This is a genomic window from Psychromonas sp. Urea-02u-13, assembly GCF_002835995.1.
Classification (GTDB): Bacteria; Pseudomonadota; Gammaproteobacteria; order Enterobacterales; family Psychromonadaceae; genus Psychromonas.
This window is the reverse complement of the sequence record NZ_PJBZ01000040.1, coordinates 1-57,671: the sequence shown is the minus strand read 5'-3', so window position 1 is coordinate 57,671 and position 57,671 is coordinate 1. Positions and strand designations below refer to the sequence as shown.

Here is a 57,671-nt window from a genome sequence, read left to right as displayed (position 1 = left end):
GACTTTAACCTTGCAAAAGCCCTATCATCTGTCCTTCCAGCTGTATCTTTCTTTCTATTTAAACTCACCAAATTAAATGTAGCCAGCGCTAATGTTTTTACTTCTTCAGGTAGATCATCTTTCACAGAAATACCAGACTCATTATATTCAAATAAAAATGAAGTATTATGTTCGTCAGGAAATACATAACCATCTCGGTCGTCATTATTATCTGACTTTATGATATTACAACTTTTACAAGCGAGTAAGAAATTACTCCAACTATTAATTAAAACTTCATTGCTCGATTTTGGTTGTACATGTTCAATATCAGATTGGTTGCAAATATTCATTTCACAATAAGAACAAAAATGGCCGATGGAATTCTTTAAGTCATCTTTAGCTTGTCCGTATTGAGTGTAAACTTTATTTTCCCCATCAGAACCTTGAGGAACAGGCCCTCTTTTTATAGGCCTCACAGCTTGCTTTCCGTTATTAAGCGTTTCCTTTCTAAAAAAGCCACATATGCCATGTTATCTTCATAAAGAGCAGAAATTTCATCCAATCTATTCTTTATTTCAAGTATTTGATCTTCCGTTACATTGGACTTTTCTAATTCATCAAGCTTATCAAAATACTCATTTGCGCAGGTAAGCATAGCTTTTTTCTTATTGCTCATTTGAGGTATTTCTATTTGCTGAACCTCTTCCGCAATATCATCAATACTTTTCATAAATGGATCAATAACTTCTCCACCATCTAAATTAAGAACTTCATCAGTTTTTAGAGATTGAATAATAAATGGCGAATGAGTCGTTACAATAAATTGAATTTTGGGAAACGTTCGTTTTAAATCCTCAATAATTGTTTTTTGCCATTTTGGATGCAAATGCATGTCTAGCTCATCAATCAGAACTACACCACTTGTACTTAAAACAGCCATATCAGCAAGGTGAGGATTTAATTTTATAGCTCTGTAAGCGATATCAGCAGTAAGTCGAACAACATTTTTGTATCCGCTACTTAAAGTCTTATATGCAACCCAATCTCCCGACTCAACTTGACACAACATATCATCAGCTTCCCAACTGAATACTACATTTTTCCACTCTGGAATCATATTTTTAATAGCTGAAATAAAAGCATTATAGAGAGTTTTGTCTTTATTGAATTTCAGAGCACTATCTTCAAATGTTTTAAACCAAGATAAAAACTTTTGTTCAAATGATCTTGGATCTAGAGCACTATAATATCCATCAAGCCTAGAGCTTTTTTTAGCGTATGCGCTTTTTTGAAATTGCTCAGATAATCTTTCAGTTCCATAGTATGCAATCAATGGGAGGTTAACCTCCTCACCATTTCGAACTCTTTCAGTTAGATCTTTAGCTTTATTAATTAAGTCTCTAGCTTCTTTTTGGCTTGTTACACCGCTACGAACTTTGTTAGTACTTCTTTTCCATTGATAATTTATATTATCTAAAGAATGCTCTACACCGATGCAAAATGGTAATTGAACTTCAACGCTTTCAGGTGAAGCAATAACCCTTCTTTTTTCTGAATTGCTCAAAGGGCGAGATTTCACTCCATCAACTCCCAAAAAGAAAGTTCCCAATATAAAGGATAATGCATCTAAAACAGTTGACTTTCCTGTTCCATTATCACCTATAAGGACTGTTACTTTAGGGTTAAATAAAAACAATTCATCTTCAAATCTCTTAAAGTTTTTAATGCTGATATTCGTTATTTTCATTTTGAGCCCGTAATTATAAATTTATTAAATATTTTTCATATATCATAAGTCTGTATGATAACAAGAAACATTAAGTGCGACTAATTTCATTCACGCTCATCTTAATTTTCAGAAGGTATACCTATATCCCAAAACATTAAAGTTACTACGCGTAACCCTATGTAGAGTGTATTCCAAACGCTTAGATATGTGTTCAAAAGATAGAATGTTAAATGTATATGGCCTTGCTATACAATAGAATAAACTCTAGGATTCACCATAAATGAGATACAATTCCAATTCAATTTTCAAATAAATTATTACTAATGAAATACCGATTATTAGCAAAGCTTTTTCATAGCTCAGAACTTAAAAAACTTGCCTCTGGTAACTTAGATACGATTCATGAAACTATCGAACACTTTGAAGAGCTATCATCAAGTCAATGTGTAGCTGACTTTTATGAGCTAGCGTATTCTTTGCTAGTAAGATATTACAGAAATGAATATGTGGTAAAAAATGAAATTGCCAACAAGGTCCTTTTAGGGCGCCTATCAATGAACACTACATCAATGCTTAGTGAGCTTAGAACAGGCTCTAATATCGCAGATTGCCTACTCATAAACGGTAGCTCGACCTGTTACGAAATTAAAACAGAATTTGATTCATTATCTAGACTAAATAGCCAATTAAACTCATACAAGCAAGCATACGATAAAACTTACATAGTGGCGCACAGTACTCACCTAAAAAAAATAGACCAAGTTCATAAAGCATCTCCATCATTCGGGATTATTGAACTAACTAAGAGGAATCAATTAAAGAAAATTGAAGAAGCGCCTCAATGCGATGAATTCAACTTTGAAATCACGTTCGAAACTTTACGCAAGCCAGAGTATTTATTTATTGCAAAGAACCTGTTAGGTGAAATCCCGAATATGCCAAATACAAGCATTCAAGATTACTGCAAACAAGCTTACTTTTCACTTTCACCAGATGTAGCCAATAAAACTTTCAAAAAAACACTTAGAAAATTCAGGGCTAATGATCACAATTTTATAAATAAACTACCTAAGTCATTAAAGAACATCGGTATTAGCTACCAACTCAATAGAAATGAAAAAAACAATATTTTATCATCACTGACTAATGACATTCAGTCACACTCAGGAGAAAGAAATGTACTTTCCATTTTTACGAGGCAAACGCCATGAATTATCTGCACTTCGTAAGTTAGCTATAAAGGTAAACTCAAATAAAATTAAACCTATAATTGAGCCAGTTAAAGCTAACACCAGTGCTCTGTACCTTACAATCAAAGAGTTAAATAACAATCAAATCACACCATTAATAATAGTTAACCCACTCATAGGTGAAAAAGAAAACAGTAATAGTATTGATTTTTTTAATGAACTCTCAAATGAGAATTTTTCATTTATCCCTTGCGTTGCTTACAGTCATCAAAACTCCACAGCGGCCAACCAGCTTGCCACTTACTTTATGAATAACAATCAAGCCTTTAGTACTTATTTTAAAGACCAACCTAGTACCTTAATGCCTAATATAACTTTAAAATCAGCAGTTAACATAGTCCGTATAACCCCAAATACACCTAGTAACTTTTTCGTTAATTTACCAAGGCAAGTTAGACTCAATGATTCTTTTGAGTCACAAAGCCGAAATGCAGACTACCCTACTGGTCAATATCATTTTTCGGATACTATTAATACACACATACAGCAACCAAATACAATTGGTTTTGGTGATTATCAAATGGTTGGTGAACCATACTCAGAAAAAGGAGGCCCAGCTAGAGCTGTAGCCATCCATATTACATTTATCGATTCACCCAGTAATTCCATCACAATTAAGCACTGTGTATCTACTAGCAATAGTGGAACCACAACTTATACAGCACAAAAATTCCTAGAGGCATTAGATCAACTCATATTATTTGCTAATCAAAACCCACAGCTAGATCAATCTACTACAGGGTTCCAAGAGTTTGTTGACCTTCACGCTCGTAGGCACTTCCCAAATTTGGGGCCAGTGAAAGAAAATTCGATGATGCATCATATTGAAACAATCACTAATTACTTATAATGATTTAAGCGAGCCTCAACCTTTAATGCTAGAGGCTCGTTGTAGATAAGAAAAAAGGTAGGACACCCGAACCTTTTCGGCTAAGCCTTAGTCGTTTAAATAGCCCGCTTCCACTCTGAACCACTAAGAGGTAATGGATATTTCCACAACGTTACGAGATGAACTTTATTGTCCGCCTTGTGTTTGCTGTCAATTTGGATTATCCCGACTGAGTACGGGTATAGGGAATCAATGTGGCTGCAAAGATTCCGTTTACGTTTTTCTTAGGTGAGTAACAACTTTAGCAAAAGAAATCATGGAAGATTTCATTAGCCTTTGCATGCACAGGGATGTGCATTCAAAGGCGGTGCGTTAAGAAGTTGTTGGTTACCTAAGTATCAAAACGTTTCGGAACGGCACTTTTTGGTTACTTTTTCTTGCTGTTGAGAAGCATGATTCTCTAGAACTGCGAAACTACGTTTTGGTTTCTAATCATCGACCCGCCGAGAGGCGAAACCTCTGCCAATTAAGCTTGACGAATAATCATTGAAGCAAAGATGGGATATCCCGTTTTGTTCTTATTTCAGAAACTTATTTTTGATTAATACCATCGAATCAAGAAAGGTATGTCCTCTTTTACTCTTGTCTAATCATCGACTCGCCAAGAGGTGAAACCTCTGACAATTAATCTTGACGAACAACCATTGAAGCAAAGATGGGATGTCCAGTTTTTCTGATGACAATTAAAGGTTAAATATTAAAGACAGGCCCCTCCATCCTATAAAAAGCTATTTGACAAAAAATGCAAGACTACCCCCGATATTGTGAGTATTATGTTCCTTTAATATTTTAATTTAAGACAACATAAAGAATGGGTTATCTGACTTTTTCACTCAAAAAACCATATAAGTTATATCACGCTTTCAATATTTATTTCGTTACTACTCTTGTGTTAAATGTTTATATAATAACTATTCAATTTGGAGTAAATGTAAAATGCCAATCTCGCTTAATTACGTAACAATTCATAAATTAAATAAAGATAAAAATGAGGATATTCAAGAATCTACTATCCGGGAAGAATTGTTTCCTACTGATGACTTATCTGTAATAAAGCTAATTACAAATGTTAGTAAATTATACGGTCAAAAAAACAATAGTGCTCAATATGGCGTTTTTGTTGAGGGAGAAGGTAGAGGTGATTTTCCAGATAACTTTATCGAATATTACGAAAGTAATAACATTGATGATGATGACTTCCATGCTTTATCAGTAGGTGCAATGACTTCTCTTTTTACAAGCGCATCTAGTGTTAATTTTGCAACCGGCGGATATATTATATTTGCAGACTATGAGTCAGAAAGTGGTACTCGTTTTTTACTTATTGCAATGATTAAGCAGAAAGATGGCGTTAGTATTAGTGGAGATCTAAATATTGAACAATTACAATACATAGACGACAGTAAGCTATATCAAGCAGCACGCATTAATTTTTCAAAATACCTAGAGTATATAAATATACCTGAAGTTGAAGTTCCAGATTTAAACTACCTAAGTTTTATCAGTCCTAAAGGGTCTAATGCAGGATATTTTATAAAAGCAATTGGCTGTAAATCAGGTTCTCCATCAGCAGCAGCAACGACTAAAATAGTTAGTGAAACAGCAAGGTTTTTTAGTGAACATGATGAGCTTAGTCCATTCAAAAAAGAGATAAAGCGTGACATAGTTCAATACTTACATGAAGTCGCTGATTCAGAAGTACATCGAACAGCCAAGCTATCTGAAATTGAACCCTTGGCCAGACAATATATACCAGCAGATAATGTTGAGCAAGCAGACCAAATTATTGAAAATTTACACACTAGGTTAAACAGTGATGAAGTAGGGATCCCTTCTGAGTTTAATGTCAGTAAAACTGCGTTGGGTAAACTAACTCATATTTCCCATAAAGGAGATGATTTCAGCATTAACTTTAAGAAAAATAATTTAGGAACAGGCACTGGTAATCGCTTCAGGTTCCACAACGATACGCTTATAATTAAAGACCTACCCCAAGAGCTAAAAGATCAAATTTTAGCTCAAATTAATGATATAGAGAACTAACATTGCCTTTATCTGATGTTGTAGACATATATAGAAAATCCGGTAAACCGCCTTTTTTAAAAGAAGGTTTTACGGCTATTCTTCCTGCATCAGAAGATATAATCACATTAATAAAAAAAATAGTTCAGGCTAACGACAATTACCAAATTGATGAAGTACTTATTGATGGTAATGAGATTGAAGTTGAAAACTTAACGGTGTCAGAATCACAGTTAGCTGTTGTATTTGACCTTGGTAGCGAGATTCGTCACTTCCAAAATATAGAACAACTTATATCAGAATCCTCAGATATCAAAAAAGGTGAATTACCTGTTGAATTTTATCTTTTTGACGAAGATATTTATTACCAAAAGGGCAATGATGTTCATGGGGACTTATTAAAGCTTAAGCAACTCTGCGTCTTAATATCAAGCCTACTCAAGCTAGCACATTACCATAATGTAAAAGACTTAACTGAAGAACATCATCTCATCTTTTTAAGTGCAGAAAAGACTGACTCCCCACTGGTTATAGCAATGATTCCTTCAGCTGATTTATTGATGGGTAAGCTGAGTAAGGTTTCTATTCTAGATGATCTAATCGCAGATGAAGCTTCAACAATTGATACCCATCATTCAGCTAAAATCACTATTTTTTCTACAACCCTGAAAGAATTTTTACCACTATCACATAACCCTAAAGATGCATTTTACTATTTAGTATTGAATTGGGATGATTTTGCAGATCTATATTTAAACAACCTAAAAACTTATTCAAGTGGATTTGCCTTTCATAAAGCTAAAAAAGAAGTAGCCGAAGCAGAAATAACTTTTTCAGAACAACTCGCAAATATCATGAGTGATATTACAGGAAAGATACTCTCTATACCTGTTTCCTTGGCTGCAATTATTGCGATGGCTCCAGCCTCCAATTCAGTATTAATAGATTGTTTGATACTATTTGGGTTAATTATTTCCTCAGTATTTATTGTCGGCTCAATACAAAATCAACAGAATCGATTCAGCATAGTTAAGCAATCACAATATATAGTTTTTGAAGCAATCCAAGGTACGGCATTAAATTTTCCCGAAGCGTTAGAAAAACGTATCAAGGATATGAAAGATACGACAAACCGTAATATATATATAACACAAAGCTGGTTACAATTATTTAGAATAATTGCATGGTTTCCGTGCCTATTAGGCGCTGTATTTCTATGTTGGAAATATGATATTTCTAAAGAAACAATTGAATATATTATTATAGTATCCCTTGTAACTATTTGTATTCTCCGAGCGTTGCAAAAGCTTCATCATCACCTACAAAAAACCTGATTTAAAAAGCCAATCGGGATATCCAAAAAAGAAAAAAGATGGGACACCCAACCTTTTTAACTAGCACTTCGCCACTAAAATGGTTTTGATGGTTATAGCTTTTGTTCTTAATTCCAAGCTCTTTTTCAAAAACTGAAATTAAAAGCGTCTGTCATTACACAATGCACACTTCAATACTCCCGTTGTATTCCCTTTGGTTTAAAGTTTGTTTTAGCAAGGCCTGACAGGAGGTCAGGGGTAAGTGCGCTTCAGAACATGGATGTTCTGTAAGCACTGGTGCGGTTAAAACAATCTTGAAATCAAATGAAGGGAATAATCGGGCGAGCTCTTTTCTGCTCGCCAGAAAAGAGTAACTCGCCTCTGGCGAAACGACGGTAATGTAAGATCAAACCTTGCCAGAATAAGCGTCAGCGTTACAGAATTCAATGCGTAAATGAAATCAAGTCTTGTCGTTTTGATGGTTGTATTCTTTATTTTTAATTCTAATAAGGGAGTAATAAGGGAGGACACCCACATCTTGATATAAACAAAATCAGTAAGTTAAAATTATGATCGGGGAACCCGAAAGTTTTTAGTCAATAGATATAGAAGTAGAAATAACCAAACACCAGAAATGAAAAAACCGCTATCTCATTGCTGAGATAGCGGTTCTTCAAATGGTTGTAGTCAGCCGATAAGCCGGGTTCTGTCGTGAACCGTCATTCGTCTAGGCCAGCAATCGCTCACTGGCTCAAGCAACCTACCCGCTTCCAGCATGGGTCATGCCTCAGGAAGCCTATTTGGTTTTGCTTCGGGTGGAGTTTACCTTGCACTAATGATTACCCATTAGCCGGTGCGCTCTTACCGCACCCTTTCACCCTTACCGACTAATAACAAGTTATTAGAAGGCGGTCTCCTCTCTGCTGCACTTGTCGTTAGCTCGCGCTACCCAGGCGTTACCTGGCACCCTACCCTATGAAGCCCGGACTTTCCTCCCCCTCTATTACAAACAACAAAAGCCGTAAGTAATAAAAGCGGCGACGATTTAGCCGACTACGGGGCGGATTATATAGGAGTCGTTTTAAGGAATAAAGTTATAAGTTCTCTAATCCCCATTTATATAGGTCATTTTTCTTCTGATCGTGTATTTGTGCCGTTAGAGCTGCTGCTTTTTTGAGCGGAAGCTGTTCTTTTAACAATTTCAGGGTATTTAATGCTACTTGAGGAATTGCATCAGTATCAATAACCGCACCTGCTACCATTAATACAAATTCACCACGACAATGGTTCGTATCTTCTTTTAACCACGCGAGCATCTCAATGGCAGGTAATGCGTAAAAAGACTCGAAGGTTTTTGTTAGCTCACGTGCAATCACTAATTTTCGGTCTTCGCCTAATACATTAACCACTTGTTGCACCGTATCGATGATGCGACGTGGTGATTCGTAAAACACCATAGTGCGCGTTTCTTCAATCAATGCGGTTAGTTTGTCTTGTTTGCCTTTTTCTTTCGCTGGTAAAAAACCTTCAAATGAGAATCTATCGGTTGGTAAACCAGCAGCACTTAATGCAGCGATCGTTGCACAGGCGCCAGGAATAGGCACAATTTCGACACCATTTTCACGACACTCATTCACTAAATGATAACCGGGATCACTAATCAAGGGTGTACCTGCATCTGAAATTAAGGCAACAGATTGACCGGCCTTTATTTTTTCAATTAACACTTTTCCACGTTCACGTTCGTTATGATCGTGTAGTGGGAACATTGGTTTTTTGATTTGATGATGGCTAAGTAATTTTCCACTATGGCGTGTATCTTCTGCCGCAATAAGGTCGACTTGTTGAAGCGTTTCAATCGCACGGTAAGTAATGTCACTCATATTGCCAATAGGCGTGGCAACGATATACAGTTTTGCAGGGAGAGTTGATGGCGATTCGCTATGTTGAGACATTTTATTAGCCTATTAAAGAATGAATAAGATTGTTTAACGCAAGCCACAATATTACACTACATAGTTATTGATACCTATACAGAAATTTTGCTGCATATAAAGGACTCTACTTTGAACGTTTTACTAAAAAAACGCATAAGCCGCTATTTAACCGTGATTGCAACGGTAGCTGTTATGACGGCTTGTACCACCACGGCAACGGCACCTGAAGATGTTCCGCCAGCTCTTTTTAGTGAGTTAGAGGCTGACTCTGCGTTTTATCTTAATAAAGATGAACAATTAGGCAGTGATACAAATTTAGCGTGGCAATTTCTTGCGATACAAGCATTGATCAAAGAAAGACAATTTGTCATGGCAGATGCGGTGATTGATTCTTTGCAAGCGAAAGTCTTAACGCCTGAACAATCGGCAACATTAGGGTTATTAATCGCAGACAAGTTTTATGCGCAGAATAAATTACCTGAAACACAAACGTCATTAACTCGTCTTGATGCGCAAGTGTTGAGTTCCACCGATTTAGTACATTATTTAAAACTACAAGTGGCGTTACACATTCGTAATGAGCTACCACTTGAAGCTTCTGAAAGCTTGTTGTTATTAGCACCACGTTTAAACGTTGATGCTGATAAGCAAACGTATAATGATCTGTTATTAGCGCAGTTAACACTTTTACCTGCACAAACACTAAACAGCTTTAAAGTAGCAGAAAAGATCCCTGCACCTGAGCCTGCACAAAACGTTTCAGAAGCAGAAACGATCAGCGCTGATGTGCCCATTATTGTGGTCGAAAATAAATTACTGATCGACCCTGATTTTAAAGCGGGATGGTATGCACTAGCGAGTCTTTATCAAAGTAACCGATTACGCCCGAACCGTCTGACTCGCAGCTTAGATGAATGGAAAGTCGCTCACCCCGAGCATGCTGCTTTAGCGTTTATGCCACTGGTATTAACCGACATTGAAGCTTTTAGTCCTTATCAACCGGATAACATTGCGGTGTTATTACCGCTTTCAGGACGTTTTGAGAAACCAGGTAAAGCGATTCAACTTGGGTTGTTAAATGCTTATTACCACCAGCAAAAATCATTAAGCGATGAAGACAAAAAGATGCCTAAACTGCACTTTTTTGACACTCAAAAAACCAGTGCAGAACAGTTAGCCTTGCAATTAGAAGCGGCTAATATCGACTTTGTTATTGGCCCGCTGATGAAAAAAGAAATTGACGCGCTTTTACCTCTGCTTAAAAATACGCCAGTGTTAGCGTTAAATCGTTTTGCTGAAAAAATGAAAACCGCTAAAAGCGCATCAACAGCATCGGATGCAAGTGACGAAGAGAAACCAGCAGAAACAACCCCTGTTTCATGGCATTACGCATTTCCATTGTCTCCTGAAGATGAGGCCAAACAAGCGGCAATGATGATTAATGCTGATCAACATAAAAACCCGCTTATTATTGTGCCAAATTCTAATTACGGAAAACGTGTAGCCAAGGTATTCAGAGACCAATGGGCGGCATTAACACCGACAAGTGACGTGCAAGTAGAAGCACATTATTTCGAGTCAAAAGCAAAACTAGGTCGATTTATTGACGATGTTTTACAAACCAATAAAAGTAAACGTCGTATTAACCAGATGAAAGCAATTACGCGACTCTCACTAGAAACTGAAGTACGTAGTCGCCGTGATATTGATGCTATTTATATCGTCAGTAAACGTGATGAACTTATTCTGTTAAAACCTTTTATCGATGTTTCTGTTAGTCCTTTTGCACAAAAAATACCGCTTTACGCCAGTTCACGCAGTCATACTTTTGACCGTAACAACATGCAAAATAAAGAGCTTTCAAACTTAGTGTTTTCTGATAATCCTTTTTTATTAGACCAACAAAGTGCGCTCAGTAAAGAAGTACAACAAGCTTGGAAAAGACAGTCTTTTTCTACCTTACGCATGTTTGCTTTAGGGTTTGATAGCTACCAACTTATTGAGCAATTAATTTACTTACAAAGCAGTGAAGATGCTGTTTATAAAGGATTAGTCGGCAATCTTACTTTAGATGCTGGCAATAATATTGACGCGACACTAAGCTGGGCAAAATACCAAGATGGAGCGCTTTTTGAAATTGCCTCGCCTATTACAGCCGAGTAATTCAACGGGTGTAATAGCTGAGAAAAAAGCATTAGCTTACTTACGTAAGCAAGGTTTAACACTGCTTCATCAAAACTATTATTGTCGTTTTGGTGAAGTTGATTTAATCATGTTAGATGAAGATACCTTGGTTTTTATTGAGGTACGCTATCGCAAGAACGGTGATTTCGGTGGTGCATTAGCTTCTATCAATCAAACCAAACAACGAAAAATAATCAAAACGGCCAGCCATTATTTGACACAGTTAACTTCTGAGCCCTATTGCCGTTTTGATGCTATCGCTTTAAACGACTCTGACAACACACCCCTCTGGGTAAAAGACGCGTTTCAAGCATAAAGAGAAGACAAGCAAATGATAAATGAAAAAATACACGCTCACTTTGCAGAGAGCATTCAAACCAAAATAGTGGCCGCAGAGGCATTACCTGAGTCTATCGAAAAAGCTGCATTGGCTTTAACGGCAACACTGGTACGTGGCAACAAGATATTAGTGTGTGGCAATGGTGGCGCAGCTGCCCTTGCACAGATTTTTTCTTCTCACTTACTCAATAAATATGAAACGGATCGCCCTTCGCTTCCTGCCATCGCAATTACCGCCGATTCTGCGTTAGTTTCTGCCATTGCAACTGATAGTCATTTTGACCAGATATACGCAAAGCAAATCTCTGCGATTGCACAAGAAGGCGATATTTTACTGGTTATTAGTCACGGCGGTAATAGCCGTAATATGATAAAAGCGGTAGAAACAGCGCTTAGTAAATCGATTCAAATCATTGCGCTGAATGGTGTTGATGGTGGTGAATTAGCGGGTTTGTTAGGTTCAGATGACATTGAAATTCGTGCGCCTAGTGATAAGGGATCACGTATTGAAGAGATACATCTTTTGGTGATCAATTGTTTAAGTGATCTTATTGATCAACAACTTTTCCCTCAACATTAAGTTATCAATATGAAAATAAAATTTACGCTTATTCCTATGTTGCTAACCTTTTTGCTACTGCAAGGCTGTGCGGGCGGCTTGATTGTTGTCGCAGGTACTGCGGTTGCAGTGACCAGTGATGAGCGCTCAATTTCAACGCAAATAGATGATGATAATTTAGCCTTAGCGGCACTCGATAAAATTACCGAACTCGATTTAAACCATCGTGATATACGTATTAGTTTAATTACCAACAATGGTTATTTACTCGCTATCGGGCAAGTAAATAATGAAGTGCAAAAAAACATGATCGGTAATCAACTTAGTACGCTAAAAAATGTAAAGCAGGTTTATAACCAGCTACGTGTGAGCAAACCGATTGGTTTTGTACAGCAGAGCCAAGACAGTTGGATCACCACCAAAGCAAAAAGCCAATTAACGGCACATGATGAGATTAATTCTTTCCAAATAAAAGTAGTGACGGAAGATGCTGAATTGTTTTTGATTGGTAGGGTTGATAAAGAGACTGCAGATAACGCGACGAATGTTAGCCGTAAAATATCAGGTGTTAAACGTGTAAACCGAGTTTTCCAAATTATCCCAGAGAAATAATCTATTCTATAAAACAAACTAAGGTGTCATTTTATTAAAAATAACACCTTAGTCTTGTGTTCAATTCGTTTTAATCAATATCTAAATATTTATGCACCTGCACCGATAAACGCCAATTACGCTCAATACAGGTTTGCATACACAGCGCCGTTGCTTTGGCTTTTTGTGAAATAGGCTGCAAACAGATGGTCTTGTCTTTAAGCGATTTTAGAGGCTGTAAAAGCGCATCTAACTGCTCGATGTCTTTCTCTGTACCTACCGGATGTTTTATTTCATTAGCACGCTCAAGTGCCGATAACAGCACCTCTTTCTTAGCACGCATATTCACTTTAGGTGAAACCGTTACCCAACTGTAAGCATCAACTAAAACAGGGTATGTCCCGCTAGTTTCAATTTGAGCATGAAAACCAAATTCATGTAATAAATGCGTTAATTCGCGTAAATCGAACATGCACGGTTCACCGCCGGTGATAACCACCAATTTTGCCGTATAACCTAAGCGCTTAATTTCATCGATAATGCCCTGTGCACTTACACTCGACCAACAATCTGACTCATTACTACGATCGGTTAAGAGGTTAAGTGATGTTTCTTTAGCGGGATCAATTTCCCACGTATGCTTGGTATCACACCAGGCACATCCAACATCACACCCTTGTAAGCGGACAAAAATAGCGGGAACGCCAGTATAAAACCCTTCGCCTTGAATGGTCTGAAATAGCTCATTTACTTTGTAATTTTTCTGCATTAGCGGTTATACTCAACGGTTGATATGGGTCACAAAATGACTGACCTGATTTATAATGAAATAAAGTGGGAAATACAAGCAAAATGCAAAAAAAAGTCGTTGTTATATACTCGGGTGGAATGGACTCTTATACGGTTTTACATAAAGCCATTGAAGAGGGTTTAACCCCTTATGCTTTAACATTTGATTATGGACAGCGTCATATCAAAGAGATTGATGTGGCACGTTCAGTCTGCTCAGAATTAGATATTAACCACAAAGTGATTGATATCTCAGCTATTAATCAGCTTATTGGTGGCTCTTCTCTGACCGATGATTCAATTGATGTTGCAATTGGCCACTATCAAAATGAAAATATGAAAAGTACGGTTGTGCCCAATCGTAATATGATTTTACTTTCATTAGCGATAGGTTATGCCGTTTCAATTGGTGCAGAGCAAGTTTATTACGGTGCTCACTCAGGCGATCATGAAATCTACCCAGACTGTCGCCCTATTTTTGTAGAGAAAATGAATGAAGTAGCCGCCGTTGCCAATTATGAATCTACTGAGATTTATTCGCCTTATTTAACCAGTAATAAGATTGGTATATTAAAAGATGGCATACGTATGGGTCTTGATTACGGTAAAACGTGGACTTGTTATAACGGCCGTGAAAAAGCCTGTGGTTTATGCGGTAGCTGTGTTGAACGTCTTGAAGCATTTGAGAAAAATGGTCTTACTGACCCAGTTGAATACGAAGATCTAAACGCCTAAGTTTATAATCTTGTATCAATAAAAAAGGTAAAGTGAACATTCACTTTACCTTTTTTAGTTTTAGCACCTTCTAGTCTTTCAACTTTCCAGTCTTATTCGCTCATTACCATGGTTTTTGCATAGGTAAAGTCAATCGCATCACCTGACTTACTTAGCTCTACGGTTACACTACCACCGTCTTGTAACTGACCAAACAAGATCTCATTCGCTAATGGTTTTTTCAATTTATCTTGAATTAATCTTGCCATTGGTCTTGCGCCCATTGCTTTATCGTAGCCATGTTCAGCTAGCCACTTACGTGCGCTTTCACTCACTTCAAGGGAGATCTGTTTTTTATCTAATTGCGCTTGTAGTTGAACAATAAATTTATCAACCACTTGATAAATGACTTCAAGGCTAAGATGCTCAAACCAGATAACATTATCTAGACGATTTCTAAACTCTGGTGAAAACAGTTTATTAATCTCATCCATTACTTTAAGTGAATCTTCTTGGTCTTTAAAACCGATACTGCTTCTTGTTGTTTCACGTACACCGGCATTGGTTGTCATCACTAAGACGATATTTCTAAAGTCAGCTTTACGACCATTATTATCCGTTAGTGTGCCGTGATCCATTACCTGTAGCAGAATGTTATAAATATCACTGTGTGCTTTTTCAATCTCATCTAAGAGTAATACCGCATAAGGATGTTTGATAACCGCATCAGTCAACAACCCTGCTTGCTCATGACCAACGTAACCCGGAGGCGCGCCCAGTAAACGTGAAACCGTATGTTTCTCCATATACTCTGACATATCAAAACGTAATAACTCAACGCCCATCGCTTTCGCAAGTTGTTGTGTTACTTCTGTTTTACCCACACCCGTTGGTCCCGCAAATAAGAATGAACCAATCGGTTTAAACTCTTCAGATAAACCAGAACGATTTAAGTGAATGGCGTCGGTTAATTGATCTATCGCTTCATTTTGACCAAATACAGTCATTTTCAAACGTTCAGGTAACTTAGCAAGTTGATCTTTGTCTGAACTGCTCACTGAGTTTTTAGGGATACGTGCAATTTTAGCAATGATGTTTTCTATCTCTAAAACACCAATTGTTTTTTTACGCTTACTTGGCGGTAATAAACGCATTTGCGATCCCGCTTCATCAATAACATCAATCGCTTTATCGGGTAAATGTCTGTCATTAATGTATTTAGCGCTTAACTCAGCTGCCGCCATCAATGCTTTATTGGTATAACGAATATCGTGATGTGCTTCATAACGAGAGCGAAGCCCCAGTAAAATTTGCCCTGTTTCTTTAATCGATGGCTCAAGTACATCTATTTTTTGGAAACGACGTGCAAGTGCGTGTTCTTTTTCAAAAACCTGTCCAAACTCTTTATAAGTTGTAGATCCCATGCAACGTAACTTACCACCACTCAACAAAGGTTTTAATAGGTTAGCCGCATCTAGCTGGCCACCAGTTGCTGCACCCGCGCCAATAATGGTGTGTATTTCATCAATAAATAAAATGGCGTTATCTTGCTCTTCAAGCTGCGTTAATACTGTTTTGAAACGTTGCTCAAATTCACCACGATATTTTGTTCCCGCAAGTAATGCGCCCATGTCTAACGAGTAGATAATATTGTCATTAATAACATCAGGTACGTCACCGTTTACAATACGGTATGCTAGCCCTTCAGCAATGGCTGTTTTACCCACACCCGCTTCACCAACCAGTAACGGGTTGTTTTTACGACGACGACACAATATTTGTACGCAACGCTCAACTTCTTTATCACGGCCAATTAGTGGGTCTATTTCACCCGCTTCTACACGCTCATTGAGGTTAATGGTAAATTGCATCTCTTCTTTTGCTTCCGCAGGTTGCTCTATTTGTTCTTGTTCATGATAAATAGCCGGTGCCGTATCTGCCGATTTACTGATGCCATGCGAGATATAATTAACCACATCTAAACGAGATAGATTCGCTTTTTTCAGTAGGTATACCGCTTGTGATTCTTGCTCGCTAAACATGGCAACTAACACACTACCCGCAGAAACTTCTGTACTACCAGATGATTGCACATGGAAAATAGCACGTTGTAAAACACGCTCAAAGGCAATCGTTGGCTGAATTTCTATCTCTTGGGTATGGACTTCAGGTACGGCAGGGGTATTTTCTAAATAGGTTAATATTTCAATGTGCAGAGAGACCATGTCAACCGAGCAAGCGGTTAACAATGTTTTTATTTCTCCATTTTCAAGCAACGCAAGTAACAAATGCTCAACGGTCATGAATTCATGCGATTTTTCAAACGCAAAACGGAAGGCTAAATCTAAACTATTTTCTAAGGCTTTATCTAACATAGAGACCCCTTAATGGGTTGATTACAATTTACGACTCTTTTTCCATTGAGCAACGTAATGGGTGCTCATTTTGTTTTGCGTAATTTAATACTTGCATCACTTTTGTTTCAGCAATTTCAGCACTAAATGTGCCACAGATTCCAACCTCTTTATAATGAACGTTTAGCATCACTTCGGTGGCGTTTTCGCTATCTAAACGGAAAAAACGTTGTAATACATCAATCACAAAATCCATCGGCGTATAATCATCGTTATGTAATAACACGTTATACATCGATGGCGGCATTAATTTTGTTTCTAACCGCTCAATGGTCGCCGATTCATTACCTGTTTGCGGGGGATTTTTATCACTCATCTTTCAGTTTAGTCTTATTATTAAAGTTATGGGAATTATATACCCATGCTACTTCAAGGTGCAAAGTCAGCAAGGAAAATTGTGCCGAGATACTAGGCATAAAATTGAAGCCTAGTCATTCTAAGTCGAAATTTTATAACGACGTAGATTGGTATAAGTTTCTTTGCCCTACGGAGCGCAATCTCACTTGTTATTCAACCATGGCAGTTCGCGTTACAACAATCAAAAAGTGAATAAAAATCACCTCTCGTTATCGAGCTTGTGCCTGACAAAGCATATTGAGGTAACATGGGTATATACCGCATGCTTTTTTTGGCACTCAATAGAATACTAAAGAAAAGGAAAAACAGGGGTAGATTGGAATAGAGTAAAGATAACTAAAGCAATGTGCAAACATCAGGCTTAAATAAACATTAAGCCTGTGAAGTTATTAACTTATTTACGTTGTAATTTAGCTTTAAGCCTTTCTTGAACCGCTTCAACTAATCTGTCTGGCTGAAACTTTGAAAGCAACGCATTACAACCTACTTTTTCAACCATTGCTTGATTGAAGCTACCACTTAGCGAGGTATTTAAGACGATATATAATTCTGACATGTCGGGATTAGCACGCACTTCAGAGGTTAACTTATAACCATCCATAATAGGCATTTCAGCATCGGTGATAAGCATTAAGATTTCATCTTCAATACGCTTACCCTCGGCAGCCCATGATTTTAAAATCTCTAGCGCTTGCAAACCATTTTCAGCAGGGATAATTTCAATACCAAGCTGTGACAATGTTGACTCAACCTGTTTACGCGCAGTAGATGAATCATCGGCATGTAATATTTTAACACCAACAAGTTCATCAACAATCTCGTTATCTAATACGCCCTCAGAAATAGACACATCGTATTCAATGATTTCCGCGAGCACTTTTTCTACATCAATAATTTCAACGATTTCTTCTCGGTCACCTTTTTGCAATTTTGTAATTGCCGTTAGGTAATGATCTCGCCCAACACTGCTCGGCGGATGCATTATTTCCTTCCAGGTCATATTAACAATACGTTCAACTTTGCCGACTAAAAAACCTTGTATGGTTCGGTTATATTCAGTAATGATTAAATTACATTCTTCATCCACGTCAATAGGTCTGAAACCTACCGCTTCACGTAAATTAATAACTGGAATTGACTGCCCACGAATATTGGCCACACCAGAAATTTTAGGGTGTGCGTTTGGCAAACGATTAAGAGGAGGCAGCTTAACGACCTCTTTTACTTTAAATACATTTATTGCAAATAGTTGACGACCTTGCAAGTGAAACAATAAGAGTTCTAATCTATTTTCACCTACTAAATTAGTACGTTGGTCAACACTATTAAGAAGACTTGTCATCGATATTTCCTACTTTAAAATTTAGATAAAAGAGCTCAACATTTCTATCAACACCACTTTATTCTTCGAGAGTACATTTAAGACGATTTGTAATATTTATTGCCATCAAGCTCGGTGAGCTTCTTTTGCTATTTGCTAAAAGCACATAATCTTTGCAATTAGATTAGATATTAGTTCTCTTAGCCATAAATGCGAGCGATGCGGCATCAATGGTGCGCTATATCTTTATTTTTATGTGCTTTGTTGCTGGTTTAGCACTACAGAGAAGAATTTGGTTTCCCTGTAAGTCCGCTGAAACATCATGTTCATAAATAATCTGCCCGGCAACAAGTTCAACAGTGCAAGCGCCACAATGCCCACTACGGCAACTGCTCATAGGAGATATGCCCGCACTTTCTGCAAAATCTAATAAATTTCCATCCGTCTCGGACCACTGCAGTGTTTTATTTGATTCACTAAATTCAACGGTTGCTTGTTTTACTACTTTTAATTTTGAGGCTGAAAAAAACATACTGATTAGACTCCTTGTCACTATACCGAAAGAGGACCATTTAGTATTAATATTAGTACAAAGCTAAAAATATTCGGTGCCAGCGTGTTAAAAGCCAGCTTATGCCTATTCTTAATAGTGATATTTAATGGGGATAGGTATGAAAACACTGAAAATTCTCTGCTGGATCGCAGACTTCTGATGGAAGAGCTATTAGAAACACTTTATGCGGGTATCGCTAACACGCGTAATTGGGCACTCTTTTGTGAAAAACTAAGCCAACTATTTAACGCTAACTCCGCCACGCTCATTTCTATAAACCAACCTTTTAACCAATGCAAATATGCAGCGTCTTACGGTATTTCTAAAACGACACTTGATCAACTTGCTATTTTTCTTCCCAATAATGATCCACGTATCAATATTGCCAGAGAGCAACCAGACCGAGGGCACATTTTTGATAGCGGCAGCATGCTTTATAGTAACCCCAATAACCTCTTTTCATCTTCACTTATCTATTTAGATATTCTTCGACACAATAACATTGAGCACCATTTAGTGCTGTCTCTCAATATTGATGAAAATGAAGATGTTTTTATTCTCTTAACCAGAAAAAAAGAACAATCAGTATTTACACTCAATGATATAACAAAGTTAGAATTACTATTAATAGATATTAAACGTGCTATTAAAATTCAAAAAAACAATGAAACGAACGAAACCTATATACGTGCAGGCCTTAATAGCTTAAAACTTCAACCGATAGGCTCTATTATTGCTAACGCTAACAGCCAAGTTTTCCACTATAATGATTACGCGAAAGCAATTCTTGAAGAAAAAGATGGCCTGTTTTTGCTTAATAACACCCTATACCAAGGCAACCTTAAAATATCATCTCTACTTTCAAGTAAAATAGATCTTAGCTTAGATGCCGACCCCGAGAATTTAATCAGTATTAATCGTAAAAATTCCACTCATGCCTATCAATTAATGGTGAAACCTTTTCAGGTTCGCCACACGCCCTTTCAAGGAAAAGATAACGCAACCAATATGGTGCACATCTTTATTCTTGATCCCGATAAAGAGCCTAATATTACCATCACACTGCTGCAAAACATCTTTGGTCTTACCGTAGCAGAGGCTAAGTTAGCCTCGACGCTCACCAGACACTGCAACTTAAAAAACACGCAAAATGAATTAAATATCAGTGCCAATACTGCCCGCACTCACCTTAAACACATCTTCCAAAAAATGAATGTTTCTAGCCAAGTTGAACTGGTTAAATTAATCACCACCAGCTACCTCTGGTCTTCAGAAAAATAACGTCCCTCACCCATATGGGTGATAAAAGAAAAACTAAATTCACCTAGTTGGGGGATTTTAAGTTTGAGGGGGGCTTCTATAGTTAATGAAATATTTCATGCAGTAATTCATTCATAAAAATGCTTACAGGCCCGCTACCGTTCAAAAGTCAGGAGAGCAACATGAAGAAAAATATGAAAATAGGATTATTCCTCATCTCATTGTTATTTTCTCTTACGGCACAAGCCGTTATTCTTACTTTTGATGATGCAACAACAGCTCCGCTCAATCCTTATGGGAGCAATGGTTTTACACTACAAAGCTATAGGCTTGTTAGTACAGCTGGGCCAGCAACCAATTCGTTCACAGCAAACGTCAATAGAAAAAACTTTCCAGGACAGTTCAACTACGGTGAAAATTACCTTACAAGCAATACAGGCGATCCAGCTGCTCATTTAACCCACGGTGCAGGTAGTGCATTTGATATACATAGCATTGACTTGGGAAGTGGAGTCAATACTGAATACGTTAATATTACTTTAACTGCATTAGATGAAAATGGCTTGACTCTTCATACACAAACTTTTTTAAACCAAAATGTACTTACCGCACACATTTTGCCTGGGTTTGTTGGTATTTCTAAGTTAGTCATTAGTGCATCGAATCGCTTTAGTATTGATAATATTTCAGTAATTGAATCAGTCCCAGTTACTAATGAAACGATCATTAATGAAATTATCAGTGACCCAGAATCTGCTGATAATATGTGGGCTTACTCGGAGTTTACAGGTAGTAACATCAACTCATCATTTTCTCCGACGTTAATAGAGTTTGATGGTGTTGAAACACTCGGTTATGTCGAAAAATTAGTCAACGATAGAGGCACAAGCGCTTTTCAATCACAAAGTGCTAAACAACATACTCGCCATCGATTTTCAACCTACATCATGTCCTCTATTACACAATCAATTGAAGTCGTTTTTAATGGAGACGATGGTCATAGTTTATATGTGGATGGCACGTTATTAAATGGCACTGCGCAGGGCGGCTTTGGTATTGGTGTTGTCGAAGAGTTATTGCTGGTTGCTAATGAGCCTGTTCGCCTTGATCTCTTGTTAGCGAATTCTGGTGGCGGTTGGTATGTCGAGGTAGGGGTAAGCCAGACTGTTTTATCCGACCATGTAGGAAATGAGTTTATTTACCCGCTTTCAAATTTTTCTGAGCACAACTTAACTATAAATGCTGACGGTATAACCCCAGTCACAGTGAGTTATCTTTTTGAGACGGTTTATGACTCACAAACCGAGGATGACTGCGTCATATATAACAATACTACAAATTATTTTGATAACAAAGAATTGGCATTTAGCACTCGCTGTACTCAGCAAACAAATGAAGCAAGCAATTATGTTTATAGCATAAAGCATACTGTTCAAGACGCAATCGTAGAATTAGCCTCAGCAACTCAAACTCGAAACTTAGCCACCGGTTTAACGAATTACACAGGGACGTTAATTACTAATAACTTCTTTCAAAATGAGCATCTAATGCCATCGCAATATATTTACAAATTTACCGAAACACCTCCACAAGCGATATTTCAAGGTAGCAGTCGTGCCACAGATGCTGACGGTTATATAATATCAGATAGTGGCATCTTAAAAGCAACAACGGGTAACCTAACCTACTTAGTTCGTAATTCAGATTTTCGCGCTCAGTACCCTCGATTTAATGCTCAATACCTGGATAGCGATCAAGATCAACTTGTTTTTCACGCACAACTTATGTATTACAGGAGTTATTGCTGGTACTACTGCTCTTCTTATTCTGGTTATACATTATCCACATTAATGGTGAATGACAATGGCATAAATCAAGAGGTTTTACGTTACGGTTATAGGTATAGCCGTTCAAATTCTTGGCCTTACTGGAGTAGTTATAGCAAAGCAAACGGAGCTGACTTTTACCGAATATACGATGCGGTTGTATTAAAAAATGATATCTACTTTATTGGTGTTAAAGACTATCAACATCCATTAACACCTAAGCTATACCGTTATAGCAATGGCAGTTACGTGGAGGTTCTTGCTATTGATGAAAAACTACCACAGCAAGCAAATACCGAAAGAGTGACTTATATTAAATTAGGAGATGTGTCCGAAGATCAAATATCAGTGACAGTCTATTTCAATGTAACAACACCAAAAATATATTCATTTGATGGGCAATCATTTACCTATCAACGCGTCGCGCCTATTTCCTTTGTTAATGAAAACGACCAACTTGTTAATACCTATACATCCGAATTTGAAGGTAAACAGTTTGCCTTTCCTTACCGTTTGGACGTGAATAGTAGCTACTTAATAAGTAACATAAGAGGCGGTGACGACGTTATTCCCGTTGAGAACAAAGATCAGACAGCCACGAGCTGGTATATCTACAATATAGATATTGGCAACAGTGCGATTGCCTATTACAAATACTCATATTCAACTTCAATGAGTAATACTAGTATCGATATACTACAACTAGATAGTGATTCCGACGGCTTTGCCGATGTGAATGATAACTGCCCTACTACAAATAACCCAGACCAATTAGATAGTGATAATAATACCCAAGGCGACCTCTGCCAAGACAGTGATTCTGATGGTATTTTGGACTTAAATCTATACACAGGAGAGTTTGATAACTGTCCATTAGTGGTTAACTTTAATCAGCTTGACCAAGATGCCGATGATGTTGGTGATAATTGTGATAACTGCTTAATGAGTAATAACCCTAGTCAATTTGATTTAGATAATGATGGTATTGGTGATAGTTGTGACCCAGACATTGATAACGATTTAGTGCTCAATGATGTTGATAACTGCCCTGATACGAGCAATTCAGATCAAGCTAATTTTGATAATGACCTTAATGGTGATGCCTGTGATTTAGATACCGATAATGATGGCATTGTTAATGCGATTGATGGCTCATTTGATGGCCTAGACTTTACCGACAGTAGCTTTGATAGCACCAATAAAAGTTTTACCGATAAACATCTTGGCGGTAGCAGTTTTGGTAACGTAACAGCTGGGAATTTAGTTTTTCTTATCGAGGACTTACCAGGAAGTGAGGGCTTTAAAGTAACAGGACTAGAGGGGCTCAATAATGCAAAAATATCATTCACTATCTGTGACTGGAAAGTAAACGACGGTGGTAAGTTAAGTCTATCATTAGGCTCAGAAGCGACCATCACCTGTGGTTCCGTACATCTTGGAAGTCAAGGCACGCCTATTGAGCTATTTATTAACGATAATGCAATCGTTTTTGTCGCTCCACAATCTGCAGTGGTTGCAGAAGAGTTAGAAGATGGAACATTTAGCCTAGAAGTAGACGCTAATAATCAGGAAGAGGTAGTTGCAATATTTGGAGATACTTTCGTTACCTTGCCAGCCAATGCAATCATTGAGGTAACAGAGCAAGCAGAACCAGGCAACTTTAGCATCAACAATACCGGTGAAGAGCCTATCATTGCATTTATTGGAGGGCAGGAACTTACTTATCAACCAGGTGAATCAGGCATTAGTATTATTATTGATATAAAACCAGATGATACGATTAATGCAATTAACTTAGGCTCAAAGGGTAACATTCCAGTCGCGATTCTAAGTACAGCTAGCTTTGATGCACGTACTATTGACCCTTTAACGGTTAACTTATCGGGTGCTGGTGTTAAATTAAAAGGAAAAGCAGAAAAACCGATGGCAAGCTTTAAAGATGTGAATGGTGATGGCCTAATAGACCTATTAACACACGTTGATACGACTGCGCTTGAGATTCCAGAAGGGGAAGCATCTGCAATATTAAATGCACAAACATATAGTGGGGAAGCCGTTAGAGGTAGCGATATCATCACTATAGTAAAATATTAATATCCGATACTTATTTCTCTTCTTAGGATGCTAAGAAGGGAAATAAACTTGGTGTAGCACTATTCAAACCTGTGTACTATTTGATTACTACTACCCCGCCATTTTAAATTTTTATCGGCTAAATCCTGTTCAAACTTACCATCAATAAACACATCAACAAGACCGATAATCGCTTGCTGTTGTGCACTAAGCTCAGCTAACTGATAACCACTCCAAAGCCAGATATCTTTATTGAGACACTCCGCTTTAACACGCTTGACCAGCTTTAATACTTCACCGACATTAGCAGGATGTAGAGGATCACCACCCGAGAGCGTTAACCCCTGTTTTTTTATGCGTGTATCGTTAAGATCTTTAATGATTTGATCGGCGAGTTGCTCAGTAAATAGATTCCCAGCATCAAGCGACAAAGTCGACTGGTTATAACACCCGCGGCAGTTATGAATACAACCCGATACAAACAAAACACAACGTGTCCCTTCACCATTTAATACATCAATGGGGTAATATTTACTGTAATTCATGCTTACCTCTTTATTAAGTATTCAAGTTATAAGCTGGCTTTGCATAGCTATAAAAATGGTTCAATGCGTATACATCAAGTTTCCATTACATTTTTCTGCTAAAAAGCATTACTTTAGTAAAAGAAATCATGGATGATTTCTTTAGTAGTTGCATGCACAGGGATGTGCATTCAACTACGGTGCGTTAAAAAGTAATACTTTCTAGCAGATTAAAAAATGTTTGGAACGGCACTTTTTGGTTACTTTTTCTTGCTGTTGAGAAAAAGTGACTCGCCCACAAGGCGAAACAACAACCGCAAAGTAACGCTGAACATAATTAAACCTTTGCCTATTTCCAGAAGGCGAATCACATGCCTTATAAATATAATAAGCTAACTCAAAGATGCTTAACGCGACGTTTCACTTCTTCTTGTTTGCCTTCATTAAACGGTCTGGAATCGGGACTGCCTAAATAACCACAAACACGACGAGTGACAGCGACTTTTTCAGCGTCTGAATTCCCGCAACTTGGGCAAACAAAACCTTTACTGGTGCAGTCAAATTCACCGTGAAAACCACATTCATAACATTCATCGATGGGTGTGTTAGTGCCGTAATAAGGCACGCGTGAATAACTGTAATCCCAAACATCTTCTAATGCTTTGAGGTTATGTTGCATATTCGGGTATTCGCCGTAACAGATAAAACCACCACTGGCGATCTCTGGATACGGCATCTCAAAATCTAACTTGTCGTAAGGGTTAACCTGTTTTTCAACGTCTAAATGAAAGCTATTAGTGTAATAACCTTTATCGGTAACACCTTCTAATACACCAAATTGTTTCGCGTCTAAACGGCAAAAACGATCACATAGATTCTCAGAAGGGGTTGAATAAAGGCTAAACGCGTAGCCTGTTTCTTCAGTCCAAGACTCTGTCGCTGTTTTCATGTAACGGATCATTTCGATGGCTTTTTGTTGCTTCGTTTTATCATCAAAAAGATGACCATCAATACCATATAATGCGTTTATCGCTTCATGTAAACCGATGTAACCTAATGAAATAGAAGCTCGACCATTTTTGAAAATATCCGCAACACAATCATCGGCTTTAAGACGTACACCACAGGCCCCTTCCATATACAAAATAGGGGCAACGCTTGCTTTAACATCAGACAAGCGTTCAATACGTGTATCTAATGCTTTTCTCGCTAAGCTTAATCGCGACGTTAATATCTCATAGAAGCGCTTTTCATCACCCTCCGCTTCAAGTGAAATACGTGGCAAGTTAAGGCTAACTACGCCGATGTTATTACGTCCATCATGAATTAATTCGCCATTCTCTTCATAAGTACCTAAAAAGCTACGACAACCCATTGGTGTTTTGAATGAGCCTGTTATCTCGACTACTTTTTCAAAATTAAGAATATCTGGATACATGCGTTTAGACGCACACTCTAAAGCGAGCTGTTTAATATCGTAATTTTGATCTTGCGCTTTATGATTAACGCCATCTTTAATCGCAAATACCAATTTAGGGAAAATAGCGGTTTTACGGTTTTTACCTAAACCAGCTAAACGAATTTTGAAAATGGATTGCTGAATGAGTCGCGCTTCCCATGATGTTCCTAGGCCAAAACCAAAGGTAACAAAAGGCGTTTGCCCGTTCGCGGTATGCAACGTATTCACTTCATATTCTAAAGATTGAAAGGCGTTGTAACATTCTTTTTCAGTTTGCTCATTGGCATAAGCTTGTGCATCATTGATGCCCCACTTCTCTGCGGTAACAAAGTGTTTCTGATAACTTTTAGTCACATAAGGGGCAAGTGTTGTATCGATACCATTAATCGTTGTTCCGCCATAAATATGACTGGCTACTTGCGCAATAATTTGTGCGCAAACCGCGGTTGCCGTAGAGATTGATTTTGGCTCTTCAATTTCAGCATTACCCATTTTAAATCCTTGGGTAAACATGCCTTTAATATCGATTAACATACAGTTAAACATCGGGAAAAAAGGTGCGTAATCAAGATCATGATAATGGATTTCACCTTTATCATGGGCGCGTACGATATCACGTGGCAATATGTATGATTTTGCATAATGCTTAGCCACAATGCCCGCTAACAAGTCGCGTTGTGTCGGAATGACTTTTCCATCTTTATTGGCATTTTCATTTAATAACGAGGCGTTACTTTGCTCAATAAGCCCTTCAATTTCATTGTTTAAATGGCTTTTACGCTCTCGTGCAATGTCTCTGTCATGGCGATATTCGATATAAACACGGGCTAACTCAAGGTAACCCTTAGTCATTAGATGCTGTTCAACTTTGTCTTGAATATCATGAATATCGACTTCTAATTGGCCTTTTAAGTCGTTTTCAATTTCATTTGCAATCGCAAAGGCATCCACACCTTTACAGCGCACCGCACCCGATGCTTTTAATATTGCTTCCGCAATACGTTGAGCATTAAAGGGGACTTGGCTACCATCGCGCTTAATAACGACCGTTTTCATAATAGAACTCCAAAAAGAAAGTGACACAACATCTAGTGGGGCGAAACTATACATAACACTATATATGCACATATTGATGTGTATCAATTTTAAATCGGGGTGCTTATTTAGTGATTAAAAAGATGCGACACAACCTGAAACAAAAACAAATAAACATCATTCACGTTATTTTTTGTCATCTTGTTCTTGCACTTCTGCAGCGCCTTGATTAACTAAATCACAGCGTGTGAGTGGCAATACCAATTCCACTAAAGAACGGATCTATCTTGCTGGTTAAAAAAAGCGATTTCCGCGTTGAAACTTTTGTAAAGGGAACAACCATTAATGAATTAAAGTCTTTAATTTAATTCACCGATAGAGGGCTAACGAAGTTAACCGCTCGAAAGGTAGCAAATTTCGCCTTGAACTCACTTATTTTTCCTGCGCAATATTAGACCATTAAATTAGTGGAACTGGTATAACTCACTGCCAATGCAGGACAAACTATGGCTCTGTAAAAAAACATACTTTATGTTGTTATTTTTACGGGGGTTGTTTGCTATAATCACGCCCAACTATCGATCTTCCAAATCCCCTATCCAGCTAGTGGAATTAAATTCTTATGAGTGATTATTTTTTACTGTTTTTTGGCACTGTACTGGTCAATAACTTTGTTTTAGTTAAATTTTTAGGTTTATGCCCTTTTATGGGGGTTTCCAACAAAGTTGAAACAGCCGTGGGTATGTCATTTGCGACAACCTTTGTATTAACCATAACAGCGGCCCTTTCGTATATTGTTAATACATTTCTATTAATTCCCTTAGATCTCATCTATCTACAAACGTTGAGCTTTATTCTGGTTATTGCGGTTGTGGTGCAATTTACGGAAATGGTGATGCACAAAACCAGCCCGACCTTGTATCGTTTATTAGGTATATTTTTACCTTTAATCACCACCAACTGTGCCATTTTAGGTTTAGCATTGCTTAACATTAATGAAAATCATGACTTTGTTGAATCCGTTATCTATGGATTCGGAGCAGGTATTGGTTTCTCATTAGTACTCGTGCTGTTTTCTTCAATGCGTGAACGCTTAGCGGCTTCAGATATACCAATGCCATTCAAAGGCTCTGCGATAGCGATGATCACAGCCGGTTTAATGTCATTAGCATTTACGGGATTCACCGGATTAATTAAATAATGAAAAGTATTGTAATTGCTATGATTGAAACCCTAAATGCAAAAGATAAACCTCTCGCACCTTTGCTTTCCACGGGACTAAATTAAATGATGACAAGTATTGTAATTGCTATTGTCGCATTAGCCGTCCTAGCTGCGGTTTTTGGGGCATTATTGGGTTATTCATCAATTCGTTTTAAAGTAAAAGCGGACCCAATTGTTGAAGAATTAGATGCAATGCTGCCACAAACACAATGTGGCCAATGTGGTTACCCGGGTTGTAAACCCTATGCGACAGCTATCGCAGCCGGTGATGACATTAATAAGTGTCCGCCAGGTGGTGATGCTGTCATGCGTCAACTTGCTGAGCGCATGGGCATTGAGCCAAAAGATTTAGAAGGCGAAGAGAAACCGAAGCTCATTGCCTATATACGTGAAGATGAATGCATTGGTTGTACTAAGTGTATTCAAGCCTGCCCCGTTGATGCCATCATGGGTGCCACAAGACAGATGCATACCGTTATTACCGATGAATGTACTGGCTGTGAATTATGTGTCGCGCCCTGCCCAACAGATTGCATCGATATGTTACCTATTGAGATAACCACGCAAAATTGGCAGTGGAATCTACAACGTATCCCAACAAAAATTAACACTGAGCTTTAGTATGACTGATAAATTTAACCTGCTTTCCGATGAACAATTAGACGCAATTTCATCGGGTAAGTTATGGAATTTTCACGGCGGGATTCACCCCGAAGAAAACAAACTTCAGAGTAACCAGTATGCGATTCGTGATGCGGGCATTCCTGCAACACTGGTTATTCCTGTTGAGCATAAAGGTCATACACCAGAGCTTTTGGTAGCCGTGGGTGACATGGTTTTAAAAGGCCAACCACTGACCAAAGTCTATGGGGCTTTAGTGGTGCAGCATGCAAGTAGTTCAGGTGTTGTTATCGCTATTGAAAAACGCTGTGATTTACACCCTTCAGGTTTGGGTGTATTAGCGGTTGTTATCCAAACAGACGGTCTAGACAGAACGGCCGAATATGTGAAACCACAAGATTACCAAACCCTTGCCCCCGCCGTATTAGTCGAGAAAATTCAGCAATCTGGTATTGTCGGTTTAGGTGGCGCTGGTTTTCCGAGTCATCTGAAGTTAGTCCACCATAGCGACATTAAACTGCTCTTAATCAATGCGGCAGAATGTGAGCCTTATATCACCGCCGATGACCGATTAATGCAAGAACAATCCTTTGAAATACTTGAAGGTATTGAGGTGCTTAATCATATTTTGCAACCTCAGCTAACAGTGATTGCGATTGAAGATAACAAAGTTGATGCGATTAAAAGCTTACAAGAAGCCCTGAGCAAAAATCCTAATAAAGATAAAATCCGCCTGCGTATTATTCCAACGATTTACCCATCAGGCAGTGAAAAACAGTTAATTGAAATTATTACCGGCCAGCAAACGCCCTTAGGTAAACACCCAAGTGAGCTTGGCATTGTCATGCAAAACATCGGGACTGTATTTGCGATTAAACAAGCCATTATTGATGCGAAACCATTGACCTCGCGCATTGTGACCCTTACCGGTGACTCACTGCAACAAAGAGGCAATGTGAGTGTGCGTATTGGCACACCAATTCAATATCTACTCGATAGATATTGGGTGAACTCTACGTCAGTCAATCAATTGATTATTGGTGGCCCGATGATGGGTTTTACCATCGAAGATACCTCCGCACCGGTGACCAAAACCTGTAACTGTATTTTAGCGCCTACTGTGCAGGAAATGCCCGCTTCTCCACCTGAGATGCCTTGTATTCGTTGCTCTGAATGTGCGGAAGCTTGCCCTGCTCATTTGTTACCCCAGCAACTTTTGTGGTATTCAAAAAGCCAAGATCACGACAAACTTGCTGAATATAATTTAAGTGCGTGTATCGAATGTGGTGCCTGTGCTTTTGTATGCCCTAGCCATATTCCCCTGGTTGAATATTACCGCGTTGCCAAAGCAGAAATTAACGTCGCTAAAAATGAAGCTCAAAAAGCAGAAGTTGCTCGCATTCGTCATGAAAAACGAGAAGCACGCTTAGAGCAGGCAAAACTTGATAGACAAGCAAAACATAAAGCCGCGGCTGAAAAACGCAAAGCACAATTACAAGAGAAAAATGGTGGTGAAGATTTAATCGCTGCCGCACTTGCTCGCGCGAAAGCCAAGAAGGTGTTAGACGGCGCATCAAGCGATGCTTCAGATTCCTCAACAGAAAAGAAACCTGAAAACAAAAATAGCGCAGTAGCAGCTGCGATTGCCCGCGCAAAAGCTAAAAAAGCGGCGAAAGCCCAATCATTAGAAAATACAGAATCATCAGAGAATGCTGAAGAGAATTCACAAGATAACGTTTCAATAGCAGTAGATCCTAAAAAAGTAGCCGTAGCAGCCGCCATTGCCCGCGCTAAAGCTAAAAAAGCAGCAAAAGCCGGATTAGAGACAAATAGCGAACCAACAACAGCAAAAAATACGGATGCGAGTACCGATGAGCCTGCAGCCATAGATCCTAAAAAAGCAGCCGTGGCAGCCGCCATTGCGCGCGCCAAAGCTAAAAAAGCAGCTAAAGCCGGATTAGAAAACATCCAAGAAAACAAAGAAAAAAGTAAAAACATTGGTACTGATGAACCTATCGCTGTAGACCCCCAAAAGGCGGCCGTGGCAGCTGCTATTGCGCGTGCAAAAGCGAAGAAAGCAGCAAAGGCAGCGCAATCTGAAAACCCAGAAGAAAACAGTGAAAGCAGTACAAGTGAACATGAAGCAACAGCAATAGATCCAAAAAAAGCAGCAGTGGCAGCCGCCATTGCACGAGCGAAAGCGAAGAAAGCAGCAAAAACGGCACAAGCGCTTGATGCTCAGAACTTAGAAACGACAGCGCCTACCTCTGCTGAACTACCCGATAATAGTAAAGTCATCGCAGAGCGTAAGTTACGTAAAGAGCAAGCACGTCTTCATAAACAAGAAAAAGAAGAGGCTGTTATAGCAAGGCAACAAACGATTACAGTAGAAGCGCAAAGCGATATAACACCTTCAAGTAGCCCAGAGCTTTCTGCTGCCGACATCAAAAAAGCTAAAATTGCAGCCGTCGTAGCGCGGGCGAAAGCTAAAAAAGCACAGCTAGCGAAAGAAAGTGAAAACGATATAGACAACAAGGAACAACAATAATGGCATTTATCAGCGCAAGCTCGCCACATCAACGTACTCGCCGTAGTAGTTCGCAGATTATGGTTTGGGTCATGTTATGTTTAATACCCGGCGTTGCATTGCAAAGTTATTTTTTTGGACTCACTAATATAGTGCAAATTTTATTAGCCGGCATCGTTGCACTCAGTGCAGAAGCCGCTATTTTAAAATTACGTAAACGTCCTATTATCAATACATTAAAAGATGGAAGCGCGCTGCTAACCGGCATACTCATCGCCATTTCTATTCCTCCACTCGCCCCTTGGTGGGTGGTTGTTATTGGTACTTTATTTGCCATTATCTTTGTAAAACAGCTTTATGGTGGTTTAGGGCAAAACATATTTAACCCCGCGATGGCGGCTTATGTTGTTTTGCTTATTTCATTCCCAGTACAGATGACCTCTTGGTTACCAATGCTAAGCTTGCAGCCTTTTGAACTGTCGATACTGGATCAGCTCAATACTGTGTTAACCGGCCACACCCTTGATGGTTACAGCGTGGCACAAATGAGTATTAGCATCGATGGGCTCACCATGGCCACACCGCTTGATACCCTAAAGAACAGCTTGAAATCAGGCTTCACGACAACAGAAATTTTCGATAGTGCCACCTATAAAGCGTCATCATCACAGGCGATTATGTGGGTAAACTTAGGGTTTTTATTTGGCGGTGCCATTTTACTCGCTAAACGCATTATTCTGTGGATGATCCCAATCAGCTTTTTAGCCGGCATGATGTTGTTTTCGTTTATCGCCTTCGCTTATCAGCCAGACCTTAACGGCTCACCACTCTTTCATCTGCTCTCCGGTGCCACTATGTTAGGCGCGTTTTTTATCCTAACCGACCCTGTGAGTGCATCAACAACGGTAAAAGGAAGACTCTTTTATGGATTTTTAATCGCCTTTATTGTGGTCTTAATTCGTAATATTGGGGGTTATCCTGATGCTGTCGCCTTCGCCGTATTACTCGGTAATATGTGTGTACCATTAATTGATTATTATACTCAGCCTAAGGTTTATGGAGGAAGAACATGATCTTATCAGCAATCTCTCGTAACGGTTTCCTATTAGCGGCTTTTGCTATTATTTGCACCGCGGCCGTTGCAACGGTTAACCAATTAACTAAACCTGTTATTGCTCAGCAAGAGCAAATGGCCTTAATAAAAACCATCAATCAGCTAATTCCTGAAGATGCCTACGATAATGAAATTTTTGCTAGTTGCTTTGAGATAAGTGATGACCAATTATTAGGTAAAGGGCAAACCCAACAGGTATTTGTCGCTAAAAAAGGCAATAAACCTGTCGCACTGATGTTAGAAACCAGTACCTTTAAAGGTTATGCCGGTGAAATAAAACTCGCAATTGGTATTTTTGAAGATGGGAAAGTAGCAGGTGTTCGTGTTATTCGTCATACAGAAACGCCCGGCTTAGGAGATAAAATTCAAACCAACAAGTCAGAGTGGATCTACAGCTTTAATGACAAAGACTACCAAGTTGCACAGGATGCACGCTGGGAAGTTAAAAAGAATGGCGGTGATATTGATGCATTTACGGGTGCAACCATCACACCACGTGCTGTTACACATGCCGTTAAAGATGCACTTATCTACTTTGCTAAACATAAACAGCAGCTATTCAATCAAGTAGCCAATTGTGGAGACTTATAATGAAATCAGAAACAATACAGGCGACAGACAATAGCGAAGCGGCTGATGTTGTTCCGCTAACAGCTGACGAGAACAAAGCCATTTATAAAGAGCTTAGATGGCAAGGGTTATGGAAAAACAACCCAGGTATTGTACAGCTACTCGGCTTGTGTCCGTTACTTGCCGTCACGAATACCGTGACTAATGCCTTAGGGTTAGCTATCGCAACATTGTTTGTTTTAGTGGCCTCTAATACGTTAATTTCTCTTATTCGCCACCATGTGCAAAAAGCAATTCGCATCCCTATTTTTGTCATGATCATCGCTTCACTCGTAACCTGTGTGCAACTGCTGATGAATGCCTATACCTACGAATTATATTTATCACTGGGTATCTTTATTCCTCTTATTGTTACTAACTGTATTATTATTGGACGCGCAGAAGCCTTTGCCTCAAAGAACAGTGTTAAGCATGCGGCTTATGATGGTTTAATGATGGGCCTAGGATTTGGTGGCGTATTATTACTATTAGGTGCGATACGTGAAGTATTAGCGCAGGGGACACTGCTTGATGGCATTGAAACCATGCTTGGCGAATGGTCTTCTGTTTTAACCATCACGCTTTACCATACTGATACCAGCTTTTTATTAGCGGCCTTGCCCCCTGGCGCCTTCATTATTATGGGCATCATTATTGCCTCAAAAAATGCAATCGACTATCACCTAGAGAATCGCGCTAAAAAGAAGCTCGTAAGCCAAGCCGAACAAAGCATTGAGAATAAGGGTTAAACGTGAATAAAGAAAAACGCCTAGAAATGTTAACACGCTTACGCGATAACAACCCTAAACCAGAAACAGAGCTCAACTTTAGCTCGCCTTTCGAGTTATTGGTTGCGGTGACCTTATCCGCTCAATCGACCGATGTGGGTGTGAATAAAGCCACCGATAAACTGTTTCCTATCGCCAATACGCCCGAAGCTATCTATGCATTAGGTGAAGATGGGTTAAAAACCTATATTAAAACCATTGGTCTATTTAACAGTAAAGCGTCCAACGTGATTAAAGCCTGTAAAATGTTGATCGATTTACACAACAGTGAAGTACCTGAAAATCGCAATGCATTAGTTGCCCTACCCGGTGTTGGCAGAAAGACTGCAAATGTCGTCTTAAATACCGCCTTTGGCTGGCCTACGATTGCGGTTGATACACATATTTTTCGTGTCTCAAACAGAACTAAATTGGCGATGGGTAAAAATGTAGATTTAGTGGAAGCGAAGTTATTAAAAGTGATTCCCGCGGAATTTAAAGTGGACGTACATCACTGGCTTATTTTACACGGACGTTATACCTGTATTGCGCGCAAGCCTCGCTGTGGCTCATGTTTGATAGAAGATTTGTGTGAGTACAAAGAAAAAACAGAAAGCTAATCTATTAACATAAAACTTATAAGTAACTACTCAGCACCCTGCTAAAACGTATGCGTTTCATACGAAAATAGACAGTAACTGATCAGAACTAAGCTATTTATGCTTAGTTCAAGGCGAAAAAGCGCAGTTTAGTCGTTTAAATGAGCATTTTTAACGATGAAATAGGCTTAAATAGCGACGTCCTGAGTAGTTACACTTATAAAAACAAAAAACCGAGCAAGGCTCGGTTTTTTTATGCTTATTAAAAATGTTAAGTGAAATTACACTTTAGTTTCATTTTCTTTTTCAGCACTCGTACCACGAAAACGCTCTGTAATGCCGTTTAAGAAGTTACGTAATAATTGATCGCCACACTCTTTATAGTTGCGGTGATCTCGCTTGCGGAATAGCGCAGAAAGCTCAGATTTAGAAACTGGGAATTCAGCAGAAGCCAATGCATCAAGCATATCTTCTTCTTTAAAGTTCAAAGCAATACGTAGTTTACGTAAGATATCATTATTACTTAAGATAGCTTTAGCAGGTAAAATAACTGGGCTTGAACCCTCTTTTTTACCACGTTTTGCGTTAATTAAACCATCTAAGAAAAGAGAAAGAAGACTGTCGCGACAGAATACAAAATTTTCTTCGCCTTCTTTTTCCATGATGCTGTGTAGGTAGTTTTCATCAATTGCATTATCAACCGAAGCAAAAATATCTAACATTTTTTTATCGTTTAGTTGTAGTGCGTAACGTACACGTCGTAAAACATCATTAGTGATCATAGCGTCTCTTATTAATCAGTTAAAATAAAAAAACATATCATACAGGGTATTTCCCTACTCTGCTAATCACAAGCTTGTAAAACCACAAGCAACTCATTAGCAATGAGTGTAATTAAGTCCACTGATACCGCATTACCCGCTTGTTTATAGAGTTGCCCGTTAGCCATTTTTTCTGGCAGAGAATAACCATTACCAATCGGAAAGCCCTGTAACTTAAAGGTTTCAGCAGGTGTTAGCTTACGTACGCCATCTTTAACCTTAATTAGCGCAACATTGTGGCCACCAGTCCCCATGTTGGCCGTTAATGTAGGGCAAACACCATTTGCATTTTTACGCACGTACATACCACGGCGTACTTGGTAAAATTCAAACTCATCCGTTATCTGCTCAGTAATATTGATACGCTCTTTTTTGCGTTTATCAGCAGGCAGGCTGTTATATTGTGTTTCGCTTAAAAAATAATTGGGATATTTCTCACGGGTATAATAATAAGCTTGTAGCTGTTGCTTATTTTTATCCAGATCTAATACCTGGTTAATGTTTTCTCGACGCACGCTGTCTGAATGTTTTAATTTAAAGTCTTCTAAGCGTTCAAACATAGTAAATCGTTCAGCATCAGCTTCATGTAAAAAACAGACAATAAACATACGCTCACGATTTTGTGGTAAATGCGTATATTCTTTAGTATTTAAAACCGCATCTTTGACGATATAACCCGTCGCTTCTATTTCAGATTTGATCGTTTGATAAGTACGCCCTTCATCGTGACCACGTAAGTTTTTCACATTTTCTAAAAACAGAATGCGTGGTTTATGAGACGCTTGGTGTAAATCATTCACTAAATCGATAATACTGTAAAAAAGATTACCGCGATGATCATCAAAACCTTTACGACCGCCAGCAATACTAAAAGCTTGGCAAGGGAAACCACCGGTTAATATATCAATCGGCTCAGCTAAAATAGCCGCTTTTTTCTTTTCAAACTCAATCCGTGTTTCTTCACTTTCAGCACGCTCTGGTTTCACTATTTTTTCAATATCACCAGCAATTAAAGCATGATCAAAATTATGCTGATAAGTTTTACCTGCATTTTCATCAAGTTCATTTGCCCAAACTAATTGGTAACCGCCCTGTTCATTGGCTGCATTTTTAAATCCTAAACAAACACCACCAACACCGGCAAATAAACTGCCTACTTTATAATTCATTATTGTTCCTAAAATATAGTTTTAAACTTATTAATTTTTGCAGGCAAACACTACTCAAACTCTTTAATGAAAAACTCATAGGAGTCAATCTCAGCGAAGTTAATTGCATATGTATTGTCTTGAAATTTATCTATTCTGACAGAATCTATACCGATACTGTGAAGCCTTGCATAGGAAAGTAACTCTCCTTCTGCAAGCTTTAATACATCACGTAAAATCCACTTGCCAAGCTCTTTGTTAGAATAAGACATTAATGCTTTACTCCCATCTTGGCATAATTTAGAGAGTAGAATTTTATTGTTTGGTAATAATAAATCAAATGATTCATCTCTCGAGGGAAAGAACCCTGGCTTACATTTATGCACCTGAGCAGGTATCGGTATATAAGCCTCATTAGGGTCTCTTGCTCTACCAGAGGCATTCCATTGATTTAATGCACTACGCTCACCAACAACTTTATTTCTTCCATAAAGAGGCAAATAAAGTGTATCAACAAGGTCTGTATCTTTTATTTCGGCGACAGACTGCATTTTATAATCATCATTAATTTTATTATTTTCAAGATAATAAAATGGGTCATCTAAAATACCCACGGGGAATGAATGCAGTATCTTATCTGTAATAAACCTTTTTAAAAGCGTTGATTTACTCACATTGAAATTATACTCATGTAAACCATCAGAAAATATAACATTTGAAGTTTTAGAGGGGAGCAATTTAATCTTATCGATTTGAATTAAATCCATTGTTTCTTCAAAAATTCTAAAGATCCCTTCATCTCGCAATACACAGTGGTAAATAGCAGAATCAAGTTCATAAGCATTTTGCGTAAAGCTAATACGGTTATTTCTCAGCTCTGAAACCTTCTTTACCATTTCCAGCGCGGGTAAATCACTATAAGTTGATCGCTGGCGATTAAATTCAGCTATTTTTTGAAAGGATTTTCCATTAGTAATAAGAAACGTTTTTAAACCGACACCTATTTTTAGGTTATCCATGATTAAAACAGCGTCACTGGCAACATCACCTCTTGATAAATCATCTGCATTAAAGCAGTCGCAATAAATTTTCTCTGCGACACGGTAATACAAATAAGGTGTTTTGGATGAGGAGAATAGGTTTGAAAGCTGACCAATGAGTTGTAATCGTGATTGGTATTGTTGGCGCTCAGGTGCAGATAGATTATTGAAGTACATATAAACTCATTCGGTAGTGAAGCCCTATCCAATGAGCTAATTAAAATGCACCGAGTAAATCAGAGACTCGATTGCATTCATTTGATGCTAATTAAGCGTTACCTTTAACTTTAAGCTGTTGCTCTGCGGCAAAGTTAAGCATGCGATCTAGTGACTTCAGCGCACCCTGAGCAACATTTTCATCAACATCAACTTCATGGCCGGTTGCATCAACTAACGCATCGTGAATCGCTTTAAGGCCATTCATTGCCATCCAAGGACAGTGAGCACAACTGCGACAAGTTGCGCCTTCACCGGCTGTTGGTGCTGCAAATAACTCTTTATCTGGACAAGCTTGCTGCATCTTATAAAAGATACCGGTATCCGTTGCTACGATCAGCTGTTTATTAGGCAGTGTTCTAGTCGCATTGATTAGCTGACTCGTTGAACCAACGACATCAGCCATATCAACCACACTTTGCGGTGATTCAGGATGCACTAAAATAGCAGCGTCAGGGTAAATCGCTTTCATATCACGTAAACCCGATGCTTTAAATTCATCGTGAACGATACAATCGCCCTGCCACATGATCATGTCGGCTTTAGTTTGCTTTTCAATATAAGCACCTAAATGGCGATCAGGTCCCCAAATTATTTTCTTATCTTCACTGTCTAAGTGCTCAACGATCTCTAATGCAATACTCGATGTAACCACCCAGTCAGCACGTGCTTTTACAGCAGCAGAGGTATTGGCATAAACAACAACCGTACGATCTGGGTGTTTATCACAAAAATCACTGAACGCTTCAACAGGGCAACCAACATCTAATGAACAAGTTGCTTCAAGTTCAGGCATTAACACGGTTTTATGAGGCGTTAATATTTTAGCGGTTTCGCCCATGAAGCGAACACCAGCGATGATCAATGTCTTTGCTTTATGATCTCGTCCAAAACGGGCCATCTCTAAAGAGTCGGCAACATAACCGCCAGTTTCTTCAGCTAATGCTTGGATTTCAGGGTCGGTGTAGTAATGAGCAACTAAGACAGCATCTTTTTCAATCAACAGTTTTTTTATTTTTTCTTTGTAGTCTGATTCTTCCTGTACAGATAACACAACAGGTTTTGGGGGAAATGGATAATCAGATCCTACAAGGGGAGAAAATTGGCTCATCATCGACTCTATGATTTTTAAATGGGAGCAAATTATACCCATGCAGCTTCAAAATGCCAAGTGATAGCGCTGATTGCAATTTAAAACAACCTAGATTGCATTGATTTAATGCCGACAAGCATGAGGTGAGCGTAATGGTAATTACCAATCAGCTTAACTATCTGCTCTATCTTGCTGGTTAAAATCGATGATAACGTCGTTGTTTTCAATTCCAATAGCCAGCTATTGCTCAATCAAACGCCTTTTTCTCATCAATTTTTCCTACGTAATTTTAGGCCATTTAATTAAGCAGAATGGTATAAGGCAGAAAACAGCACTGAAGTATTCGTTATAACAAAACCGATTATGTAAATTTTCAGATCAAGTGAGCTAATAAATTATGTCGAAATTATTAAAAATCATTAAAAATTATTGGTGTTTAAATAGAAACTTATTACAGGGGAGTATTTCAGGATAAATCTAGAAGTGGTGGGCCGTGAAGGATTTGAACCTTCGACAAATGGATTAAAAGTCCACTGCTCTACCAACTGAGCTAACGGCCCATATATAGATATTTAGCTTTCGGCTATCAGCTGACAGCTTTGGCTCTTACTTACAGCTGACAGCTAGAAGCTGAAGGCTTAAAATAAGTGGTGGGCCGTGAAGGATTTGAACCTTCGACAAATGGATTAAAAGTCCACTGCTCTACCAACTGAGCTAACGGCCCATATATAAATATGGTCTTGGTTTTTAACTCTACCAACTGAGCTTTATATTCACTTTAAGAAAAGTGGTGGGCCGTGAAGGATTTGAACCTTCGACAAATGGATTAAAAGTCCACTGCTCTACCAACTGAGCTAACGGCCCATATATAAATATGGTTTTAGTTTTATTCTTTAATACGCTTTAAATTAAAAGTGTATCAATAGCTCTACTAACTGGGCTAAGTTCCATATAAATATGGTTTTGGTTTTAAACTCTACCAACTGAGTTAATATCTATCTTTTGACTTTACTTATAGCTGACAGCTAAAAACTGACGGCTTAAAGAAGTGGTGGGCCGTGAAGGATTTGAACCTTCGACAAATGGATTAAAAGTCCACTGCTCTACCAACTGAGCTAACGGCCCATATATAGATATTTAGCTTTCGGCTATCAGCTGACAGCTTTGGCTCTTACTTACAGCTGACAGCTAGAAGCTGAAGGCTTAAAATAAGTGGTGGGCCGTGAAGGATTTGAACCTTCGACAAATGGATTAAAAGTCCACTGCTCTACCAACTGAGCTAACGGCCCATATATAAATATGGTTTTAGTTTTTTTCTTTAATACGCTTTAAATTAAAAGTGTATCAACAGCTCTACTAACTGAGCAATTAAATTGACATACGTCGCTTTAATATCTAGTTATTAATTAACATGAACCAAGTCACATTCCCTAACAACTGCGGCGTATAATATACAATAATTTAAAGAGCGCAACAAAAACATTACGCTTTTTTTCTGTTTGCTGAGGAAATAAACAAATTCGCATATTTTGCCTATAAATTCCCTTTATTTCTTCGTCTTACAACGCTTTTAAGCGTTTACTCGCAAGGCTGGCTGCCGATGAATCAGCATACTCTTTTAATACTTTTTCATAAAAAGCTCTAGCCGAGTCTTTTTTTCCAAGATATTCGTCAATAATACCCACTTTAAACAATGCATCAGCACGTTTACTAGAATCTGGATATTTTTCTGTCACGATTAAGAAAGCAATACGTGCTTCATCGCGTTTTTTTCCTTTATAGAGCAGTTGTCCTAACCAATACTGAGAGTTTGCAATAAGCGATGACTCAGGGTGATCAATAACAAAGGCTTCAAAAGCAGTAATGGCTTGTTCATAGTCTTTTTCAACTAATACAAGATCAACGGCTGACTGATAAGCTGCTTTTTCATCTACAGCGACAGATTCATTACTTTCAGGGGAATTTTTGATGGGCGCTTTAGCGACTGCATTTTTTTGCTCGTCAATAAGCTGATATAAATTACGTTGACGATTTTCGATTTGCTCAATCTTGTGATTAAACAACTCAATATTGCCACTTATCTGACTCACTTCTTGCGAAAGCTCATCAAGCTGATTTTGAAAACGTATTTGCATTCTATTACGACTTTCAAGAAGACGCGTTAGATCATCAAGTTGTTTTTCTATCTGTTTATTGCTTTTAACGCTTGTTACATCACTCACGGGAGCGTCGGCAAAACTAGAAGCAGATAAAAACGTGGCCATAAAAATGGCCACGTTGAGATTAACTTTTTTCATACTAATACTAAATTAGTAAGTAAGTTCAGCACGACGGTTTTCAGCGTGAGCGGCTGCGTCATGGTCTAAATTAACAGGCTTCTCTTCACCGTAACTTACAACACTAATTTGGCTAGCAGAAACACCCATGTTTTCTAGGTAAGTAGAAACAGAGTTAGCACGACGTTCACCTAGAGCGATATTGTACTCAGGAGTCCCTTTTTCATCTGCGTGGCCTTCAATTGTTAAAGACTTATCAGAGTTTTCTACTAAGAATTTTGCATGTGCATCAAGAATTTTTGTAAAACGAGGTGCAATAGTTGATTTATCAAATTCAAAGTTGATTGTAGTTTCAAGAATAGCCCAAGTGTACTTTTGTACTAGTTGCTCTTCTTCTGACAATTCAACTGCTTCAATCACATCAGTTTCAACAGTGTTATCTGCTGCATTTTCTGCTACTTCTTCAGTCGCTGCTTTCTTGTTTACTTCTGATGATTCAGCATCGCTATCACTTGTAGAGCTACAAGCACCTAGTGCTAACATTGGTAGTGCAATTAACAAGCTTTTTGAAATCGTTGATAAGTTCATTTTATTTCCTTATTTTACTTTAAAAAATATTGATACCAATCCGTCTAAATATTGGGTCATTTTTACTCGTTAAAACAGCCAACATCGGCGTTGCATTCAATCGTAATAGCTAGCTATTAGCTCAATCATGCGCCTTGTTCTTGACTATTTTTCCTTCGCAATATTTGACCCTTTATTAAACAGAATGATATTAGTTTAAAAATGGGGACCATGCTGGTGATTTAACGTCACCGTTTTTTGCTGGAATATTCGCTTTAAAACGCCCATCCATCGAGACTAACGCTAAGCCTTTCTTGCCTTTATAAACAGTACTGTAAATAATCATACTGCCATTAGGCGCGATGCTTGGCGATTCGTCTAGCTGAGTTTTAGTCAGTGTTCTTAACTCTCCAGAATCAAGATCTTGCACCGAAATTTTATAATTTCCGTTATGACGACTCACTAACACAAGACTATCACCATCAGGGGTTATTGTGCCACCTAAATTCATTTCGCCTTCCCAAGTTAGGCGTTTTATTTTGCCGGATGTGAGCTCGACTTGATAAATTTGTGGTCTTCCTCCACGTTCCGAAGAGAAAATTAAGCTTTTACCATCAGGTGACCAACTTGGCTCAGTATCAATAACACGATTACGAGTAATACGTTTTAATGCCTTGGTAGTTACATTTAAAACATAAATTTCTGGTTGACCATCTTTTGATAAAACTAATGCTAGCTGTTTCCCGTCAGGTGACCAGTTAGGTGCGCCATTTATTTTCGGAAATGAGGTGATTAGCTCACGTTTTTGCGTATATAAATCTTGAACGTAAATTTGTGAACGCTTTTTCTCAAAACTAACATAAGCGAGTTTTCGTCCATCGGGAGACCAAGAAGGTGACATAATCGGTTGTTTTGAGCGTAAAACTAACTTTTCGCCGTAACCATCATAATCAGAAATACGTAGTTGATATGGGTGTGTACTTTTATGATCAACAGCAACATAAGCAAGTCGCGTTAAGAATGCGCCACGATCTCCGGTTAGCTTCTCATAAACAACATCACTAATACGGTGCGAAAACTGACGTAATTGTTTCGTTTTAACCGTGCTGCGACGCTTTTCCATCACCGGTGAATATTCCTGCATGCCCATGTTACCTGTCACGACATCAAGTAATTCATAGGTAATAGTGTACTTACCTGCTTTTGTTGATGGTTTTACTTCACCCATGACAATCGCTTCAACACCAATTTTATGCCATAACGCATAATCTAAGTTTTGACTGTTAGAAGGCGTTTTAGGCATTTTATCAATACTAATCGGACTAAACTGGCCACTACTTCTCAGGTCATTAGCAATAACTTCAGAAAAGTTTTCAGGTTTTTTACCTGAGCCTAACCATTTAAAAGGGATCACCGCGATTGGGCGCGCTGTATTCACGCCTTCAGTGATCAATATTTCTAAGCGAGCCTGAGCCTGCACAGAGACCATTAATAATGAAATGGCGAGTGACAGTGGTAACATTAAACGTACGAACATTTTCTATTTTTCCTTACAAGTCAGGCTCTAAAGTGATATCAAAATCGCGAAATTGTGGCGCTATTTCAGGATCTTTGGGAATCGGTAATGTTTTGGCTTTTAACGTTGCGCGTCGAGCAGAATCACAGAGTTTCTGATCACCTTTACTACGGCTCGCACTCAATACTAAACCATCTGGCGCTAAACGAATCGCTAAGGTACAGCTTTTACCTTTCATGCTTGATTCAACCTGCCAATTACGACTAATTTTATCTTGAATCAGCGCTTTGTATCGGGCAATTTCAGATAACTGTTTTGAGCTTTGTGCACTTGAAAAAGAATCAGCAAACTCAGCTTCCATCTGTTTATCAAGTTCAGCTTGACGTAAACGCTCTGCTTTTTCTTTTGCTTTACGTTGCGCTGCTTTTTCTTTAGCTGCTTTATCCGCTTTTAATTTTGCGTCTCGTGCTTTTTTCTCTTTTAACGCTTTTGCTGTCGCGAGTTTCTCTGCTTCAACACGTTTTGTTTCAGCTTTCTGTTTTTTAATACGATCGGCTTCTTGTTTCTTACGTACTTTTTCTTTTTCAACACGTTTTGCATCAGCCACTTTTTTTGCTTTTTTAGCTCTTAATTCTTTTGCAGCTACTATTTTTTCAAAAAGAATCTGGTCTTCTACTTTTTGCTTACGTGCAACTTCGGCCTTTTCAGCTTTAACGCGTTTTGCTTCTGCTTGTTTGCGTTTTTTGTCCGCAACCTGTTTCTCTCGTTTAACACGCGCTTTTTCTGCACGTTTTTTGTCTATTTCTCTTTTGGCAGCCGCCACTTTATCGGCAGCGTTCTGTACCCTCTTTTGGGCTAAATCATCAAATAACTTTTGGCTGACCATCGAGGCGTTGATAATAACAACTTCCTCTTTAGGTTTGTCTTTAGGCAACGAGAAGTCCATGCCTAATAACAACAACGCACCAACAATCAGGTGTAGTGATAACGCTGTAATAAAAGCAATAAAAGTAGTGCTATTTTTCATTATCCACCGGCTCAGTCATGAGGCCTAAAGACGGCACCCCCGCATCTTGTAGCAATACCATTAAGGCAATAACACTTTTGTAAGGGACATCGCCATCGCCTTTAACAACAAACTGAGCTGTTTTATCCGCACTTAACTGCGCTTTAACTAACGCACTCATTTCATCAGCACTCAGTGGTGTATCACCGCTTTCACCAACATCTAAATAATACAAACCTTGTTTATCAATAGAGGCGATCAGTGGTGGCTTACTATCAACAGAAAGCGCTTCTGCCGTAGATTGAGGAAGATCGACCTTCACACCTAGCGTAACCGTAGCCGCCGTTGCCATAAAGATAATCAATAAAACCAACATAACATCGATATAAGGCACGACATTAATTTCAGCGACGATTTTACGTCGAGGCCTACGATATGAATATTGCATAGCTACCCTTACTCGCTTTCTGTCATCGCTTGGCGATGTAAAATTGAAGTAAACTCTTCCATTAAATTAATGTAAGCCGTTTCAATTTTTGCCATGTTTGTAGAGAATCGGTTATAAGCGATAACCGCTGGAATAGCTGCAAATAAACCCATTGCTGTTGCAATAAGGGCTTCTGCGATACCAGGTGCAACCATGGTTAACGTCGCTTGTTGTACTTCACCGAGTGCGATAAATGAATTCATGATGCCCCAAACAGTACCAAAAAGACCAATATAGGGGCTAATCGAACCGATCGTTGCTAATGCAGATAAACCATCTTCTAATTCTTCAACTTCACGAGATAAGGTGACTCGCATGCTACGGTGTGCGCCTTCTGTAACACTATCCGCATTACGTCCCGGCATACGGTGCAGTCGAGAAAATTCTTTAAACCCGCTGTGGAATATTTTTTCACCACCCACAATACGATCACTGCGCGCAGCGGTTTCTTTGTATAAACGACTAAGGTCATGACCCGACCAGAAACGCTCTTCAAACTGTATTAATGCTTGTTTGGCTGACTTGAGCATTCTTGCGCGTGAAAAAATCAGCGTCCATGAATAAACTGACATGCTAAGTAGCAACAGCATTACACATTTCACTAGAATACTTGCCTGTAAAAACAGACCTATAAAAGACATATCAGCGTGCACTTGTCATTACCTCAATAATTTCAGCAGGAATTGCTGTTGGTTTCATTTTCTGTAGATTAACACAGGCGATTAGAGTAGAGGCTTGGCAAAGAAGTTCCCCACTTTCATTAAATATCTGTTGTTTAAAGACTAAGCTCGCTTTACGGTAGCTCTCAACCTCTGTTTTAACCGATAACAACTGGTTAAAACGTGCGGACTTAATACAGTCCATTTCTACTTTTTTTACCATAAAAGCAATGTGTTTTTCTAACAGCGCGTCTTGCTCGACATTAATTTCACGTAAACACTCTGTGCGTCCACGCTCAAAAAACTTCATATAGTTAGCATAATAAACGACGCCACCAGCATCGGTATCTTCGTAATAAACTCGTACAGGTAAAGTAGAAATCAGCACTCTGGTTTTCCATCAAAAATTAATAGGACTACTTTTACTATAAAGTGTCGTTTTTGTCGAATTATGTCGTTCTTTTATATAAAAAAATAGAGCAAAGTATAATGCTTCACGTTAAACAATAACGTTATCAGGCGCTTCTACGTTAAAGTGAAGATCACTAAAAATTAAAATATTAGCGAGATAATGCCCATGAATAGAGCGTCTTTTTTAAATCAGTTTTTGTTATCTCCTCAAGCAAGCGCGTTAACCCAACCCCATGCATCAAAAAACCTTAAAAACGCGGCAGTATTAATCGCCTTAGTTGAAAGAGAAAATGGCCTGCATGTTATTTTAACCGAACGCGCATTACATTTACGCCATCATCCAGGCCAAGTCAGTTTCTCCGGCGGAAAATATGAAAAGGTTGATAACAGTTTGCAGCAAACGGCATTACGAGAAACACAGGAAGAGATAGGTATTAACACAAAATGGGTTGAGGTAATTGGTCAACTCGCCCCACTGAGTACGGTAAGTGGATTTAATGTATTCCCCTTTATCGCCTTTGTAGATAATCGTTTTATATTAACGGTTGATGCGCAGGAGGTTAAATCTGTTTTTGAAGTACCCTTACGTTTTTTGTTAGATCCTCAAAACTTTTACAAACAGCACTTAGTCGCCAATAAAAAACGTCACTTCACCTATTGTATCTGTTATCAAAATCATCTTATTTGGGGGGCCACAGCGCAGATACTAAAAAACTTACAGTTGGGCTTGAATCATAACGACCCAACGACAAGTATTTAAGCGTAAAACTTATTGATATAACGCGATACGTGTATTGACACGTTCAAGATAATGCTTAGTTTCATCATAAGGTAATCTTGCTAGCAGTTGTTGGTAAACTTGATCCGCAGTGAGTTGATTGATCACTTTTGCTGCTTTATTAATATTACGAGAACCGTCTTTATTAAAAACGCGCGCCACATTACCCGCCCCCGTGTTGTAAGCTGCAATCGTACAATACAAACGACTCTGATCATCTTTAATCGACTTTAAGTAACGTTTACCTAATATATTGAGGTAGGCACTGCCTGTCTCTACATTGATTTCTGGTACATAAAGATCTTCAGGGTCCATTGGTTTGTCAATGTTACGCACTAGTTTATTTACGTCATGACCCGCTGTTCGTGGCACTATTTGCATTAATCCATAAGCCGGTACCGGGGATTTTGCTCTTGGGTTAAACGCCGACTCAGAATGCATGATAGCCATAATTAACGGTGCAGGAATATGATTTTTCGCACTCTCTTTCTCAGCAAAACCTGCATATTTACTCGCGCGCTTATGTAAGCTGTTTTTGGGCAGTTTGACAGTATATGAGACAATTTTAGTTTCTTTTTTGGCATTACTTTGTGCAATCGAATAGTTCTTGTCACTCTGTTCTAAGCGGGCTTGACTGCTTTTTAATAGTTCCATTTTTTCTTGAGTGGCTAATACACTTGCTTCTTTTTCAGTCAGCGAACTGTCCGCAAGTAAAACACTGTCTGTTTTTTTATCTATTTCTTGCGCTAGGGCCTGGGTTTGCTTAACAATAATTTCTTTGCTTTGTTGCTTATTCGCCTCAGAAAATTCAATATCAGAAATGCTAAAATCTCCTTTATTACTGATTTTATTGTCGTTAAAAATCTGAGCAATGTTTGATTCTTTATCTGCCAGTAGCTTCTCTAATTGCAGCTGTATTGCCTTTTGAGCATCTTGTTGCGATAAGTTTTTATCTACAATTAATTCAACTTTTACCTGTTCATTTTGATAATCGATCACCGTTTTACTGTTTTTATCTTCACTAAACTCAATATCATATTCAGCTTCGCTTAGCTCCGACTTGCCCCATTTCTCAATCACTGACTGTTGGAATTGATCAAATGCTTGCAAATACTGCTGTTGCCATACTTGATAATCGCTTTGTTGTGATTGCACATAGTATTGAAATTCATCGCGCATCTCTGATGAGTCTGGTTTTTCAGATTCAAAACGCGCCATTTCATTATCTAATTCATCAAAATGATCATTTGCGACAGCCACACTGCAACTAGTAAATAAAATAAGCAAAACATAAAGACGTGACATGATTACTCCTTATAAGCAAATAGACTAAACAAAAAAACTTAAAGTGCAGTACACTCTATACCTGTAAATTATAATATACTATTTCCATCGGATAAAATCATGCCCTCTATCAAACAGATTGCACAGCATACGCTGTTGTGGCTCTCGCTTCTCTTATTTGCTAAGACGCAAATATATTTCGAGTACATTGGTGAGCCCGCTGAATTTTTTGGCGAAATCTTCATGTTAGCCGCCTGTTGCAGCTTATTACTTGAAACGCACCGCTTAAAGCTGGGTTGGTTAATGACGATCGGCTGGTTTCTTTACGGTTGCTCTTTAATCGCAGATGTTCTCGATGAATATTACGTCCCTAAAAACGTCTCTGACGTCCTTGACCTCGCCGATGACCTTTTAAAAATTGGTGTTGTTTTTATCGGTTTTTCTTTTTATAACGCGCTCAAAGAAAAAAAAGTGTTAATTAACAACTTGCAACTAGAGATCGAATATCGTCGTGATCTGGAAGCTAAATTACATGAAGTCACTCGACTTGACGAGTTAACTCAGATTGGTAATCGCCGTGCATTCTTCCAATGTTATACAAAACTGATCACTGAATATAAACGCCCACTGCTTATCTTTATTGACCTTGATAATTTCAAACAACTTAACGATACCCAAGGTCACCAGCAGGGAGATGAATTGCTAAAGAAATTTGCAACCTGTTTAAGCAAGCACTGTGTTGGCAAGGGTGAGGCTTACCGTTTTGGTGGAGACGAGTTTGTTATACTTTACGATGCCCAAGAAGGAGAGTCTTTAATTAGCACCATTAAACACGATATGTATGATCTTTTTGAAGCAACAAAAGTTTCGATTAGTTATGGTTGTCTCGAAATAAACGACCAGCAAGATGCCGATACACAAATTTTAAAAGTGGATGAACTGATGTATAAAAACAAATTACATCGAAAATCATTAAGAAAGATCACGCGCCCAGAGCTTATCTGAGCGCAACAGGTTAAGGTACTAGGCGTTTTATCAGCGGTATTTTAACCAAAAGCATAGTGCAAGCGAGTGAGAGCAATAACACCACAATCGTAATCACTGGAATCGCTAGCCAGTTTGAGCCAAAGAAACTATAAAACCCGTTGTCCAACGCACGTACCGGAATCAATAACAGTGGGTGTAATAGATAAATACCTAAACTGTATTTTGATATCTGCGAAATAAACGCTCGAAACGGCCCCTTTATATTATCCGCATAAGTTTGTGCCACAACAAATAACATGCCCCCAATCAGCATAGTATTAAGAGTTTTATAACCCATAAAAAATGAGCTATATTGACCGGATTTAACGGCTAATTCCCACGAGCCAAAGAAATTCAATAACAGCATAGTACAGCCCGCAATCACCCAATGCTTTAACTGCACTTTATTATCTCGATTAAACAAGTACCAACCTAGAATCAGGTAACCTGTATATAAAATAAGGTTCTGTAATAAAAAGCTTTCTACTTTTAACCATTTCATTGAAAACATCACCAAACAGGTAACAATAAGCAGTTTTATCAGCTCTGGTGTTAATTTTTTAAGTAATGGAATTAAAAAGGGGATGACAAAATACAGAGGAATAAAGTCATAAAAGAACCACAAATGATACCAAGCAGGATCGTTCGGAGAGTTTTGGATAACAGAGAGTGTTTGCGCAGCAGACCACCCGCCTGCCACAAACCCAGCGACAATCGCATAAATGAGTGTCCAGCCGATAAAAGGAATGGCAACTTTAGAGAGACGTTTTGTTAAATAGTGCTCACAATTAAAAGGCCTTTCAGTTGATAATAAAAGTGCGCCACTGATCATCATAAATACAGGCACGGCCCAGCGGGTTATACTGTTAATGCCCATGGCAGCTAACCAATCGGACTCCGGTATTTCGCCGTAAAGAAAACGAAAAGGCCCTAATACATGAATTGCAATCACTGCAATAGCGGCAATAAAACGTAAAAAGTCGATATAAAAAATAGAAGGTCTTTGGGTAGCCATAGGTTTACTTGTTAAATTATTGTGAATATTATCTGAGATTAACAGTTCATTTATGAAAAGCAATTTTGTTATCGCAGAACTTAAAAATGGATCTGAAAACGGTCCTGTTACCCTTTAACTGAGCAACAATATCAAAATGGACAATAACTCTTAATGGCAAAAAAACTTAACTTAACGGCACGTTTTAGTTGCCTATTTTTACTCTTAACTTTTTATGCTTCATCACTTTTTGCAGACGTTAATTTTGTTGCTTGGGATAAAGAAGGTGACCAATGGTTGCAACAAACATCTGAGCATTTCTCTGTTAACTACCTTAAAGTACATCAAAAAGACGCAACTCAAGTATTAAAAATAGCCGAGCAAGTCCACCAGCAACTACAGCCTTTTTTTAAAGTAACACTACCTCAACGCACTGAAATTATTCTCTTAGATAGCACTGATAATTTAAGAGGTAATGCATCCACCTTAGAGTATGGTGAGATACGCCTGCTTATGAGCCCCCCTTCTAACATTAATAATGTTGAGATTGAAGATGATTGGATACGCCTCTTTTTAGCTCATGAATATAGCTATCTTTTACAGATGCAATTAGGCCAAGGTACATGGCGAGGCCTCTTTATCTCTGCAGAGTTTACCCCTGAATTACTGCTTGAAGGAATGGCTATCTATCTAGAAAAAAATAATCACCTCAAAACAGATCGTTTATCTTCAAGCAATTTGAATATGCAGATGCGTATGCAAGTATTCAGCGGCCAACTACTCGACTTAGAAAAAGTGATTATTAAAAATCGCGAATGGCCACTTGCTTCCACTTATATCTACGGTGCTTACTTTATTAATTATCTTGCTAAAACCTACGGAGAAGAAAAACTATTACAGTTTTTGGAAAATTATAGCCAAAGCTTGTTTTCCTATTTACGTTTAAACAATGAAACAATCCGAGTTTATGACAAAACGTTCCTCACCCTATGGGAAGAGTTTAGAGGTTATTTAAACAACGAATTTAATGAAGAAATACAAACATTAACAGCCAACAAAGTAGAGGGTGAATTATTATTAACATCGCCCTTTATTCAAGCAATAACCAATAATGAGCATGGTTTATTAGTTAATAAAGTGACCGGTGAAGATAGACACCAGATTCAGCAATATCAACAGGGCAAATGGCAAGTGATCACCGCTACCAATCAACTTCGCGATATGGATAGTCACCCTGAAACAGGTTTAATGACAACACGCTATATCGACTATGTAGATGGTCATCAATACAACGATATATTCCTTTATAAACAAGGAGAATGGACACGTTTAAGCGAACGAAAACGTTTTAAAAACATTCGTTTCATGCCCGATGGTAAAAAAATATTAGCATCGCGTATTGTGGCAGGGTTAAGCGAGTTATGGTTACTTGATATTAATCACGATAATGCAGTCTACAAGCCAGAGAATGCACAGAGACTTTGGCAAGGTAAGCGCAACATGATTTTAGGCGAGTTTGATATTGATCCCTCAGGTCAGTTTGTTGTAGCTTCCCTCAAACATCCACTTAGTGAATGGAAATTAGCTAAGTTTGATTTAACAGAGCGCCACTGGGAAACGATGATCGAGCAAAACGGTCACGAAAATTCACCAAAATTTTTAGCCGATGGTTCGCTGGTTTTTAGTGCAAATTACACGGGTATCTCAAATATCTATCACCTTGATTTAGCACAATCCACACTCGAGCAATGGACCAATGTAATAGGAGGTGCTTTTCAGCCTCTATGGCAAGAAGGTCTAGGTCTTGTATTCCAAAGTTATGATCAAGAGAGTTATATGATCCGTCATATTGAAGCGCCTGAGGTTATTGCTAGGCTGCCACTCTCTAATTTACAACGCCATGAAAAACCCTTGGTCGATATCGACAATAATATAACGCTTTCTGAACCGAGCCCTTATAGCACCTGGGAAACCATCCAGCCACATTCATGGTTACCGGTACTTTATGTCGATGAAATACGTTCATTAGTCGGTTTAAATACTTACGGTGGCGATGCATTAGGTCGCCATAACTATGAAGCTTATGCACTTTGGGATGCGCAAAACCAATTAGCCTCTTATATGTTCGAGTATCGTTATGATAACCGCTGGTCACTGGCATTCTTGCAAGATTACAAGTTTATAAATGTTGGCTTAGAACAAACAGATCATGAATATCAAATCAGTACCAATCAAACCTATGTATTGCAACGTAATCATCTGTTTTCAGCGTGGGAAGATAATTTAAGTTTACATGCCGGTGCATCGATGAGCTTTGAAAGCCTCTATTACCAGCCTGAAGTGGAATTGATTCCTGTTAATGTTGATGCCACAAGTGAGGCAACAGAGGTAACGATGGGACTCGCATTAACCTTTGATAATCAAGAGTTTTACCTAAATGTACCCGCCGTGGGTTGGGGCCATTATTATGATTTTACCTTTGAAGAGAATATTTTAGACAGTGACTTTAGTGGTCAAAAATACCAAACCCAATGGCGTGCGACTTGGGACCTTCCAGGGCGAGTCACCATACTGACACGTCTTGCTGCCGGTTATGCCAGTGAAGATGCTAAAAAATATACTTTAGGGGGTAATAACCTGAAAAATGAAATGAGTCTTTTTGACCGTAATAGTCAAGCTATCCGAGGTTATGACGATATAGCCCAACTAGGGCAAATATATGCAACACAGCGATTTGAAGTGAATACTTGGTTAGGCCGCTTTGAACGTAACTGGGGACTTTTCCCATTAGGCATGGGTGATATTGCCGGTACCTTCTTTGTTGACTCAGGATCAGCTTGGGATGTTGGCGGTAACTACAAGCCAATAACAGGTGTCGGGGCTCAGGTTCAGATAGAGTTTAAATTAGGTTATAACTACCTTACCGATCACTCTCGGTTACGCTTATGGCACCGATGATACCTTAGGTAAAGATTACCTGTATTTAAACTTTGGTAGTACGTATTAAAAGTTAAATCATCACGTCAGCCAACTACAAACCTTGTTCTTTATATTGCAGATCTCTTTTTTGTTGTGCTTTTAACAACTCCACTTCAAGTGTTTTGGTTTTTTGTAAAGCCTCTAGTTGAATGGCGGGAATAATGACCTGCTCAACTTTTTTATCTTCTGTGCAAGCAGAGACAGAAAAGAGCAATAATAGCGCTGAAAATTTATACATTGAGACCTCTATAAATACTTGTTTTGTTTGAGCATCTCTTTATATTAGAGATGACTATTTCTTACACTCCAGGTTACCACATGTTAAAGCTTTTTAAATACTTTGAAAATTTAGTGCCCGCACTAAATGATGCAGAGCCTACCCAGCCCCCTAATACGCTTGTTGCGTTTTGTCTTCATTATACAAAAGGTTATGGTAAAGCTTTAATTTTAATGACTATTTTAACGTCATTATTAGCGATGTTAGAGGTTTCACTGTTTGGTTTTATGGGCCAATTAGTTGATTGGTTAATCACTAAAAATCCAGAAACACTCTTACAAGATGAAGGCATGAGGCTGCTCATTATGTCTTTAATTATATTAGTGTTAATCCCTGTTTTAACGCTTTTTCATTCCTTAATTGTGCACCAAGTTTTATTGGGTAATTACCCAATGTCTATTCGTTGGTTTGCGCATCGCTATTTACTTAAACAAAGCGTGTCATTTTATCAGGATGACTTTGCTGGACGAATCGCCACTAAAGTAATGCAAACCGCCCTTGCCGTACGTGAAACTGTGATGAAATTGCTCAACGTGATGGTTTATGTGTTGGTTTATTTTATCTCTATGATCGTGATGGTCGCACAGGCAGATTACCGTTTAGCGATTCCAATGTTAGTGTGGTTAGCCGTGTATATCGGTTTGCAATATTACTTTATTCCACGCCTTAAAAAAGTAGCCACAGAGCAAGCGGATGCACGCTCAACAATGACCGGCCGTATTGTAGATAGCTACACCAATATCTCAACGGTAAAACTCTTTGCACATACAGATTCAGAGTCCGCTTATGCTAAACAAGGCATGGCAGGATTTTTAGATACGGTATACAGACAGATGCGCTTAGCGACAGGTATTAATGTCACAGTGCAAATTTCAAATTACATTCTTGCTTTTGCTATTACCGCATTGGCCATTTCCCTGTGGATGCAAAGCGCAATCACAGTGGGCGCCATTGCTATCGCAGTCAGCTTAGCGCTACGTTTAAACGGTATGTCACATTGGATAATGTGGGAAATGAGTGCCTTATTTGAAAATATCGGTACGGTAACGGATGGCATGCGCACCCTTGCTAAACCCAATATTATTGAAGATAAACAAGACGCAAAACCATTAAATGTGGCTCACGGTGCGATTCACTTCGACAACATCAGCTTTCACTACGGTCAAAACAAAGGTGTGATTGATAACCTTGATTTGAAGATTAAAGCCGGGGAAAAAGTCGGTTTAGTCGGCCGTTCTGGCTCTGGTAAATCAACCTTGGTAAACCTATTACTGCGTTTTTACGATGTTGAGCAAGGCAAAATCTCCATTGATGACCAACCGATTAACGATGTTCAGCAAGAAAGCTTACGTTTACAAATCGGCATGGTAACGCAGGACACCTCTTTATTGCATCGCTCAATCCGTGAAAATATTCTTTATGGACGCCCCGATGCCACTGAAGCGCAAATGATTGAAGCTTGTAAACAAGCAGAAGCACACGACTTCATTATTAGCTTAACCGATAGTGAAGGTAACACAGGTTACGATGCACAAGTTGGCGAGCGTGGCGTTAAGCTCTCTGGGGGTCAGCGTCAACGTATCGCTATTTCGCGTGTATTACTTAAAGACGCGCCGATTTTGGTATTAGATGAAGCAACATCAGCACTCGACAGTGAAGTTGAAGCAGCTATTCAAGAAAGTTTGTATGAGCTAATGCAAGGTAAAACAGTGATTGCCATTGCGCATCGTTTATCAACCATTGCCGCTATGGACCGATTAATAGTGCTTGATCAAGGTAAGATTTTAGAACAAGGCACACACCAAGAGTTAATCCAAGGCAAAGGCATTTATGCACAACTTTGGGCACATCAAACCGGTGGTTTCTTAGGCATTGATTAATATTCGTTAAACATTTTAGGAAGCTGGGTTAAATAACCTTCTCAGCTTCCTCTCTTTCATCTAAACGACGTCTTTACACTCCTAAATATCATCCTCTGCACGCTAAATTAAGTGTAAAACAATCCCCGCTAGCACTACAGGCGAAACAAAAAATCGCGTACAATGTCCCACTTTTTGCATGGATGCTATCACTATTATTAAAGGTATTATCGTGACCAACGCTAAATCACCACTGGCAGTAACGCCCTCATTTATTGCACTGTTACCCCTCTTTTTGTTTCTATCTCTGTTCATTGGTGCAGGCCTTTACTACCAGCATTTAGGCGTAGACTTTGCCTTTTATCAACTGCCAAGTGTGGTCGCTATTTTACCCGCGATTATCTTTGCGCTACTGATTTCAAAAGAAAAATTAAATAACGCCATTGAAACCTTTATTGAAGGTATCGGCCATTCCAACATCATCGCGATGTGTTTAATCTACCTATTAGCGGGCGCATTTGCAGCGGTAGCAAAAGCCACTGGCGGCGTTGATGCAACGGTTGCATTAGGTCTTTCGCTCATTCCTTCAGACTTACTGTTACCTGGATTCTTTTTAATTGCTGCTTTTATTGCGACTGCAATGGGGACTTCAATGGGCACAATTGCAGCTGTTGCGCCGATTGCGCTTGGCGTTTCCCAAGAGGCCAATATCGATTTAGCCTTAATGGCCGGTACAGTCATATCGGGCGCATTGTTTGGTGATAACCTTTCTATTATTTCAGATACCACCATAGCAGCAACGCGTACCCAAGGTTGTGAAATGAAAGATAAATTCAAAGAGAACATCATCTTTTCATTACCCGCAGCAGCCATCACTATCGCTATTTTAATGTTTGTTGGTCAAGGTAGTGTTGAACTGGCACCGCAAGAAATTGATTTCTTTAAAGTGCTGCCTTATTTAACTATTTTAGCGTTAGCCGTTTCTGGCTTAAACGTCTTTGTTGTTCTGAGTGTTGGTATTGTCTTGGCGGGTTTCACAGGATTTATTAGTATTGATTATTCAATAACACGTTTTGCGAGTGATATTTTTGATGGTTTTAAAAACATGCAGGAAATTTTTATACTTTCCATGTTAGTGGGTGGCTTAGCAGCCTTGATGCAACAGCGTGGTGGTCTTGCTTTTATCAGTCAAAAAATTGAAGTGATTATTAAGCGTTTCTCTAAAGAGCAAAGTAAACGAGTGACTGAATTTGGCATTGCAGGTTTAGCCTCATTAACCAACGCCTGCGTCGCCAACAATACGGTTTCCATTATCGTGACCGGTAATATTGCCAAAGAATTAGCACAAAAAGAAGGTATCTCAGCAAAACGTTCAGCAAGTCTATTAGACATATTCTCTTGTGTTGTACAGGGCGTATTACCTTACGGCGCTCAAGCGTTATTAGCGGCATCAATCTTTTCAATATCTCCATTAGCAGCGGTCACTAATGCTTGGTATTGCTTTGTATTAGCGGCCGTTTCTATTGTGATTATTAGTTTCCGTAAGCAGTAGCGATCTATTAAAACTCACCCTATTATTAGGGTGAGCCTTTTTAGGAGTTAATTATGTTGCATAAAATATATCTACTTCCACTTCTTTCGTTACTTGTTAGCCTGTCATCACAAGCCTGTAATATCGACATTTATGCTAACGGTGATATGAAACCTAAAGTCTATCTTGAAGCAGGTAAGCCAGCGGGTATTTTAATAGAAATGCTGTTATTTGTAGAAAAAGATATTGGCTGTAAGTTTAACTTCAAGTTTTCTACCTGGGCACGCGCTTACAAAAGCATGCTAAATGGTGAAGGTGCGGTGATCGGCTTATCTAAAACAACCAGCCGTGAAAAACTGATCGATTATTCTGATGCCATGTATATTGAAGATATCTTACTGGTAACCCACATCAATAACGCCTTCCAATATTCCGAGATTAATGATTTAGCAGGAAAAACCGTCGCATCGTCACGAGGCGCTAATATTGGTGATGAATTTGAGCATGCAGTAGAGAGTAAACTCTTCACTTTTATGGTTGATAATGGGGATATGTCAAAACGCCTTGAACGTGTTGCAAAAGGCCGCGTTGATGTCGCGATTGTCAGTCCCGGTAAATACGCATTTGATAATGCATTTATTAAACACCCTGAGTTACTTGAAATAAAAGATCAGCTGTACATAGTGCCCACTGTTTTTCGTAAAGATCCCAATTTTTTAGGTTTTTCAAAGAAATATGAGCATCAAGGATTTATGGAAAAACTGAACCGTTCAATGGAAAAAGGACGTCAATCAGGCATCTTTCAAGCGATTGAAGATAAGTATCATCAGCGACAACAATAATCCTCTTCATACCCATGCTACCTCAATATGCTTTGTCAGGAACAAGCTCGATAACCAGAGCAAGGCACAACATGAGGTAATTGTTATTCACTTTTCGATTGTTGTAACGCTGGGCTGCCATGGTTGAATAATAAGCGAGCTTGCGCCCCGTAGGGCAAGGTAACTTGCACCCATCTACGTCGTAACAAAATATCGACTTAGAATGACTAGGCTTCAATTTTATGCCTAGTATCTCGGCACAATTTTTCTTGCTGACTTTGCATCTTGAAGTAGCATGGGT

Annotated in this window: 48 protein-coding genes, 5 tRNA genes and 1 other RNA gene (1 of these 54 running past the window's edge); 24 read left to right on the top strand and 30 right to left on the bottom strand. The window is 38.7% G+C overall.

Annotation, left to right across the window (positions count from 1 at the left end; translation table 11 throughout):
- Together CXF74_RS03390 and CXF74_RS03385 are read right to left on the bottom strand one after the other, a co-directional pair.
- A protein-coding gene (locus tag CXF74_RS03390; RefSeq protein ID WP_101080994.1) for an HNH endonuclease domain-containing protein crosses the window boundary here: on the bottom strand, positions 1–458 show its 5' portion. The gene continues 223 nt to the left of window position 1, outside the view; the window shows 458 of its 681 coding nt (coding positions 1–458); its start codon is at positions 456–458; the stop codon falls past the left edge of the window.
- Positions 455–1,729: an AAA family ATPase gene (locus CXF74_RS03385; RefSeq protein WP_101080993.1), complete on the bottom strand. Its 1,275-nt coding sequence runs from the start codon at positions 1,727–1,729 to the stop codon at positions 455–457. Before CXF74_RS03385 ends, CXF74_RS03390 begins: the two co-directional genes overlap by 4 nt.
- 305 nt (positions 1,730–2,034) lie before the next feature.
- Between CXF74_RS03385 and CXF74_RS03380 the strand changes: the two genes are divergently transcribed.
- The 4 genes from CXF74_RS03380 (at position 2,035) to CXF74_RS03365 (ending at position 7,206) form a co-directional block, all read left to right on the top strand.
- Entirely contained in the window at positions 2,035–2,922 is an 888-nt protein-coding gene (locus CXF74_RS03380) for a sce7726 family protein (RefSeq protein ID WP_101080992.1), read from the top strand.
- Complete coding sequence (locus CXF74_RS03375; RefSeq protein ID WP_101080991.1) at positions 2,888–3,811, top strand: sce7725 family protein; 924 nt, start codon at positions 2,888–2,890, stop codon at positions 3,809–3,811. Before CXF74_RS03380 ends, CXF74_RS03375 begins: the two co-directional genes overlap by 35 nt.
- Positions 3,812–4,786: 975 nt before the next feature.
- Entirely contained in the window at positions 4,787–5,893 is a 1,107-nt protein-coding gene (locus tag CXF74_RS03370) for a nucleoid-associated protein (protein WP_101080990.1), read from the top strand.
- Positions 5,894–5,895: 2 nt separating this feature from the next.
- The gene (locus tag CXF74_RS03365; protein ID WP_101080989.1) at positions 5,896–7,206 is read left to right on the top strand and encodes a hypothetical protein; all 1,311 of its coding nucleotides are present in this window, start codon (positions 5,896–5,898) and stop codon (positions 7,204–7,206) included.
- Positions 7,207–7,864: 658 nt separating this feature from the next.
- On the opposite strand, the gene rnpB is transcribed toward CXF74_RS03365, so the two are convergent.
- An RNA gene (gene rnpB, locus CXF74_RS03360) (RNase P RNA component class A) lies at positions 7,865–8,242 on the bottom strand.
- Positions 8,243–8,279: 37 nt separating this feature from the next.
- Positions 8,280–9,140: a 16S rRNA (cytidine(1402)-2'-O)-methyltransferase gene (gene rsmI / locus CXF74_RS03355; protein WP_101080988.1), complete on the bottom strand. Its 861-nt coding sequence runs from the start codon at positions 9,138–9,140 to the stop codon at positions 8,280–8,282.
- Between the two features lie 111 nt (positions 9,141–9,251).
- Between rsmI and CXF74_RS03350 the strand changes: the two genes are divergently transcribed.
- From CXF74_RS03350 to CXF74_RS03335, 4 genes are read left to right on the top strand one after another with little or no spacing between them, the layout of a single operon-like run.
- On the top strand, positions 9,252–11,285 hold the full coding sequence (locus CXF74_RS03350; RefSeq protein ID WP_232772424.1) for a penicillin-binding protein activator: 2,034 nt from the start codon (positions 9,252–9,254) through the stop codon (positions 11,283–11,285).
- Entirely contained in the window at positions 11,254–11,622 is a 369-nt protein-coding gene (locus tag CXF74_RS03345) for a YraN family protein (RefSeq protein ID WP_101080987.1), read from the top strand. Before CXF74_RS03350 ends, CXF74_RS03345 begins: the two co-directional genes overlap by 32 nt.
- 15 nt (positions 11,623–11,637) lie before the next feature.
- Positions 11,638–12,225, top strand: coding sequence for a D-sedoheptulose-7-phosphate isomerase (locus CXF74_RS03340; RefSeq protein ID WP_101080986.1), 588 nt, complete (start codon positions 11,638–11,640; stop codon positions 12,223–12,225).
- 9 nt (positions 12,226–12,234) lie between these two features.
- Positions 12,235–12,816 carry a BON domain-containing protein gene (locus CXF74_RS03335; protein WP_101080985.1) on the top strand — a complete coding sequence of 194 codons (582 nt, stop codon included), beginning with the start codon at positions 12,235–12,237 and terminating at the stop codon, positions 12,814–12,816.
- Between the two features lie 70 nt (positions 12,817–12,886).
- Here the strand turns inward: CXF74_RS03335 and queE are convergent, their stop codons facing one another.
- A complete protein-coding gene (queE, locus tag CXF74_RS03330; RefSeq protein WP_101080984.1) occupies positions 12,887–13,564 on the bottom strand; it encodes a 7-carboxy-7-deazaguanine synthase QueE in 678 nt (225 codons plus the stop codon).
- An 83-nt stretch (positions 13,565–13,647) separates the two neighbouring features.
- Between queE and queC the strand changes: the two genes are divergently transcribed.
- Entirely contained in the window at positions 13,648–14,319 is a 672-nt protein-coding gene (queC, locus tag CXF74_RS03325; protein WP_101080983.1) for a 7-cyano-7-deazaguanine synthase QueC, read from the top strand.
- 92 nt (positions 14,320–14,411) lie between these two features.
- Here the strand turns inward: queC and clpA are convergent, their stop codons facing one another.
- The 4 genes from clpA to CXF74_RS03305 all read right to left on the bottom strand — a co-directional run bounded on the left by clpA (position 14,412) and on the right by CXF74_RS03305 (position 18,922).
- Positions 14,412–16,673 (bottom strand): ATP-dependent Clp protease ATP-binding subunit ClpA, encoded by a 2,262-nt coding sequence (clpA, locus tag CXF74_RS03320; RefSeq protein ID WP_101080982.1) that lies wholly within the window; start codon positions 16,671–16,673, stop codon positions 14,412–14,414.
- A gap of 28 nt (positions 16,674–16,701) precedes the next feature.
- Entirely contained in the window at positions 16,702–17,028 is a 327-nt protein-coding gene (gene clpS / locus CXF74_RS03315; protein ID WP_101080981.1) for an ATP-dependent Clp protease adapter ClpS, read from the bottom strand.
- 435 nt (positions 17,029–17,463) lie between these two features.
- A complete protein-coding gene (locus CXF74_RS03310; RefSeq protein ID WP_101080980.1) occupies positions 17,464–18,411 on the bottom strand; it encodes a chemotaxis protein CheV in 948 nt (315 codons plus the stop codon).
- A 217-nt stretch (positions 18,412–18,628) separates the two neighbouring features.
- On the bottom strand, positions 18,629–18,922 hold the full coding sequence (locus CXF74_RS03305) for a 2Fe-2S iron-sulfur cluster-binding protein (protein WP_101080979.1): 294 nt from the start codon (positions 18,920–18,922) through the stop codon (positions 18,629–18,631).
- A gap of 180 nt (positions 18,923–19,102) precedes the next feature.
- On the opposite strand from CXF74_RS03305, the gene CXF74_RS03300 reads away from it, so the two are divergent.
- Together CXF74_RS03300 and CXF74_RS03295 are read left to right on the top strand one after the other, a co-directional pair.
- A complete protein-coding gene (locus CXF74_RS03300) occupies positions 19,103–20,224 on the top strand; it encodes a helix-turn-helix transcriptional regulator (protein WP_101080978.1) in 1,122 nt (373 codons plus the stop codon).
- Positions 20,225–20,385: 161 nt separating this feature from the next.
- A complete protein-coding gene (locus tag CXF74_RS03295; protein ID WP_198552766.1) occupies positions 20,386–24,123 on the top strand; it encodes a thrombospondin type 3 repeat-containing protein in 3,738 nt (1,245 codons plus the stop codon).
- A 59-nt stretch (positions 24,124–24,182) separates the two neighbouring features.
- On the opposite strand, the gene nrdG is transcribed toward CXF74_RS03295, so the two are convergent.
- Positions 24,183–24,647 (bottom strand): anaerobic ribonucleoside-triphosphate reductase-activating protein, encoded by a 465-nt coding sequence (nrdG, locus tag CXF74_RS03290; RefSeq protein ID WP_101080977.1) that lies wholly within the window; start codon positions 24,645–24,647, stop codon positions 24,183–24,185.
- 376 nt (positions 24,648–25,023) lie between these two features.
- A complete protein-coding gene (gene nrdD / locus CXF74_RS03285; protein WP_101080976.1) occupies positions 25,024–27,141 on the bottom strand; it encodes an anaerobic ribonucleoside-triphosphate reductase in 2,118 nt (705 codons plus the stop codon).
- Positions 27,142–27,742: 601 nt separating this feature from the next.
- Between nrdD and rsxA the strand changes: the two genes are divergently transcribed.
- From rsxA to nth, 7 genes are all read left to right on the top strand, one after another.
- Positions 27,743–28,321 carry an electron transport complex subunit RsxA gene (rsxA, locus tag CXF74_RS03280; RefSeq protein WP_101080975.1) on the top strand — a complete coding sequence of 193 codons (579 nt, stop codon included), beginning with the start codon at positions 27,743–27,745 and terminating at the stop codon, positions 28,319–28,321.
- Between the two features lie 86 nt (positions 28,322–28,407).
- Positions 28,408–28,965: an electron transport complex subunit RsxB gene (gene rsxB / locus CXF74_RS03275; protein WP_198552765.1), complete on the top strand. Its 558-nt coding sequence runs from the start codon at positions 28,408–28,410 to the stop codon at positions 28,963–28,965.
- Position 28,966: 1 nt separating this feature from the next.
- Positions 28,967–31,513, top strand: a complete 2,547-nt coding sequence (gene rsxC / locus CXF74_RS03270) for an electron transport complex subunit RsxC (protein ID WP_101080974.1) — start codon at positions 28,967–28,969, stop codon at positions 31,511–31,513.
- Positions 31,513–32,565, top strand: coding sequence for an electron transport complex subunit RsxD (gene rsxD / locus CXF74_RS03265; RefSeq protein ID WP_101080973.1), 1,053 nt, complete (start codon positions 31,513–31,515; stop codon positions 32,563–32,565). Before rsxC ends, rsxD begins: the two co-directional genes overlap by 1 nt.
- Positions 32,562–33,197, top strand: coding sequence for an electron transport complex subunit RsxG (gene rsxG / locus CXF74_RS03260; RefSeq protein WP_232772423.1), 636 nt, complete (start codon positions 32,562–32,564; stop codon positions 33,195–33,197). Before rsxD ends, rsxG begins: the two co-directional genes overlap by 4 nt.
- Positions 33,197–33,964 carry an electron transport complex subunit E gene (locus CXF74_RS03255; RefSeq protein WP_101080972.1) on the top strand — a complete coding sequence of 256 codons (768 nt, stop codon included), beginning with the start codon at positions 33,197–33,199 and terminating at the stop codon, positions 33,962–33,964. The genes rsxG and CXF74_RS03255 overlap by 1 nt, the downstream gene beginning before the upstream one ends.
- 2 nt (positions 33,965–33,966) lie before the next feature.
- Positions 33,967–34,602 carry an endonuclease III gene (gene nth / locus CXF74_RS03250; protein WP_101080971.1) on the top strand — a complete coding sequence of 212 codons (636 nt, stop codon included), beginning with the start codon at positions 33,967–33,969 and terminating at the stop codon, positions 34,600–34,602.
- Positions 34,603–34,862: 260 nt separating this feature from the next.
- Here the strand turns inward: nth and CXF74_RS03245 are convergent, their stop codons facing one another.
- From CXF74_RS03245 to ybgC, 16 genes are all read right to left on the bottom strand, one after another.
- On the bottom strand, positions 34,863–35,363 hold the full coding sequence (locus CXF74_RS03245) for a DUF1456 family protein (protein WP_101080970.1): 501 nt from the start codon (positions 35,361–35,363) through the stop codon (positions 34,863–34,865).
- A 62-nt stretch (positions 35,364–35,425) separates the two neighbouring features.
- On the bottom strand, positions 35,426–36,571 hold the full coding sequence (locus CXF74_RS03240) for a DNA cytosine methyltransferase (protein WP_101080969.1): 1,146 nt from the start codon (positions 36,569–36,571) through the stop codon (positions 35,426–35,428).
- 50 nt (positions 36,572–36,621) lie between these two features.
- Positions 36,622–37,767: a restriction endonuclease PLD domain-containing protein gene (locus CXF74_RS03235; protein WP_101080968.1), complete on the bottom strand. Its 1,146-nt coding sequence runs from the start codon at positions 37,765–37,767 to the stop codon at positions 36,622–36,624.
- A 91-nt stretch (positions 37,768–37,858) separates the two neighbouring features.
- Positions 37,859–38,917, bottom strand: coding sequence for a quinolinate synthase NadA (gene nadA / locus CXF74_RS03230; RefSeq protein ID WP_101080967.1), 1,059 nt, complete (start codon positions 38,915–38,917; stop codon positions 37,859–37,861).
- A 466-nt stretch (positions 38,918–39,383) separates the two neighbouring features.
- Positions 39,384–39,459, bottom strand: a tRNA-Lys gene (locus tag CXF74_RS03225).
- A gap of 88 nt (positions 39,460–39,547) precedes the next feature.
- A tRNA-Lys gene (locus tag CXF74_RS03220) sits at positions 39,548–39,623 on the bottom strand.
- A gap of 64 nt (positions 39,624–39,687) precedes the next feature.
- Positions 39,688–39,763, bottom strand: a tRNA-Lys gene (locus CXF74_RS03215).
- Positions 39,764–39,948: 185 nt separating this feature from the next.
- Positions 39,949–40,024 (bottom strand) — tRNA-Lys (locus CXF74_RS03210).
- 88 nt (positions 40,025–40,112) lie between these two features.
- Positions 40,113–40,188 (bottom strand) — tRNA-Lys (locus CXF74_RS03205).
- A 270-nt stretch (positions 40,189–40,458) separates the two neighbouring features.
- On the bottom strand, positions 40,459–41,196 hold the full coding sequence (gene ybgF, locus CXF74_RS03200) for a tol-pal system protein YbgF (protein WP_101080966.1): 738 nt from the start codon (positions 41,194–41,196) through the stop codon (positions 40,459–40,461).
- A gap of 12 nt (positions 41,197–41,208) precedes the next feature.
- Positions 41,209–41,763: a peptidoglycan-associated lipoprotein Pal gene (pal, locus tag CXF74_RS03195; RefSeq protein ID WP_101080965.1), complete on the bottom strand. Its 555-nt coding sequence runs from the start codon at positions 41,761–41,763 to the stop codon at positions 41,209–41,211.
- 190 nt (positions 41,764–41,953) lie between these two features.
- On the bottom strand, positions 41,954–43,264 hold the full coding sequence (gene tolB / locus CXF74_RS03190; RefSeq protein ID WP_442965910.1) for a Tol-Pal system beta propeller repeat protein TolB: 1,311 nt from the start codon (positions 43,262–43,264) through the stop codon (positions 41,954–41,956).
- Positions 43,265–43,292: 28 nt separating this feature from the next.
- Complete coding sequence (gene tolA / locus CXF74_RS03185) at positions 43,293–44,285, bottom strand: cell envelope integrity protein TolA (RefSeq protein ID WP_101080961.1); 993 nt, start codon at positions 44,283–44,285, stop codon at positions 43,293–43,295.
- Positions 44,275–44,712, bottom strand: a complete 438-nt coding sequence (tolR, locus tag CXF74_RS03180; protein WP_101080959.1) for a protein TolR — start codon at positions 44,710–44,712, stop codon at positions 44,275–44,277. Before tolR ends, tolA begins: the two co-directional genes overlap by 11 nt.
- A gap of 8 nt (positions 44,713–44,720) precedes the next feature.
- A complete protein-coding gene (gene tolQ / locus CXF74_RS03175; RefSeq protein ID WP_198552764.1) occupies positions 44,721–45,404 on the bottom strand; it encodes a protein TolQ in 684 nt (227 codons plus the stop codon).
- Positions 45,394–45,798, bottom strand: coding sequence for a tol-pal system-associated acyl-CoA thioesterase (ybgC, locus tag CXF74_RS03170; protein ID WP_101080955.1), 405 nt, complete (start codon positions 45,796–45,798; stop codon positions 45,394–45,396). The genes tolQ and ybgC overlap by 11 nt, the downstream gene beginning before the upstream one ends.
- 189 nt (positions 45,799–45,987) lie before the next feature.
- Between ybgC and CXF74_RS03165 the strand changes: the two genes are divergently transcribed.
- Positions 45,988–46,581, top strand: a complete 594-nt coding sequence (locus tag CXF74_RS03165; RefSeq protein WP_101081060.1) for a CoA pyrophosphatase — start codon at positions 45,988–45,990, stop codon at positions 46,579–46,581.
- A 9-nt stretch (positions 46,582–46,590) separates the two neighbouring features.
- Here the strand turns inward: CXF74_RS03165 and CXF74_RS03160 are convergent, their stop codons facing one another.
- Positions 46,591–47,904: a transglycosylase SLT domain-containing protein gene (locus tag CXF74_RS03160; protein WP_101080953.1), complete on the bottom strand. Its 1,314-nt coding sequence runs from the start codon at positions 47,902–47,904 to the stop codon at positions 46,591–46,593.
- Between the two features lie 99 nt (positions 47,905–48,003).
- Here CXF74_RS03160 and CXF74_RS03155 point away from each other — a divergent pair, with 99 nt between their 5' ends.
- The gene (locus tag CXF74_RS03155; RefSeq protein WP_101080952.1) at positions 48,004–48,888 is read left to right on the top strand and encodes a GGDEF domain-containing protein; all 885 of its coding nucleotides are present in this window, start codon (positions 48,004–48,006) and stop codon (positions 48,886–48,888) included.
- A 10-nt stretch (positions 48,889–48,898) separates the two neighbouring features.
- Here CXF74_RS03155 and CXF74_RS03150 read toward each other — a convergent pair whose 3' ends face one another.
- On the bottom strand, positions 48,899–49,924 hold the full coding sequence (locus CXF74_RS03150) for an acyltransferase (RefSeq protein ID WP_101080950.1): 1,026 nt from the start codon (positions 49,922–49,924) through the stop codon (positions 48,899–48,901).
- A 153-nt stretch (positions 49,925–50,077) separates the two neighbouring features.
- Between CXF74_RS03150 and CXF74_RS03145 the strand changes: the two genes are divergently transcribed.
- A complete protein-coding gene (locus CXF74_RS03145) occupies positions 50,078–52,861 on the top strand; it encodes a hypothetical protein (RefSeq protein ID WP_101080949.1) in 2,784 nt (927 codons plus the stop codon).
- A gap of 73 nt (positions 52,862–52,934) precedes the next feature.
- Here CXF74_RS03145 and CXF74_RS03140 read toward each other — a convergent pair whose 3' ends face one another.
- Positions 52,935–53,120, bottom strand: coding sequence for a hypothetical protein (locus tag CXF74_RS03140; RefSeq protein ID WP_101080947.1), 186 nt, complete (start codon positions 53,118–53,120; stop codon positions 52,935–52,937).
- 80 nt (positions 53,121–53,200) lie between these two features.
- Here CXF74_RS03140 and CXF74_RS03135 point away from each other — a divergent pair, with 80 nt between their 5' ends.
- The 3 genes from CXF74_RS03135 to CXF74_RS03125 all read left to right on the top strand — a co-directional run bounded on the left by CXF74_RS03135 (position 53,201) and on the right by CXF74_RS03125 (position 57,391).
- Entirely contained in the window at positions 53,201–55,039 is a 1,839-nt protein-coding gene (locus tag CXF74_RS03135; protein WP_101080945.1) for an ABC transporter ATP-binding protein, read from the top strand.
- Between the two features lie 208 nt (positions 55,040–55,247).
- Positions 55,248–56,570 (top strand): Na+/H+ antiporter NhaC family protein, encoded by a 1,323-nt coding sequence (locus tag CXF74_RS03130; RefSeq protein WP_442965909.1) that lies wholly within the window; start codon positions 55,248–55,250, stop codon positions 56,568–56,570.
- 53 nt (positions 56,571–56,623) lie between these two features.
- Complete coding sequence (locus CXF74_RS03125; protein WP_101080942.1) at positions 56,624–57,391, top strand: substrate-binding periplasmic protein; 768 nt, start codon at positions 56,624–56,626, stop codon at positions 57,389–57,391.
- Positions 57,392–57,671 lie beyond the last annotated feature (280 nt).

Excerpts from the sequence above, each read along its gene's own strand:
- rsxA (WP_101080975.1), top strand. The coding sequence starts at position 27,743 with ATGAGTGATTATTTTTTACTGTTTTTTGGCACTGTACTGGTCAATAAC.
- nadA (WP_101080967.1), bottom strand. The coding sequence starts at position 38,917 with ATGAGCCAATTTTCTCCCCTTGTAGGATCTGATTATCCATTTCCCCCA.
- CXF74_RS03310 (WP_101080980.1), bottom strand. The coding sequence starts at position 18,411 with ATGACAAGTCTTCTTAATAGTGTTGACCAACGTACTAATTTAGTAGGT.
- CXF74_RS03135 (WP_101080945.1), top strand. The coding sequence starts at position 53,201 with ATGTTAAAGCTTTTTAAATACTTTGAAAATTTAGTGCCCGCACTAAAT.
- CXF74_RS03240 (WP_101080969.1), bottom strand. The coding sequence starts at position 36,571 with ATGAATTATAAAGTAGGCAGTTTATTTGCCGGTGTTGGTGGTGTTTGT.
- tolB (WP_442965910.1), bottom strand. The coding sequence starts at position 43,264 with ATGTTACCACTGTCACTCGCCATTTCATTATTAATGGTCTCTGTGCAG.
- ybgF (WP_101080966.1), bottom strand. The coding sequence starts at position 41,196 with ATGAAAAAAGTTAATCTCAACGTGGCCATTTTTATGGCCACGTTTTTA.
- CXF74_RS03380 (WP_101080992.1), top strand. The coding sequence starts at position 2,035 with ATGAAATACCGATTATTAGCAAAGCTTTTTCATAGCTCAGAACTTAAA.
- nrdG (WP_101080977.1), bottom strand. The coding sequence starts at position 24,647 with ATGAATTACAGTAAATATTACCCCATTGATGTATTAAATGGTGAAGGG.
- CXF74_RS03150 (WP_101080950.1), bottom strand. The coding sequence starts at position 49,924 with ATGGCTACCCAAAGACCTTCTATTTTTTATATCGACTTTTTACGTTTT.
- CXF74_RS03165 (WP_101081060.1), top strand. The coding sequence starts at position 45,988 with ATGAATAGAGCGTCTTTTTTAAATCAGTTTTTGTTATCTCCTCAAGCA.
- CXF74_RS03370 (WP_101080990.1), top strand. The coding sequence starts at position 4,787 with ATGCCAATCTCGCTTAATTACGTAACAATTCATAAATTAAATAAAGAT.
- clpA (WP_101080982.1), bottom strand. The coding sequence starts at position 16,673 with ATGTTAGATAAAGCCTTAGAAAATAGTTTAGATTTAGCCTTCCGTTTT.
- CXF74_RS03335 (WP_101080985.1), top strand. The coding sequence starts at position 12,235 with ATGAAAATAAAATTTACGCTTATTCCTATGTTGCTAACCTTTTTGCTA.
- CXF74_RS03160 (WP_101080953.1), bottom strand. The coding sequence starts at position 47,904 with ATGTCACGTCTTTATGTTTTGCTTATTTTATTTACTAGTTGCAGTGTG.
- CXF74_RS03140 (WP_101080947.1), bottom strand. The coding sequence starts at position 53,120 with ATGTATAAATTTTCAGCGCTATTATTGCTCTTTTCTGTCTCTGCTTGC.
- CXF74_RS03245 (WP_101080970.1), bottom strand. The coding sequence starts at position 35,363 with ATGATCACTAATGATGTTTTACGACGTGTACGTTACGCACTACAACTA.
- CXF74_RS03340 (WP_101080986.1), top strand. The coding sequence starts at position 11,638 with ATGATAAATGAAAAAATACACGCTCACTTTGCAGAGAGCATTCAAACC.
- CXF74_RS03305 (WP_101080979.1), bottom strand. The coding sequence starts at position 18,922 with ATGTTTTTTTCAGCCTCAAAATTAAAAGTAGTAAAACAAGCAACCGTT.
- rsxC (WP_101080974.1), top strand. The coding sequence starts at position 28,967 with ATGACTGATAAATTTAACCTGCTTTCCGATGAACAATTAGACGCAATT.
- queC (WP_101080983.1), top strand. The coding sequence starts at position 13,648 with ATGCAAAAAAAAGTCGTTGTTATATACTCGGGTGGAATGGACTCTTAT.
- CXF74_RS03295 (WP_198552766.1), top strand. The coding sequence starts at position 20,386 with ATGAAGAAAAATATGAAAATAGGATTATTCCTCATCTCATTGTTATTT.
- CXF74_RS03255 (WP_101080972.1), top strand. The coding sequence starts at position 33,197 with ATGAAATCAGAAACAATACAGGCGACAGACAATAGCGAAGCGGCTGAT.
- tolR (WP_101080959.1), bottom strand. The coding sequence starts at position 44,712 with ATGCAATATTCATATCGTAGGCCTCGACGTAAAATCGTCGCTGAAATT.
- CXF74_RS03145 (WP_101080949.1), top strand. The coding sequence starts at position 50,078 with ATGGCAAAAAAACTTAACTTAACGGCACGTTTTAGTTGCCTATTTTTA.
- CXF74_RS03155 (WP_101080952.1), top strand. The coding sequence starts at position 48,004 with ATGCCCTCTATCAAACAGATTGCACAGCATACGCTGTTGTGGCTCTCG.
- CXF74_RS03300 (WP_101080978.1), top strand. The coding sequence starts at position 19,103 with ATGGAAGAGCTATTAGAAACACTTTATGCGGGTATCGCTAACACGCGT.
- pal (WP_101080965.1), bottom strand. The coding sequence starts at position 41,763 with ATGAACTTATCAACGATTTCAAAAAGCTTGTTAATTGCACTACCAATG.
- clpS (WP_101080981.1), bottom strand. The coding sequence starts at position 17,028 with ATGAGTGATAAAAATCCCCCGCAAACAGGTAATGAATCGGCGACCATT.
- rsmI (WP_101080988.1), bottom strand. The coding sequence starts at position 9,140 with ATGTCTCAACATAGCGAATCGCCATCAACTCTCCCTGCAAAACTGTAT.
- tolA (WP_101080961.1), bottom strand. The coding sequence starts at position 44,285 with ATGAAAAATAGCACTACTTTTATTGCTTTTATTACAGCGTTATCACTA.
- CXF74_RS03235 (WP_101080968.1), bottom strand. The coding sequence starts at position 37,767 with ATGTACTTCAATAATCTATCTGCACCTGAGCGCCAACAATACCAATCA.
- rsxD (WP_101080973.1), top strand. The coding sequence starts at position 31,513 with ATGGCATTTATCAGCGCAAGCTCGCCACATCAACGTACTCGCCGTAGT.
- CXF74_RS03385 (WP_101080993.1), bottom strand. The coding sequence starts at position 1,729 with ATGAAAATAACGAATATCAGCATTAAAAACTTTAAGAGATTTGAAGAT.
- CXF74_RS03375 (WP_101080991.1), top strand. The coding sequence starts at position 2,888 with ATGTACTTTCCATTTTTACGAGGCAAACGCCATGAATTATCTGCACTT.
- CXF74_RS03125 (WP_101080942.1), top strand. The coding sequence starts at position 56,624 with ATGTTGCATAAAATATATCTACTTCCACTTCTTTCGTTACTTGTTAGC.
- rsxG (WP_232772423.1), top strand. The coding sequence starts at position 32,562 with ATGATCTTATCAGCAATCTCTCGTAACGGTTTCCTATTAGCGGCTTTT.
- queE (WP_101080984.1), bottom strand. The coding sequence starts at position 13,564 with ATGCAGAAAAATTACAAAGTAAATGAGCTATTTCAGACCATTCAAGGC.
- nrdD (WP_101080976.1), bottom strand. The coding sequence starts at position 27,141 with ATGAAAACGGTCGTTATTAAGCGCGATGGTAGCCAAGTCCCCTTTAAT.
- rsxB (WP_198552765.1), top strand. The coding sequence starts at position 28,408 with ATGATGACAAGTATTGTAATTGCTATTGTCGCATTAGCCGTCCTAGCT.